The organism is Deferrisoma palaeochoriense (assembly GCF_054656955.1).
Map to the genome: position 1 here is coordinate 1 of NZ_BAAHXI010000008.1, position 54,760 is coordinate 54,760.

General features: G+C 70.1%; 54 protein-coding genes and 3 tRNA genes (1 of these 57 cut by a window edge). 30 read left to right on the forward strand and 27 right to left on the reverse strand.

Features of this window, described 5'->3' with window-relative positions:
- The first annotated feature begins 371 nt into the window (after positions 1–371).
- On the forward strand, positions 372–650 hold the full coding sequence (gene rpsT / locus ACYQ8L_RS03640; protein WP_459940413.1) for a 30S ribosomal protein S20: 279 nt from the start codon (positions 372–374) through the stop codon (positions 648–650).
- Between the two features lie 135 nt (positions 651–785).
- Positions 786–1,316, forward strand: a complete 531-nt coding sequence (locus tag ACYQ8L_RS03645; protein WP_459940414.1) for a hypothetical protein — start codon at positions 786–788, stop codon at positions 1,314–1,316.
- Here ACYQ8L_RS03645 and ACYQ8L_RS03650 read toward each other — a convergent pair.
- Positions 1,303–1,701, reverse strand: coding sequence for a threonyl-tRNA synthetase editing domain-containing protein (locus tag ACYQ8L_RS03650; protein ID WP_459940415.1), 399 nt, complete (start codon positions 1,699–1,701; stop codon positions 1,303–1,305). The two genes, ACYQ8L_RS03645 and ACYQ8L_RS03650, sit on opposite strands and share 14 nt — an antisense overlap.
- Positions 1,698–1,922 (reverse strand): TfoX/Sxy family protein, encoded by a 225-nt coding sequence (locus tag ACYQ8L_RS03655; RefSeq protein ID WP_459940416.1) that lies wholly within the window; start codon positions 1,920–1,922, stop codon positions 1,698–1,700. The genes ACYQ8L_RS03650 and ACYQ8L_RS03655 overlap by 4 nt, the downstream gene beginning before the upstream one ends.
- A gap of 446 nt (positions 1,923–2,368) precedes the next feature.
- On the opposite strand from ACYQ8L_RS03655, the gene ACYQ8L_RS03660 reads away from it, so the two are divergent.
- From ACYQ8L_RS03660 to ACYQ8L_RS03675, 4 genes are read left to right on the forward strand one after another with little or no spacing between them, the layout of a single operon-like run.
- Complete coding sequence (locus tag ACYQ8L_RS03660; RefSeq protein ID WP_459940417.1) at positions 2,369–3,463, forward strand: hydrogenase small subunit; 1,095 nt, start codon at positions 2,369–2,371, stop codon at positions 3,461–3,463.
- Between the two features lie 38 nt (positions 3,464–3,501).
- Entirely contained in the window at positions 3,502–5,223 is a 1,722-nt protein-coding gene (locus ACYQ8L_RS03665) for a nickel-dependent hydrogenase large subunit (protein WP_459940418.1), read from the forward strand.
- Between the two features lie 18 nt (positions 5,224–5,241).
- Positions 5,242–5,925 (forward strand): Ni/Fe-hydrogenase, b-type cytochrome subunit, encoded by a 684-nt coding sequence (gene cybH / locus ACYQ8L_RS03670; RefSeq protein ID WP_459940419.1) that lies wholly within the window; start codon positions 5,242–5,244, stop codon positions 5,923–5,925.
- Between the two features lie 7 nt (positions 5,926–5,932).
- Positions 5,933–6,379, forward strand: a complete 447-nt coding sequence (locus ACYQ8L_RS03675) for a HyaD/HybD family hydrogenase maturation endopeptidase (protein WP_459940420.1) — start codon at positions 5,933–5,935, stop codon at positions 6,377–6,379.
- A 98-nt stretch (positions 6,380–6,477) separates the two neighbouring features.
- On the opposite strand, the gene ACYQ8L_RS03680 is transcribed toward ACYQ8L_RS03675, so the two are convergent.
- The 5 genes from ACYQ8L_RS03680 to ACYQ8L_RS03700 form a co-directional block, all read right to left on the reverse strand.
- Positions 6,478–6,738: a hypothetical protein gene (locus tag ACYQ8L_RS03680; protein WP_459940421.1), complete on the reverse strand. Its 261-nt coding sequence runs from the start codon at positions 6,736–6,738 to the stop codon at positions 6,478–6,480.
- The gene (locus ACYQ8L_RS03685) at positions 6,735–6,995 is read right to left on the reverse strand and encodes an anti-sigma factor family protein (protein WP_459940422.1); all 261 of its coding nucleotides are present in this window, start codon (positions 6,993–6,995) and stop codon (positions 6,735–6,737) included. Before ACYQ8L_RS03685 ends, ACYQ8L_RS03680 begins: the two co-directional genes overlap by 4 nt.
- Positions 6,992–7,561: a sigma-70 family RNA polymerase sigma factor gene (locus ACYQ8L_RS03690; RefSeq protein WP_459940423.1), complete on the reverse strand. Its 570-nt coding sequence runs from the start codon at positions 7,559–7,561 to the stop codon at positions 6,992–6,994. Before ACYQ8L_RS03690 ends, ACYQ8L_RS03685 begins: the two co-directional genes overlap by 4 nt.
- Before the next feature lie 5 nt (positions 7,562–7,566).
- On the reverse strand, positions 7,567–9,012 hold the full coding sequence (locus ACYQ8L_RS03695) for an RtcB family protein (protein WP_459940424.1): 1,446 nt from the start codon (positions 9,010–9,012) through the stop codon (positions 7,567–7,569).
- Positions 9,013–9,250: 238 nt separating this feature from the next.
- The gene (locus tag ACYQ8L_RS03700) at positions 9,251–10,102 is read right to left on the reverse strand and encodes a DUF1858 domain-containing protein (RefSeq protein WP_459940425.1); all 852 of its coding nucleotides are present in this window, start codon (positions 10,100–10,102) and stop codon (positions 9,251–9,253) included.
- Positions 10,103–10,231: 129 nt separating this feature from the next.
- On the opposite strand from ACYQ8L_RS03700, the gene rtcA reads away from it, so the two are divergent.
- From rtcA to ACYQ8L_RS03715, 3 genes are all read left to right on the forward strand, one after another.
- Positions 10,232–11,293, forward strand: a complete 1,062-nt coding sequence (rtcA, locus tag ACYQ8L_RS03705) for an RNA 3'-terminal phosphate cyclase (RefSeq protein WP_459940426.1) — start codon at positions 10,232–10,234, stop codon at positions 11,291–11,293.
- Complete coding sequence (locus ACYQ8L_RS03710) at positions 11,290–11,913, forward strand: arylesterase (RefSeq protein WP_459940427.1); 624 nt, start codon at positions 11,290–11,292, stop codon at positions 11,911–11,913. Before rtcA ends, ACYQ8L_RS03710 begins: the two co-directional genes overlap by 4 nt.
- A 474-nt stretch (positions 11,914–12,387) precedes the next feature.
- Positions 12,388–12,474 (forward strand) — tRNA-Leu (locus tag ACYQ8L_RS03715).
- 77 nt (positions 12,475–12,551) lie between these two features.
- Here ACYQ8L_RS03715 and ACYQ8L_RS03720 read toward each other — a convergent pair.
- From ACYQ8L_RS03720 to ACYQ8L_RS03750, 7 genes are all read right to left on the reverse strand, one after another.
- Complete coding sequence (locus tag ACYQ8L_RS03720) at positions 12,552–13,259, reverse strand: hypothetical protein (protein WP_459940428.1); 708 nt, start codon at positions 13,257–13,259, stop codon at positions 12,552–12,554.
- Positions 13,260–13,362: 103 nt separating this feature from the next.
- The gene (locus ACYQ8L_RS03725) at positions 13,363–14,691 is read right to left on the reverse strand and encodes a sigma-54-dependent transcriptional regulator (protein WP_459940429.1); all 1,329 of its coding nucleotides are present in this window, start codon (positions 14,689–14,691) and stop codon (positions 13,363–13,365) included.
- Complete coding sequence (locus ACYQ8L_RS03730) at positions 14,679–16,190, reverse strand: ATP-binding protein (RefSeq protein WP_459940430.1); 1,512 nt, start codon at positions 16,188–16,190, stop codon at positions 14,679–14,681. The genes ACYQ8L_RS03725 and ACYQ8L_RS03730 overlap by 13 nt, the downstream gene beginning before the upstream one ends.
- Before the next feature lie 157 nt (positions 16,191–16,347).
- Entirely contained in the window at positions 16,348–16,908 is a 561-nt protein-coding gene (locus ACYQ8L_RS03735) for an endonuclease V (RefSeq protein WP_459940431.1), read from the reverse strand.
- The gene (locus tag ACYQ8L_RS03740; RefSeq protein ID WP_459940432.1) at positions 16,905–17,753 is read right to left on the reverse strand and encodes a potassium channel family protein; all 849 of its coding nucleotides are present in this window, start codon (positions 17,751–17,753) and stop codon (positions 16,905–16,907) included. The genes ACYQ8L_RS03735 and ACYQ8L_RS03740 overlap by 4 nt, the downstream gene beginning before the upstream one ends.
- On the reverse strand, positions 17,750–20,242 hold the full coding sequence (locus ACYQ8L_RS03745) for a sugar phosphate nucleotidyltransferase (RefSeq protein ID WP_459940433.1): 2,493 nt from the start codon (positions 20,240–20,242) through the stop codon (positions 17,750–17,752). The genes ACYQ8L_RS03740 and ACYQ8L_RS03745 overlap by 4 nt, the downstream gene beginning before the upstream one ends.
- Positions 20,243–20,320: 78 nt before the next feature.
- The gene (locus ACYQ8L_RS03750; RefSeq protein ID WP_459940434.1) at positions 20,321–20,698 is read right to left on the reverse strand and encodes a response regulator; all 378 of its coding nucleotides are present in this window, start codon (positions 20,696–20,698) and stop codon (positions 20,321–20,323) included.
- 146 nt (positions 20,699–20,844) lie between these two features.
- Here ACYQ8L_RS03750 and ACYQ8L_RS03755 point away from each other — a divergent pair, with 146 nt between their 5' ends.
- The 5 genes from ACYQ8L_RS03755 to ACYQ8L_RS03775 all read left to right on the forward strand — a co-directional run bounded on the left by ACYQ8L_RS03755 (position 20,845) and on the right by ACYQ8L_RS03775 (position 23,479).
- On the forward strand, positions 20,845–21,930 hold the full coding sequence (locus tag ACYQ8L_RS03755) for a GGDEF domain-containing protein (protein ID WP_459940435.1): 1,086 nt from the start codon (positions 20,845–20,847) through the stop codon (positions 21,928–21,930).
- Positions 21,931–21,972: 42 nt separating this feature from the next.
- Positions 21,973–22,046, forward strand: a tRNA-Gln gene (locus ACYQ8L_RS03760).
- A 17-nt stretch (positions 22,047–22,063) separates the two neighbouring features.
- Positions 22,064–22,141 (forward strand) — tRNA-Glu (locus tag ACYQ8L_RS03765).
- A gap of 64 nt (positions 22,142–22,205) precedes the next feature.
- A complete protein-coding gene (locus ACYQ8L_RS03770; RefSeq protein WP_459940436.1) occupies positions 22,206–22,739 on the forward strand; it encodes a hypothetical protein in 534 nt (177 codons plus the stop codon).
- 32 nt (positions 22,740–22,771) lie between these two features.
- Positions 22,772–23,479 (forward strand): transglutaminase-like domain-containing protein, encoded by a 708-nt coding sequence (locus ACYQ8L_RS03775; protein WP_459940437.1) that lies wholly within the window; start codon positions 22,772–22,774, stop codon positions 23,477–23,479.
- Here ACYQ8L_RS03775 and ACYQ8L_RS03780 read toward each other — a convergent pair.
- A complete protein-coding gene (locus ACYQ8L_RS03780; protein ID WP_459940438.1) occupies positions 23,469–24,542 on the reverse strand; it encodes a DUF763 domain-containing protein in 1,074 nt (357 codons plus the stop codon). The genes ACYQ8L_RS03775 and ACYQ8L_RS03780 overlap by 11 nt on opposite strands.
- A gap of 137 nt (positions 24,543–24,679) precedes the next feature.
- On the opposite strand from ACYQ8L_RS03780, the gene ACYQ8L_RS03785 reads away from it, so the two are divergent.
- A complete protein-coding gene (locus tag ACYQ8L_RS03785) occupies positions 24,680–25,024 on the forward strand; it encodes a cytochrome c3 family protein (RefSeq protein WP_459940439.1) in 345 nt (114 codons plus the stop codon).
- 24 nt (positions 25,025–25,048) lie between these two features.
- On the opposite strand, the gene ACYQ8L_RS03790 is transcribed toward ACYQ8L_RS03785, so the two are convergent.
- The 3 genes from ACYQ8L_RS03790 to ACYQ8L_RS03800 all read right to left on the reverse strand — a co-directional run bounded on the left by ACYQ8L_RS03790 (position 25,049) and on the right by ACYQ8L_RS03800 (position 28,664).
- Entirely contained in the window at positions 25,049–25,561 is a 513-nt protein-coding gene (locus ACYQ8L_RS03790; RefSeq protein WP_459940440.1) for a hypothetical protein, read from the reverse strand.
- The gene (locus tag ACYQ8L_RS03795) at positions 25,558–27,171 is read right to left on the reverse strand and encodes a tetratricopeptide repeat protein (RefSeq protein WP_459940441.1); all 1,614 of its coding nucleotides are present in this window, start codon (positions 27,169–27,171) and stop codon (positions 25,558–25,560) included. The genes ACYQ8L_RS03790 and ACYQ8L_RS03795 overlap by 4 nt, the downstream gene beginning before the upstream one ends.
- A gap of 119 nt (positions 27,172–27,290) precedes the next feature.
- A complete protein-coding gene (locus tag ACYQ8L_RS03800) occupies positions 27,291–28,664 on the reverse strand; it encodes a class II fumarate hydratase (RefSeq protein ID WP_459940442.1) in 1,374 nt (457 codons plus the stop codon).
- Positions 28,665–29,094: 430 nt separating this feature from the next.
- On the opposite strand from ACYQ8L_RS03800, the gene ACYQ8L_RS03805 reads away from it, so the two are divergent.
- From ACYQ8L_RS03805 to ACYQ8L_RS03820, 4 genes are read left to right on the forward strand one after another with little or no spacing between them, the layout of a single operon-like run.
- A complete protein-coding gene (locus tag ACYQ8L_RS03805) occupies positions 29,095–29,979 on the forward strand; it encodes an FAD binding domain-containing protein (protein ID WP_459940443.1) in 885 nt (294 codons plus the stop codon).
- 4 nt (positions 29,980–29,983) lie between these two features.
- The gene (locus ACYQ8L_RS03810; protein ID WP_459940444.1) at positions 29,984–30,472 is read left to right on the forward strand and encodes a (2Fe-2S)-binding protein; all 489 of its coding nucleotides are present in this window, start codon (positions 29,984–29,986) and stop codon (positions 30,470–30,472) included.
- On the forward strand, positions 30,465–32,768 hold the full coding sequence (locus ACYQ8L_RS03815; protein WP_459940445.1) for a xanthine dehydrogenase family protein molybdopterin-binding subunit: 2,304 nt from the start codon (positions 30,465–30,467) through the stop codon (positions 32,766–32,768). The genes ACYQ8L_RS03810 and ACYQ8L_RS03815 overlap by 8 nt, the downstream gene beginning before the upstream one ends.
- Before the next feature lie 3 nt (positions 32,769–32,771).
- Positions 32,772–33,197 (forward strand): pyridoxamine 5'-phosphate oxidase family protein, encoded by a 426-nt coding sequence (locus tag ACYQ8L_RS03820; protein WP_459940446.1) that lies wholly within the window; start codon positions 32,772–32,774, stop codon positions 33,195–33,197.
- A gap of 168 nt (positions 33,198–33,365) precedes the next feature.
- Here the strand turns inward: ACYQ8L_RS03820 and ACYQ8L_RS03825 are convergent, their stop codons facing one another.
- Positions 33,366–34,490, reverse strand: a complete 1,125-nt coding sequence (locus tag ACYQ8L_RS03825) for a 4Fe-4S binding protein (RefSeq protein WP_459940447.1) — start codon at positions 34,488–34,490, stop codon at positions 33,366–33,368.
- Between the two features lie 195 nt (positions 34,491–34,685).
- On the opposite strand from ACYQ8L_RS03825, the gene ACYQ8L_RS03830 reads away from it, so the two are divergent.
- A complete protein-coding gene (locus tag ACYQ8L_RS03830) occupies positions 34,686–35,120 on the forward strand; it encodes a hypothetical protein (RefSeq protein ID WP_459940448.1) in 435 nt (144 codons plus the stop codon).
- 202 nt (positions 35,121–35,322) lie between these two features.
- On the opposite strand, the gene ACYQ8L_RS03835 is transcribed toward ACYQ8L_RS03830, so the two are convergent.
- The 5 genes from ACYQ8L_RS03835 to ACYQ8L_RS03855 form a co-directional block, all read right to left on the reverse strand.
- Positions 35,323–36,261: a glycoside hydrolase family 130 protein gene (locus ACYQ8L_RS03835; protein ID WP_459940449.1), complete on the reverse strand. Its 939-nt coding sequence runs from the start codon at positions 36,259–36,261 to the stop codon at positions 35,323–35,325.
- A gap of 64 nt (positions 36,262–36,325) precedes the next feature.
- On the reverse strand, positions 36,326–37,465 hold the full coding sequence (locus ACYQ8L_RS03840; protein WP_459940450.1) for a glycosyltransferase: 1,140 nt from the start codon (positions 37,463–37,465) through the stop codon (positions 36,326–36,328).
- Positions 37,466–37,587: 122 nt separating this feature from the next.
- Positions 37,588–39,276 carry a glutamine--tRNA ligase/YqeY domain fusion protein gene (locus ACYQ8L_RS03845; protein ID WP_459940451.1) on the reverse strand — a complete coding sequence of 563 codons (1,689 nt, stop codon included), beginning with the start codon at positions 39,274–39,276 and terminating at the stop codon, positions 37,588–37,590.
- A gap of 37 nt (positions 39,277–39,313) precedes the next feature.
- Positions 39,314–40,267, reverse strand: coding sequence for a calcium/sodium antiporter (locus tag ACYQ8L_RS03850; protein WP_459940452.1), 954 nt, complete (start codon positions 40,265–40,267; stop codon positions 39,314–39,316).
- Positions 40,264–41,277, reverse strand: coding sequence for a potassium channel family protein (locus ACYQ8L_RS03855; RefSeq protein ID WP_459940453.1), 1,014 nt, complete (start codon positions 41,275–41,277; stop codon positions 40,264–40,266). The genes ACYQ8L_RS03850 and ACYQ8L_RS03855 overlap by 4 nt, the downstream gene beginning before the upstream one ends.
- A gap of 123 nt (positions 41,278–41,400) precedes the next feature.
- On the opposite strand from ACYQ8L_RS03855, the gene ACYQ8L_RS03860 reads away from it, so the two are divergent.
- The 5 genes from ACYQ8L_RS03860 (at position 41,401) to ACYQ8L_RS03880 (ending at position 46,665) form a co-directional block, all read left to right on the forward strand.
- A complete protein-coding gene (locus ACYQ8L_RS03860) occupies positions 41,401–42,642 on the forward strand; it encodes a DEAD/DEAH box helicase (protein WP_459940454.1) in 1,242 nt (413 codons plus the stop codon).
- Between the two features lie 92 nt (positions 42,643–42,734).
- A complete protein-coding gene (locus tag ACYQ8L_RS03865) occupies positions 42,735–43,388 on the forward strand; it encodes a SatD family protein (RefSeq protein ID WP_459940455.1) in 654 nt (217 codons plus the stop codon).
- Positions 43,375–43,755: a hypothetical protein gene (locus ACYQ8L_RS03870; protein ID WP_459940456.1), complete on the forward strand. Its 381-nt coding sequence runs from the start codon at positions 43,375–43,377 to the stop codon at positions 43,753–43,755. The genes ACYQ8L_RS03865 and ACYQ8L_RS03870 overlap by 14 nt, the downstream gene beginning before the upstream one ends.
- A gap of 137 nt (positions 43,756–43,892) precedes the next feature.
- Positions 43,893–45,707 (forward strand): putative bifunctional diguanylate cyclase/phosphodiesterase, encoded by a 1,815-nt coding sequence (locus ACYQ8L_RS03875; protein ID WP_459940457.1) that lies wholly within the window; start codon positions 43,893–43,895, stop codon positions 45,705–45,707.
- A 340-nt stretch (positions 45,708–46,047) separates the two neighbouring features.
- Positions 46,048–46,665: a DUF3786 domain-containing protein gene (locus ACYQ8L_RS03880; RefSeq protein WP_459940458.1), complete on the forward strand. Its 618-nt coding sequence runs from the start codon at positions 46,048–46,050 to the stop codon at positions 46,663–46,665.
- A 335-nt stretch (positions 46,666–47,000) separates the two neighbouring features.
- Here ACYQ8L_RS03880 and ACYQ8L_RS03885 read toward each other — a convergent pair whose 3' ends face one another.
- Positions 47,001–47,813, reverse strand: coding sequence for a PIN domain-containing protein (locus tag ACYQ8L_RS03885; protein ID WP_459940459.1), 813 nt, complete (start codon positions 47,811–47,813; stop codon positions 47,001–47,003).
- Between the two features lie 411 nt (positions 47,814–48,224).
- Positions 48,225–50,000 carry a M3 family oligoendopeptidase gene (locus ACYQ8L_RS03890; RefSeq protein WP_459940460.1) on the reverse strand — a complete coding sequence of 592 codons (1,776 nt, stop codon included), beginning with the start codon at positions 49,998–50,000 and terminating at the stop codon, positions 48,225–48,227.
- 406 nt (positions 50,001–50,406) lie between these two features.
- Here ACYQ8L_RS03890 and ACYQ8L_RS03895 point away from each other — a divergent pair, with 406 nt between their 5' ends.
- From ACYQ8L_RS03895 to ACYQ8L_RS03910, 4 genes are all read left to right on the forward strand, one after another.
- Positions 50,407–50,661, forward strand: coding sequence for a DUF4911 domain-containing protein (locus ACYQ8L_RS03895; RefSeq protein WP_459940461.1), 255 nt, complete (start codon positions 50,407–50,409; stop codon positions 50,659–50,661).
- Entirely contained in the window at positions 50,658–52,037 is a 1,380-nt protein-coding gene (locus ACYQ8L_RS03900) for a TldD/PmbA family protein (protein WP_459940462.1), read from the forward strand. Before ACYQ8L_RS03895 ends, ACYQ8L_RS03900 begins: the two co-directional genes overlap by 4 nt.
- A 205-nt stretch (positions 52,038–52,242) precedes the next feature.
- A complete protein-coding gene (locus tag ACYQ8L_RS03905) occupies positions 52,243–52,518 on the forward strand; it encodes an acylphosphatase (RefSeq protein WP_459940463.1) in 276 nt (91 codons plus the stop codon).
- Between the two features lie 370 nt (positions 52,519–52,888).
- On the forward strand, positions 52,889–54,247 hold the full coding sequence (locus tag ACYQ8L_RS03910) for a cobyrinic acid a,c-diamide synthase CobB (protein WP_459940464.1): 1,359 nt from the start codon (positions 52,889–52,891) through the stop codon (positions 54,245–54,247).
- Between the two features lie 28 nt (positions 54,248–54,275).
- Here the strand turns inward: ACYQ8L_RS03910 and ACYQ8L_RS03915 are convergent, their stop codons facing one another.
- Entirely contained in the window at positions 54,276–54,530 is a 255-nt protein-coding gene (locus ACYQ8L_RS03915) for a putative Se/S carrier protein (RefSeq protein ID WP_459940465.1), read from the reverse strand.
- Positions 54,531–54,565: 35 nt separating this feature from the next.
- Between ACYQ8L_RS03915 and ACYQ8L_RS03920 the strand changes: the two genes are divergently transcribed.
- Positions 54,566–54,760, forward strand: the 5' end (the start) of a protein-coding gene (locus ACYQ8L_RS03920; protein WP_459940466.1) for a DciA family protein. It continues 351 nt past the right edge of the window; 195 of the gene's 546 nt are visible here — the first part of the coding sequence; it begins with the start codon at positions 54,566–54,568; the stop codon falls past the right edge of the window.

Sequence of the window (54,760 nt, forward strand, 5' to 3'; positions counted from 1 at the left end):
ATAGGCCCGGCCGAGGGCATGGGGCCTGCTGGAGCGCCGGGCGTGGCTCCTACAGTCGCTGCGTCCGGCACTCAGCCGATGACTGGGACTCTCCCGACGAATCGGACCGACAAAAACGCCCCGACTTGCTAGGCAGTTACGTCCACCCGGCTGAGTGCCGGATGCAGCGTAAGCCGGATGCCGCACTCACGCCCGGACGGAAGCAGGCCCCATGCCCTCGCGATCTCCTTACGCGCGTCTATTGGCGCCGGGTCAATATGCTCTCTAGGCCGCTTGGCCCTTTGTCTTGACACTCCCCCGCCCGCGGTGGTAGAAGCACCGCTTTCGGAACCCACCCGAACCTTTCGAGATCCAGACGGGAGGAGGCCCCCGTGGCGAACCACAAATCAGCCCTCAAGAAGATGAAGCAGGACGAGAAGCGCCGGATGCGCAACAAGGCCGTGCGCACCCGTTACCGCAACCTCATCAAGGCCGTGCGCATGGCCGTGGAGGCCGGGGACGCCGCCCAGGCCGAGGCGGCGCTCCAGAAGGCCGCGCCGTACCTTCACCGGGCCGTGATCAAGGGCGTGATCCACCGGAACAAGGCGGCCCGGCACATCTCGCGGCTCACGCGGCAGGTCCAGGCCCTCAAGGGGCAGCAGGCCGCCTGATCCGCGCACCCCCTGATGGTTCCCCGCCGCCCCGGCCGTTTGGCCGGGGCGGTATTCGTTTGGGCCCAGGGCCCCCCTTCCCTTCTTGTGAACTTGTGATAGGGTGATGGCATCCCCGCTGTCCAGGAGGATGCCATGCCCCTCTACGACGCCGCCGGACGCCTGGTCTTTCCGGAACCCGCCCCCCACCGGGCCGCGCCGCCCGAGGAACCCGAAGACCTTTTGGTCGATGCGGCGTTCTGCCCCCGGGGCCACCCGTTGGTCCGCCCCGAGCACCCCGGGTTTCGCGGCAAACCCGGCATCGGGGTTTGGTGCCGCGCGGGCGATCGGGCCGGGCTGGTGGTCTTGAGCCCCTTCGGCGGGGACAAGCGGAAGGTGTGCGAGGTGGAGTTCCCTATCGGCACGGTGGTGGAGGTGGCGAGTCCCGCCTGCCGCGAACCCCTGCCGCTCCTCGCGCCCCACGACTGCCGGCCCGGGGCCTCCTACGTGGCCCTGTTCCTCCGGCCGGAACCCGATTGGACCCAGGTGTTGGCCCTGTGCAACGCATGGGGCTGCCCGGCGGCGTTTCTCCGGCGGGGCGACCGGGTGGTGGCCGAGTTCCAGAGTCGCGTTCTTCCCGACCCTCTCCCGGACCTCCCCCAGGCCGGCGGCGTCAAAACGCCTTGAAGATTCGCGCCAACGGGTGCCCCGGCGCCTCCACCGTAAGGTCGTGGTAGTAACCGTAGGGCGTGAGCGCGGCGGGATACTGCGCCGCCTCGAGCCGCGCCGCCGCCCGCCGCAGCAGTTCCAGCGCCTCGTCCGGATCCGCCTTCTCCTCGGCCAGGTGGGTGAACGAGTGGAGCACCGTCCGGCGCACGTTCCACTTGCGGGCGAGCCATTTCACGTTCTTGACGAGCTTGGTTTCCTGGTCGGGCCCGTCGCCCGGTTCCACGTGGACGAAGGCCACCACGGCCTCCCGCACCTCGCCCGGTTCGGCCGGCGGGGCCGTCTCCAGGGTCCGGAAGGCCGGGCGCCACGCGAACCGGCCGCAGTACCAAAGAAGAACCCTCACGGCCGGCCGGTGATGTCGAAGGGCCGCACGTGGGGTTCGGCGAGGGCCCGCTCCGCCCCCTCCGGCCCGAGGCGCACGATGAGGTGGTCGCCGTGCACCCCGGCCACCATGTGCCCCCTCCACAGGTGGCACACCCCTCCGAACATCTTTTTGGCGGCGCGGCCCGGCCATCGACCCACGATGTCCCGGATCCGCAGGTCCAGATCCTCGTTGTAGCCCATCTTCTCCCTCCGGTCCGCCCCCCCTTGGGGCCTCATTGCGGGAGGGTTCAACCTACCCCAACCCACCGCCCCGTTTCCAACCGGAACCCCAAACGGCGCTGCCAAACGCCCGCCGGGACGGATTCTCAAACCTCTTTTCTTCCCATCAAACCCTTTCCTCTTTCCTTCGGCACAACGGCTTCGAGACATCTTTTACCCCTCACTCTCCACACCGATCAGCGTCCCTCCACTTCATTCAGGCCAATATGAACCATTTTTCATAGCCCCTGAAACAGAGTGTCCAATTTCCGTCACGCCCTGGCCAATTTTAGCCACCCGTTCATCCAGGGAAAACCATACGCGTTTTGAAACTAGGGGCTTGATTTTCCGCATGGAGGTTCCTACACTGCGCCGGCCCATTTTTCGGGAGGGTTCGCTGTTAGGGTCCCCGATTGGAGAGGAGAGTCATGGCCGAACGAAGAGACCCCATCGCAAACACGAAATTGGAGGAGTACTTGGAGAGCCGGGGGGTGAACCGGCGGGACTTCATGAAGTTCTGCACGGGGCTGGCGGCCACCTTGGCGCTCCCGATGGGAGCGGCCGAGAAGGTGGCGGCGGCGCTCGCCGACGACAAGCGCCCCCCCGTGATCTGGCTCCATTTCCAGGAGTGCACGGGCGACAGCGAGTCGCTGCTGCGGGCCTCGCGACCCACGGTGGCCGAGCTGGTGCTCGACTATCTGTCGGTGGACTACCACGAGACCATCATGGCCGCGGCCGGGCATCAGGCCGAGGGGGCCCGCCAGAAGACACTCGAGGAGTACAAGGGGAAGTACATCGCCGTGGTGGAGGGCGGCATCCCCACCAAGGACGGGGGATCCTACTGCTGCATCGGCGGCCGCTCGGCCGTGGACATCGCCACCGAGGTGTGCACAAACGCCATGGCCACGATCGCCGCGGGCACGTGCTCGGCCTACGGCGGCATCCAGGCCGCCTACCCCAACCCCACCGGCGCGGTGAGCGTTTCGGAGTTGCTGCCGTCGATCCCCGTGGTGAACCTGCCCGGTTGCCCCCTGAACGTTGCGAACCTCACCGGCACGGTGGCCCACCTGCTGACCTTCGGCACCCTGCCCCAGCTCGACCGGTACAAGCGGCCGCTCTTCGCCTACGGCAAGCGCATCCACGACAACTGCGAACGCCGGGGCCATTTCGACGCCGGCCAGTTCGTGGAGGCCTGGGGCGACCACGGCCACCGGCAGGGGTGGTGCCTCTACAAGATGGGCTGCAAGGGGCCGGCCACGTTCCACAACTGCCCCCAGGTGCGCTGGAACGACGGGGTGAGCTGGCCCGTCGGCGCGGGCCACCCCTGCGTGGGCTGCTCGGAGCCGGGGTTCTGGGACTCCATGAGCCCGTTCTACGGCCGGCTGCCCAACGTGCCGGGCTTCGGCGCCGAGGCCACGGCCACGAAGATCGGGGTGGGGCTCACCGCGGCCACCGCCGCGGCCTTCGCCGCCCACGGGGTGGCCAAGACCGTGCAACTTCGGATGAAGGGCAAAAAGGACTAACCGCCCGCGCCGGGCGTTTGCCGTAAGGGAGACGATCGATGGCCAAGAAGATCGTGGTCGATCCGGTTACTCGTATCGAGGGACATCTGCGCATCGAGGCCAAGGTGGAGGACGGGGTCATCACCGACGCCTGGAGCATCGGCACCATGTGGCGGGGGATCGAGAAGATCCTCCAGGGCCGTGACCCCCGGGAGGCCTGGTACTGGACCCAGCGGTTCTGCGGGGTGTGCACCACCGTGCACTCCGTGGCCTCGGTGCGGGCCGTCGAGGACGCGGTCGGGATGCAGGTGCCCCTGAACGCGGAGCTCATCCGCAACCTGATCATGGGCATTCAACACGTACAGGACCACGTGATCCACTTTTACCACCTGCACGCCCTGGACTGGGTGGACATCGTTTCGGCGTTGAAGGCCGACCCGGGCGAGACCGCCAAGCTCGCCCAGTCCATCTCCGACTGGCCGAAGAGCTCCAAGGACTACTTCGCCACGGTGCAAAAGCGGCTGGCCGCGTTCGCCGGCACGAAGCGCCTGGGGCCCTTCGCCAACGCGTACTGGGGCCACCCGGCCTACAAACTCCCGCCCGAGGCGAACCTGATGGCCGTGGCCCACTACCTGGAGGCGCTCGACTGGCAGCGGGAGGTGATCAAGATTCAGGCGGTGCTGGGTGCCAAGAACCCCCACCCCCAGACCTTCCTCGCCGGCGGCATGGCCATTCCGGTGGACCCCAACGCCCAGAACGCGCTCAACGCCGACAAGCTCATGATGATCCGGCAGTGGCTCGTCCAGGCCAAGGAGTTCGTGGAGAAGGTGTACATCCCGGACCTCCTGGCCGTGGCCCCGTTCTACCTGGAGTGGGCGAAATACGGCGCCGGGGTCCAGAACTACCTCACCTTCGGCGACTTCCCCACGGCCGAGGGCCAGCGCCGGGAGGACTACTGGCTCAAGCCCGGCTACGTGCGCAAGGGCGAGTTCCCCAACGCGGCCCAGCCCAAGGCGGAGGGCATCGCCGAGTACGTGACCCACAGCTGGTACCGGTACTCGGCCGGCGACGACAAGGGGCTCCTGCCCTGGAAGGGGGAGACCGAGCCCCACTACACGGGGCCCAAGCCCCCGTACCCCGACCAGTATGTCTCCGACACCGACAGCAAGTACTCCTGGGTCAAGGCGCCCCGGTACGAGGACACCCCCTTCGAGGTGGGGCCGCTCGCCAGGATGGTGGTGGGCTACGCCCAGGGCCACAAGGAGATCAAGGAGACGGTGGACTTCGTGTTCCAGACCCTGAAGGTTCCAGCCTCCGCGCTGTTCTCGACCCTGGGCCGAACGGCGGCCCGGGGGGTGGAGACGCTCATCATGGCCCGAAAGAACCTGGAATGGCTCGACATGCTCGCGGCCAACATGGGCAAGGGCGACCTGCGGATCGCCGACACCGAGCGTTGGGACCCGTCGGCCTGGCCGGCCGAGGCCGAGGGGGTGGGCTTCCACGAGGCGCCCCGCGGCATGCTCAGCCACTGGATCCGGATCAAAAACGGCCAGATCGCCAACTACCAGGCCGTGGTGCCGAGCACCTGGAACGCCTCGCCCCGGGACCACAAGGGGCAGCGGGGCCCCTACGAGGAGGCCCTGATCGGCACGCCCATCGCCGATCCGGAAAAACCCTTGGAGATCCTGCGGACGATCCACTCCTTCGACCCCTGCCTGGCCTGCGCGGTTCACGTGCTCGACGGCAAGGGCCGGGAGATCACCCGGGTCCAGGTCCTCTAAGCCGGGAAGGAGGGAGCCATGCGACGGCTCGCAATCAAGGTGTGGGAGTTCCCGGTCCGGCTGTTCCACTGGACCAACTTCCTGGCCATCGTGGTGCTGAGCCTCACCGGAGCCTACATCCACTGGCCGTTTTTGAGCACCCCCCAGACCGCGTTCCCGTACCTGATGGGGTGGGCCCGCACGATCCATTTCGTGGCGGGCTGGGTGCTCTTGGTCGGCCTGGCCGGGCGGCTGTACTGGGCGTTCGTGGGGAACCGGTACGCCCGGTTCTCCACATTCTTCCCGTATCTGACCCGCAAGGGCTGGCGGGACATCTGGGGCGTGCTGAAGTATTATCTGTTCCTTGAAAAGCGCATGCCCCCCCACCTGGGGCACAACGCCATCGCGTCGACGGTGTACGGGTTCCTGTTCCTGCTCTTGTGGTTTCAGGTGGTGAGCGGGTTTGCCCTGTTCGGGCAGTACGACCCGGCCGGCACGGCCTACCGGCTTACCGGCTGGGTGTTCGACATCGCCACGAACCAGTGGATCCGGCTCGCCCACTACTTCGCGATGTGGGTGATCTTCGCGTTCTTCATCAACCACATCTACGCCATGTGGGTCTCGGACCTGGCCGAGCGGGACGGTACCGCCGGGAGCATGTTCAGTGGATACAAGTACGGAGAGCTCGAGAAGTTCGCGGACGCTGATCCTCGGGGTCGGTAACCGTATCATGACCGACGACGCGGCCGGGGTGGAAGCCCTGGCCGCGTTTTCTTCGGCCTACCAGGTTCCCGAGGGGGTGGACCTGGTGGACGGGGGAACCCTGGGGCTCGATCTGCTCCACATCGTGGAGGGGTACCCCCGGGTGCTGATCCTCGACTGCGTGGTCACGGGCCGGGAGCCCGGCACCGTGATGCGGATCGAGGGCGAGGACATCCCCCGGGTGCTCGGCCAGTGCCTATCCCCGCACCAGATGGGCATCCAGGACCTCGCGGCGGCGCTGGAGCTCCTGGGGCGCATGCCCGAGCGGCTGGTGGTGCTCGGGATCGAACCCGAAAGCGTCGCGCCCGGGGTGGAACTCTCGGAGCCCGTTCGACGCAGCCTGCCCCGGCTCGCCGACGCGGCGGCCGAGGTGCTACGGGAGTGGGGGGTGGAGGTGAGAAGGCTGGAAAGCTAGAAAGCTGGGAGGCTAGGAAGCTGGAGGGCTGGGAGGCTGGGACGCGAGGCGGGCCGGCAGGTCGGCGGACGGGGCGCCCCCCGAGCTCCGGATTCCGGCTACCGGATTCCCCTCACCCGGGCGAGGTAGCGGGCGATCTCCTCGGCTTCTTGGTCGTCGATCCGGGCCCCTTTCTGGCGCATGCCCCAGATCGTGCGGCGCCACCCCTCCAGGTCCCTTCGCACCCCCAGGGCGGTTTCGGCCGGATGGCACCGGGAACAGGCCCGCACGAACAGTTTTGACGCCGGATCACCGTTGGGCACGCCGCCGCAGCCCGCGGCGAGCAACAGTCCCACCCCGGCGGCCCAGACCGCCCTCATTCCCCCGCCTCCGCCAGGGCCCGGGCGATCCGGTCCCGGTCCGCGGGCGCCAACCCCACCTCCAGGGCCTCCTCCCACTCCCCCACCCGGCCCGCGTGCTCCCGCAGCCAGCCGGCCAAGGCCCGCAGGTCCCTGCGGTAGGCCCGGCAGGCCCCGCAAAGCCCCACGTGGATCCGCAGGGCGATCCGCCGGCCCATCGGAAGGGAGGCATCGAGTTCCTGGGAGATCCATCGGCTGGCCTCCCGGCAGGTCATCATGGTGTCTCGCTCTCCTCTCCCCCGAAGCCCTCCTCGGCTAGGCACCGGCGCAGGGCGAGCCGCGCCCGGTGGAGAAGGACCCATGCGTTCGTCGGGGTGATCCCCATCTCCTGACACAGGGCCTCGGTGTCGAGCCCTTCGAGCTCCCGCAGCACGAAGGCCGCAGCCTGGCGCGGCGGCACCCCCCGCAGGCAGCGCACGAGGGCTTGCCAAAAGCCCCGGCCCTCGGCGAGCCGGGCCGGGTCGGCCATCCACCCCAGGGGCGTTCGCCAGCGGCCATCGGCCCCGAAGGCCTCGGCCTCGGGGTCTGCCCCGTCGTCCAGGGCCTCGCGGCTGGTGCGGCGGAAATGGTCCAGGATCTTGTGCCTTAGGATCCCGACGAGCCACGTCCGGGGATCGGAGCGGCCGCCGAACGATTCGCGGTTCCTGAGGCCGGCCACCAGGGTTTCCTGCACGAGATCCCGGGCCACCTCCGGATCGGCCACCCGGGCGAGCGCGTATCGGTACAGGAGATCGCCGTACCGGTCCACCCACTCGGCCGGGTCCGGGAGCGGCTCCCAGCCCACGGTGCTCAGCCCTTGACCACGCCGAGGGGCCGGAGCCGCGCGACCTTCTTGGAGATGCCGGCCCCGTCCACCACCTCCACCACGTCGTCCACATCCTTGTACGCCTCGGGCATCTCCTCGGCCAGCGTCTTCATGCCCGCCGAGAACACGAAGATGCCCTGGGCCTCGAGGTCCCGCCGGACCTGGGCGCCGTGTTTCCGCTTCAGCGCGGCGCTCCGGCTGAGAACCCTCCCGGCCCCGTGGCAGGTGGATCCGAAGGTCTCCTCCATGGCCTTCGCCGTGCCCCGGAGCACGTAGGAGGCCCGGCCCATGTCGCCCGGGATCAGCACGGGCTGGCCCACGGCCCGGTACCGGGCCGGCACCCGGGGATCGCCCGGTCCGAACGCCCGGGTGGCCCCCTTTCGGTGGACGATCACCCAGCGTTCCTCGCCGTCTACCCGGTGAAGCTCCCGCTTGGCGATGTTGTGGGCCACGTCGTAGAGGAGCCGCAAGCCCAGGTCCCGGGGTGAGGCCCCGAAGAACTCGAGAAACACCTCCCGGGTCCAGTGCATGAGCGCCTGGCGGTTCGCCCAGGCGTAGTTCGCGGCCGCGGCCATGGCCCCCAGGTACCGCCGGGCGGCCTCGCTCTTCACAAACGCGCAGGCCAGTTGGCGGTCCGGCAACTGGAGACCTTCCCGGGCCACCTCCCGGGCCATGACCTTGAGGTAGTCGTCGCAGACCTGGTACCCGAACCCCCGGCTGCCCGAATGGATCATCACGGTGATCCGGCCCTCCTCCAGGCCGTAGGCGGCCGCGGCCTCGGGGTCGAACACCCGCTCCACGTACTGGACCTCGAGGAAGTGGTTCCCCGACCCCAGGGTGCCCACCTGGTTGAACCCCCGCTCGTAGGCCCGAGGGGACACCGCCTCGGGGTCGGCTCCCTCGAGGCACCCCTCCTCCTCGGTGGCCTCCAGGTCCTCGGGCCACCCGTACCCCTGCTCCACGGCCCACCGGGCGCCCTGCACCAGCAGTTTTCGCTCGTCCTTCCTGGACAGCCGGATGGCCCCGGTGGAGCCGACCCCCGAGGGGATCCGGGAGAACAGGGCCCCCACCAGTTCCCGAAGGCGGGGCCGCACCTCGTCGAGCCCGAGGTGGGTGGTCATGAGCCGGCATCCGCAGTTGATGTCGTACCCGACCCCCCCCGGGCTCACCACGCCGTCTTCGGCGTCCATGGCCGCCACGCCCCCGATCGGGAACCCGTAGCCCCAGTGGACGTCGGGCATGGCCATGCTCGCCTTCAGGATGCCCGGCAGCGTGGCTACGTTCCGCACCTGTTCGGGCGCCCGCTCGGCCCGGATGTGGTCGATCATCCGGTCGCTCGCGTACACGATCCCCGGCACCCGCATCGGATCCTGCTGGGGAATCTCCCAACGGTACTCGTCGAGCCGGCGAAGCGGGATCTCTTCGGCCATGGCTGGACTCCTTGGGTCTTCGGCGTAAGTCCGCATGCCGGGGCGCCGGTCCGCCAGGAAGCCCGGGGGCTGCAATCGCTTCCGGTTCCAGCGCCGCCGGTCCCACCTGCGATCCGAGCCCCCCGATCCTGGGAGAGCCCACCTCCGCAGGCGCCATCGGCACAATAAAGCCCCCGGGCATCGGCGCCCCGGAGGCTTGGAAGTATACCGCAATCCCCGCCCCCGAACACGGGGGGCGTCAAGCCGCCTTGTTCAGATCCTCCAGCAGTCGCTCCACGTCCACGTTGTGGATCATGGCGCTCTGACGAATCGTCTCCGTCTTCTGGCCGGGGCACGAAAAGCACCCCGTGCCGTAGTACTTGCGGAACACCGCCTCCGTGCCGGGGTACCGGGCGAGCACGTCGCCGATCACGTCGTTGGGGCCCACCTTCGGGGCCGGGCCCGACCCCGCCACCACCCGGCGCAGGGCCCCGAGCAGTTCCTCCGCGTCCACCCCGTGGCGCTGGCACGCCATGGCCACCGTGATCGGCAGCGACTTCACCTGCTCCCGGTGGGCGGGGTCGGCAAGGCCCTGGAACCCGTGCTCCACGAACACCTCGGCGGCCTCGGGCCAGCGCTCCAGGATCTCCCCCACCCGGGTGTCCGGACCGATCCCGACGTCCGAACTGGGAGTCGCAGGGGTCGCGGTCGTCTCCACCTCCTCCCCCGCTTCCTCGGGCGCCAGCAGGGTGGCCGCGATGTTCACGGCGAAAAGGAGAACGCCCAGGAGGCTCAGGCCCGAAAAGAGCCCGAAGGCGGTCGACGGGCTCCCGGGGTACGCCGCCACCATGCCCACGAGCCCCACGTTGGAGACCCAGAAATGGAGCCCCACCCACTGGGGCCAGCGCAACTCCCTGGCGTTGAACCGCGGGAGCACGAAGTACCCCACGCCGTACACCATCATGGCCATGAAGCCGAGCAGGTTGAAATGCACGTGCCCAAACCGGGCCCAGGCCGGGGCGTCCCCCATGCCCATCCAAAGCCCCAAGCCGGCCGCCAGGGCCAGGTAGATCACCGACGCGACAACGAATCCCTTGGTGTACCGATCCATGACGGACCTCCTTTCCCCCCAATGGGGAGTTGCGTTTTCCGAAGCTGCCGCTACCGTATCTCAGGGTGCCGGTGCAGGCCTTGACAACGGTCAAACCGAGGCGGTTTCCAACGGTTGGGAGGAGGCAGCATGAACACGAGGACACCCGTTACCGTGGACGGCTCGTACGGCGAGGGCGGGGGCCAGGTGCTCCGCACGGCGCTCGCGCTCTCCCTCGTGACCCGCCGCCCCGTGGAGCTCCGCAACGTGCGCGCCGGTCGGCCGCGGCCCGGGCTCGCGCCCCAGCACCTCACCGCCGTGTGGGCGGCGGCCGAGGTGGGCCGGGCGCGGGTGGAGGGCGACGTGAAAGGGTCACGGGAACTCCGGTTCGAGCCCACCGGGATCTTCCCCGAGGCCTACCGGTGGGAGATCGGGACGGCCGGCGCCACGGGCCTCGTCCTCCACACCGTGGCCATTCCCCTGGCCATCGCCACCCTCGAATCGGAGGTCCACGTGGCCGGTGGCACCCACGTGCCCTGGAGCCCCCCCTTCGAGCACCTGGCGAGGGTCTGGGCCCCGGCGGTCACGGCCCTGGGGTTTCCCGTGCGGGCCGAACTGCGCCGGGCCGGGTTCTACCCGAAGGGCGGCGGCGAGATCGTGGCCTGGCTCGGGCCCGCCGGGGCTCGTGGGCCCCTTCGGGCCGAGGAGAGGGCGCCGGTGCGGGAGATCCGCGGGGTGGCTGCGGCGGCCGGGCTTCCCGATCACGTGGCCCGCCGGATGGCCCAGCGCGTGCGAGAGAGACTCCGGCGGGAAGGCCTCGAAGCCCGGGTGGACGAACGGCGCCTCGAGGCCCCGAGCCCCGGAGCCTACGTCTTTTTGGAGGTTGCCCCCGAAGCGGGCCCCCGGCTCGGGGCCTCGGCCCTGGGGGAACGGGGCAAGCCGGCCGAGGCCGTGGCCGACGAGGCGGTGGACGAGCTTCTCGAGATCCTCGCGTCCGATGCCGCCGTGGACGCCCACCTGGCCGACCAGCTCCTCCTGCCCCTGGCCCTCGTGCCGGAGGAGTCGGTGTTCACCGCGGCCCGCATCACCCGGCACCTCACCACCAACGCCTGGGTGATCCGCCAGTTCCTGCCGGAGGTGGAGATCGAGATCGAGGGGGCGGAAGGCGCGCCCGGCCGGGTGCGGGTCCGCGGCACCCGCGAGGTGACATGAGGACGGGCGGGTTCCTTGCCGCCCTTTTCGGAACGGCGCTCCTGGCCGCCGGGATCGCCTGTTCCCGGGGCGAGCCCCGGCTTTCGCCCCTGGCGCCGGGGGAGATGATTCTCGCCTTCGGCGACAGCCTCACCGCCGGCACCGGCGCCGCGCCCGGGGAGGGCTACCCGTCGGTCCTCGAAGCCCTCGTGGGCCGGCCCGTGGTGAACGCGGGACGGCCAGGGGAGACCACCGGGGAGGGGCTCGGCCGGCTGGCGGGAGAACTCGAGGCCCATCGGCCCCGGCTCGTTATCCTGTGCGAGGGGGGAAACGATTTCCTCCGGGGCGCCCCGCCCGAACGGGTGGAGGAGAACCTGCGGCGGATGATCCGGACCGCCCGGGAGTTCGGGGCGGAGGTGGTGCTCGTGGCCGTGCCGCGGCCGAACCTGCTCGTGAGGGTGCCCGGCCTCTACGAGGAACTGGGGGAGGAGTTCGGGGTGCCGGTGGAAACCGAGGTCCTCCGGGAGGTGCTGACCTCGCCGGACCTCAAGAGCGACCCCATCCATCCCAACGCCCGGGGGTACCGCCGGCTCGCAAAAGCCGTGGCCGCGCTCCTTCGCCGGGCCGGGGCGGTGGAGTGATACCAGGTTGCGTCCAGACAGACACCCAACCCGGGGACCCGGCAAGGGGCCTGGTGGAGCGCCGGGCGTGGCTCCTACAGTCGCTGCAGCCGGCACTCAGCCGATGTCTCCCTCGCCATGAGCCCACCAATGACTCGCCAACGTTCGTGTTTCCGCCGTTCATGGCGGCGCCGGGCTGAGTGCCGGCTGCAGCGTAAGCCGGATGCCGCACTCACGCACGGCCGGAACCAGGCCCCTTGCCGGGCCGAATCAGAAAACGGTAGCTGTGAAGGTAACTTGGTGTGAATCCGGCCGGGGGTGCTGCGTAGTACCGAAGCCTGCGACGGTGTTGCCGGTGGTGGGTGGGGAACGGGCTCCGGATCTCCATGCCCTCCGTGTCCTCCGTGGTTCGACTCCTCCCCGCCGGCGCTCCCGGTACGTTCCGCCGACCATCTTGAGGCCGGGCGCGCCGGGGTGCTATCTTGCCGGGCCCGTGCCCGGGTGGTGGAACAGGTAGACACAAGGGACTTAAAATCCCTAGGGCTTCGGCCCGTGCGGGTTCGACTCCCGCCCCGGGCACCACATCTCGGCCGGCGGCTGGGCGGCAAGAGCCAAACCGAGCGCCGACGGCGCGTTTCCCCTAGGGCCTGGGGGAGGTCTCACGCCACCAGGTCGAGGGCGTCGGCGGGGTCGGGCTCCGCGGTTTCCCCCTTCGCCCACTCCTCCAGGAGCCTTCGGGCCAGATCCACCGTCTGACGCGCGACGTCCGGGAGCTCCCCGCCGAACGCGATCCGGGCCTCCTCGTAGCCCCGCTCCATCGCCTGGATCATCTTCGCCGCGTGTTCGCCCCGGTCCCCGCCCCGGTAGAGCCCCACGCCGAAGTCCCGGAGCCGCCCCGCCGTGGCCTCGACACTCCAGTCGCCGGCCAGCGCGCCCTCGGGGCCCTCCAGGGTGATCCGGACGGACTGTTCCACCTCCACGTACGAGGCCGCGCCCCGGCCCCCCTTCGGGAGGACGCCAGGCGCGACGTCCCCGAGGTGGGAGGCCTCGCCCTTGCGCAGGGCCTTCACGAACCGGTGGAGGATCTTGCGGAATCCCTCCACGGCCCGGTCGGACTCGGCCAGCAGGCGCTCCCAGTCCGCGGGCCGCCGCAGCCGGCCCCGGCCCGCGAGCGCGCCTCGCCGGTCGTAGGTGAGGGCGTGGAGCGAGATGTCCCGCTCCAGGGTCAGGCGGTATTCCTGCCCCTGTTCGTCGGTGAACGAGAGGTCGAGCCGCTGGGTGCGCTCGATCGAGAGTTCGCGCAGGAGCGCGGGGCCCCCGGAAAATCCGGAAGGGCCCGGGCAGCAGGGGGTCGTGGCGGTCAACATGGCGGCACCTCCCTCCGTGGAGTGTCTGGTCCCCTCATCGGCCAACGAAGAACCGTTCTTGAGAGGCGGGGGGACCGGAGGCCGACGGTGGGGCTGGGCAGCGTCACTCCAGCCCGTACTGCTTGACCTTCCGGTAGAGGGTTTTTCGGTCGATGCCGAGGATCTCGGCGGCTCGGGTCTTCTGGCCGTCGCAGGCCCGAAGCACCAGGGCGATGTGGTCGCGCTCCAACTCCTCCAGGGTGGGGAAGCGCTTCCGGTGGTTGGGCTGGTTCTTAAGGAGGTAGGCGGGCAGGCTCGAGGGCCGCAGCACGTCCGATTCCTCGAGGAGCACGGCCCGCTGCACGATGTTCTCGAGCTCCCGGATGTTCCCGGGAAAGTTGTACGACGAAAGCACCGAAAGAAACCCGGGGGAGATCTCGCGGAACCGCTTGTGGACCTTGGGGGCGTGCTTCGCCACGAAATGGCGCACCAGCTCCGGCAGGTCCTCCATGCGCTCCCGAAGCGGGGGCAGGTGGATGGGGAACACGGCGAGGCGGTAGTAGAGGTCCTGGCGGAACCGGCCGGCGGCCACCTCGGCCTCGAGGTCGGCGTTGGTGGCCGCGATGATCCGCACGTCCACCTTGCGGGCCGTGACCCCGCCCACCGGTTTCACCTCCCGTTCCTGGAGCACCCTGAGCAGCTTGGCCTGGGTCTCCGGGCCCAGGTTCCCCACCTCGTCCAGGAAGAAGGTGCCCCCGTTGGCGAGCTCCAGGAGCCCCCGCTTGGGGGCGTGGGCGCCGGTGAACGCGCCCTTCACATGTCCGAAGAGCTCGCTTTCCAGGAGCGGGCCGGCCAGGGCCGAGCAGTCCACCGCCACGAACTCCCGGTCCTTGCGGGCCGAGAGCTCGTAGATCATCCGGGCCACCACCTCCTTGCCGGTGCCGCTCTCCCCCGTGATGAGCACGCTCGTGTCGGTGGCCGCCACCTTCTCGATGAGCGCGTTCACCTCGCGCATCCGGGGGCTCGCCCCGATGACGTAGCGGTCGGTGCGGGCCTGGAGCTGGCGGCGCAGTTGCTCGTTTTCGAACCGCAGCCGCCGGCGCTCCTCGGCCCGGGCCGTGGTGATCCGCACCTCCTGGGGGCTGAAGGGCTTGGGCAGGTAGTCGTAGGCCCCGAGGCGGAAGGCCTTGAGCACGTTGTCGATGGAGGGGTACCCGGTGATGATCACCACGATGACCTCGGGGTCGAGGTCGCGCATCCGGGCCAGCACCTCCATTCCGTCGAGCCCCGGCATCTTGAGGTCGAGGAACACGAGATCGAAGTCGCCCTGGCGGAAGCAGTCGAGCGCGCTCGCCCCGTCGTTGCACACCTCGGCCTCGTGGCCCATGCGCCGGAGCGTTTTGGCCAGGCCCTCCCGGATCGAGCGCTCGTCGTCCACGATCAGGGCTCGCACCGTTCCTCCTCCGGCACCGGGAACACCACCGTGAACGTGGTCCCCTTCCCGGGCTCCGAGTCCACCCGGATGTCCCCGCCGTGCATCCGCATGATGTTGTACGAGAGGCTAAGCCCGAGCCCCGTGCCCTTGCCGGGCTCCTTGGTGGTGAAGAACGGCTCGAAGATCCGCTGCCGCACCCCCGGATGCATGCCGGGGCCGGTGTCGGTGAAGGCGACCCACACGGTGCCCCGATCCGGGTCGCACCCCGACCGGAGCGCGAGCTCCCCCTCCCCGTCCATGGCGTCCACGGCGTTCGTGATGATGTTCGTGAACACCTGCTTGATCTGGCTCGGGTTTCCCACCACCAGCGGCAGGTCCCCGGCCAACTCCCGGCGCACCCGGATGTTGTGGAACAGCGCCTTCCCCCCGAGGAGCTCCAGGCACTGCTCGAGGGCCGCGTTCAGGTCCACCGGCTCCTGGTAGCGCCGCCTTTGGTGGGCGAAGTCGAGGAGCGAGTTGACGATCTCCTTGCACCGGCGGGCTTCCTGGACGATGCGGTCCACGTCGCTGCGGCGGGGGTCCGAAAAATCCAGGTCCTCCAGGAGAAGCCCCCCAAAGAGGAGGATGCCCCCGAGGGGATTGTTGATCTCGTGGGCCACCCCCGCGGCCAGCTTCCCCAGGGAGGCCATTTTGTCGGCGTGGATGAGCTGCATCTGCACCTCCTCCAGCCGCCGCTCCAGCTCCATCACGTGGCGCAGATCGTGGATGAAGCTCACCGTGCCGGTCTCCCGCCCCCTTTCGTCCCGCAGGAGATGCACGGTGAGCCACACGGGCACCCGCTCGCGGCTCTTGGTGATCAGGATCGCCTCGTAGCGCTCCAGGACCCCGGGCCCGCCGTGCTCGGGGCTTCGGGCCCGCTCCATGACCTCCCGGGCGGCGTTGCCCTCGTAGAACTCCTGGATGTACCGCCGGCCCACCACCTCGGCGGCCGAAAACCCCAACAGCGCCTCGGCGCCCCGGTTGAACCGGGTGATCACCCCCCGTTCGTCGGTGACCACCACCGGGTGGGGCGACCCCTCCACCACCTGCCTCAGGCGCGACAGGGCCACGGCCAGCTCCCGCTCGTTCTCCCGGTGGGCCGTCACGTCCCACAGGTACAGCACCCCTAACCGCCGCTTTTCCGACACGGGCACGAGCGCCACCTGCCCCTCCAGATGGCGGCGGGGGCGAAGGGGCACCTCGGCCTCCAGGCTCACCGGCACGGCTGCGCCCGTCTCTGCGGCCCGGGCCACGGCGGCCGATAGGATCGGCCGGCCGCCCCGGCCCAGCGCGGCCGTCACGCGGGCGTCCAGGAGTTGCTCCGGCGTCGTCCCGGCGAACTCGCAAAACGCAGGGTTCGCGTACCGGATCCTGCGGCCGGCCGGGGTGAACGCGGCCACCCCCGCCGGAGCCCGATCCCACAGCTCGGCGAGATACCGGTTCCAGGCGGCCTGTCGTTGCCGGGGGGAATCCGTCATGGGCGAGGCAACCGGGAGAAAAGGCTAAAGGGTTGAATTCGGGGTCCGTCCGCTGCGGGCGGCCCACCGGCCGCCCACCGGCGGATCTGGGCCGAAGAAAGCACATAGAACCTTGTTTGTCAATCACAAGGAATCTTGCCAAGAAAGCCGGGGAGGGTCATTCCAGGGCCTCGCGGGCCAAAGCGTGGGCCGCGCGGAGAGGCTCAGGAATGCGGCAACGGGGCGAAACGCGAAGGACGAGCGCCACGGCCGGGGCGAGGGCGATGCCCCAGCCCACCGACACAAAAACCGGTTTGACTCCTGTACGGGTACGGACCACGGCGCCCACCACCTCCCCCCGGTCCACGAGGGGAGCCCGGCTTCCCCTCGCCTCGGGAAGCGGCGCGTGGTGGCCCACCAGGAGGTCCTTCGCCACCCCCACGGTCGGGAGGCCGGCGGCCTCCCCGACCACGCAGGCGAGCCCGCGGCGTTCCGGGTGGGCCCTTCCATGACCGTCCACCAGGAGGAGATCGGGCGGGTCCGAAAGGCCCGCGAGCGCGCGAAGGATCGGCCCCGCCTCCCGGAGGGCCAACCGGCCGGGGACATAGGGGGCCTCCACCGGGCCGACCCAGGCCGAAACCCCGGCCACGGTGAGCGCCGGAACCTCCAGCACCGCCACCGCGGCGGCACATCTCCCGCCCACGGGGTCGTAGGCGCAGTCGGCGCCCGCGATCCTCACGACCCTTCCGTCACCTCGGGCCGCGCCTGCCGGTCGAAGGGATTCGTGCGCACGGCGAACGAGAACAGGTACGGGTACGCCGTCTCCAGGTGTTCCACGTACCGAATCCAGCGCCTTGCCAGAAGCGGGTACACCCTGCGGGCGTCGAAGGTCAGATGCTGCCGGTCCGGCGGCGTCAGAGACGAGAGATCCCGGCGGGTGAGAAGCTCCTCACGCAGGTGCAGCACCGTCCGCAGGAGCTCGGCGAACTCGCCCCGTTCGGAGAGATTGGGGTTCTCGTACAGCCGCAGGAGCAACTCGCCCCGCTCCCGGAGGAAAGCGGCCAGGTCCGCCAGGTCGAGCCGTTCCGGGTCCAACGGGAACTCGTGGCTCCCCAGGCGCCGCTCCAGAGCGTCGAAGTCCTCCCGGGCCCGGTCCGGCCGCACCCGCGGCGGCGCCGCCACAAGCACCGGGTCGGCCGCCGCAAGGCGGCGGAGCAACTCCGCCCCCACCTCGCTGAAGAACACGCCGACCACCATCTGCACCCGTTGTCGCCGCTCCCGCTCGGCCCGGCGGGCTACGAGCATCTCGGTGGCCGTCGCAACGACACCGAGGAAGGTGCTAACCCCCCCGAGAATCAGCACCACGGCGAGGAACTTGCCCGCCGGGGTGGTGGGGTGCAGATCCCCGTATCCCACGGTGGCCACGGTGATCACCGTGAGATACAGGGCATCCAGGGGGTGCATCCCCTCCAGGCCCATGAACCCCAGCGTCCCCAGGGCGAGCACCCCGGCGAGCACGAGGCACAGGAGCCGGAACCGCTGCCCCTCCCCACCCCGGTTCGCCCCAACCCCGACGTGGCTCACCCCGCCATCCAGTCGCGCACCTTGGCCTCGTAGGCCGCAAGTTCCCGGGCCACGGCCGCCGTGTCGGGGCCCTCCACCACCAAATGGACCACCGGCCGGTAGGGATCGGGCAGGAGGAGCACGCTGGTCTCCCCCAGGAGCACCTGCACCCCGTCCACGAAGCTCGCCTCCTTGTCCACGCTGTCCTCGCTCATCCGGCGCATGACCCGCCCTTTGAGCTCGTGGGGGCACGGGATCTGCCGGCGTTCGTAGGCGTAGGGGGGCAGCCCGTCCAGGACCTCCGAGGCGTCGGCCCCGGCCCGGGCCAGGAGCTCCAGCACCTTGGCCGCCGCGAACATGGCATCGGGGGCGTGGAGGAACTTGGGGAACGCGTATTTCCCATCGGCCTCGGAGACGAAATCGTAGTCCATGAGCTCCGAGGTCCGGAGGCTCGTGGTCTTGCCCCGGGTGATCCGTAGCGTCGGCTCCAGCTCGTCGAGCACCCGGGGGGCCGTGACCGGCAGAAACACCCGCGCCCCTTCGGGCCGGCATCGGGCCAGGAGGCGCAAGATGAGGAGCAACAGTTCGTGGTCCTGACGCACCCGTCCCCGGTCGTCCACGAGCTTGAGGTTCTGGCCTCCGGGGGATACGTAAAAGCCCACGTCGGCGTGCAGGGCCCCCACGATGTCCTCGGTCTGCTTGAGGATCCGGTCCAGGTCGTACATGCGCCGGGTCAGCCGCCGCTCGTCGGGGTAGGCGTTCAACACCACGGTGCGGCACCCCAGGGCGTTCAGGAGCGGGGGCAGGTACTCGCCGGTGGTGCCGTTGTCGAGGTCGACCACCACCCGGAACCGCCGGGCCCGGATGGCGTCGGCATCCAACTCCCGCAGAAACCCCTCCCGGTAGAACGCGTCGATTCCGGCGAGCTCCCGGATCGCCCCCACCTCGGCGTGGTCCACCCGCCGGAAGTTCTCCTTAAAAAAGATGCGCTCGATGGACTTCTCGAGGCTGGTGTCGATGCGGTTGCCGGCCTCGTCGTAGAACACGATCTGGGCGCTTCGGCTGTCGCTCGGGCTCTGCTGGAAGTAGGCGCCGGCCACCTCCCCGAAACTCGCCAGCTTGTAGCGGGTCACGGGCACCGGCACCATCTTGACGTCGTGGACGTCCACCCCGGTGGAGAGGATGCCCCCGAGGAAGGCGCGCTTGAGCATCCGGCTCGCCCGCAGGTAGTCCCGGCCCACCAGGATGGCGGTGTTGGGCCGCAGAATCGTGCCCAGGGCGGCGCCCAGCTTGGCCGCGAACTCGGGGGAGAGTTCGATGTTCGTCCGGCCCTCCACCGCGCCCGCCTCGAACACCGATTTCTTCCACTTGTCCCCCCACACGAGATTGGCCGAGAGCACGGCCCCGGCCTCCACCTTTTTCTCGGGCCACACCATGAGGTCGCGCTCGAACGACGCCCGGTCCCCGATCTCGGTGCCCTCGGCCACCACGGCGCCCTTCTCGATCCGCACGGCCTCGCCCACCCGCACCCGGTCGCACAGGACGGCCCGGTGGATCCGGGCGCCGGGGCCCACGCGGACCTCCCGCCACAGCACCGAGGACGAGACGACCGCGCCGTCCCCGATGCCGCACCGGGGCCCCACCACCGCGTTCTCCAACTCCACCCGGGAGCCGATCTCCACCCCGGGGCCCAGGACCACCCGGCCCCGCACCCGCAACCCCTCGGGCGGCGAGAACGCCTCGTCCTCGACCCAGAGCTCCCCCTCGTCCACCTCGACCCGCCGGCCCGGAAACGTCAGCGCCACCTTGCCGGCCAGCACGTCTGCCGTAGCTTCCCGGTAGGCGTCGGGGTCGCCCACGTCGCGCCAGTACCCCTTGGCGGCGTATCCGTAAATGGCGATGTTGTCCCGGAGGAACGACGGGAACAGATCCTTCGAGAAATCAAACGGTCGGCCCCGGGGGATGCGGCCCAGCACCTCAGGTTCGAGCACGTAGATCCCGGTGTTCACCGTGTCGCTGAACACCTCGCCCCAACCGGGCTTTTCCAGGAACCGGAGAATCCGGCCGTCGGCGTCGGTGATGACCACCCCGAACTGCAGCGGGTTGGGAACGCTCGTGAGCGTGATCGTGACCGGGGTGCGTTTCTCCCGGTGGAACCGGACGATCGCCTCCAGGTCGAAATCGGTGATCACGTCCCCCGAGAGCACGAGAAACGTCTCGTCCAGGTGCTCCTCGGCCCATTTGACCGCGCCGGCGGTGCCGTAGTCGTCGTCGGGAAGCACGTAGGTGAGGTTCAATCCGAACCGCGACCCGTCCCCGAAGTAGTCCCGGATCACCTCGGGCATGTAGTAGAGGAGAACCACGACCTCGCGCACTCCCACCGAGCGCACCCGTTCCAGGATGTGCTCCATCATCGGGCGGTTCACCAGCGGCACCATGGGCTTGGGCAGGCTGTGGGTCAGGGGTTGGATGCGGGTTCCGAACCCGCCGGCCATCAACACCGCTTTCATGAATGCCTCCTTCGCCGGTCACACGGCAAAGAAAAGCCCGGACGAACCGGGCCGCTTCTCCTTTCCGTTCCGTCTCCCCTATTGGTCGTGCGCGCCCCCGTACCGGCGGTCCAACACCCGGGCGAGTTCGGCCTTGAGCTCGTCGAGGCTCCCCGACTTCACCACGTACCCGTCGGCGAGCCAGGCCGAGTAGTCCGTCTTGAACGAACTGTAGGCCGTGGAGAGCACCACCGGCAGGTCCCGGCGGGTGCGGGTGAGTTCCTGGAGGAACTGGAGCCCGCTCTCCCCCCGGAGCTTGATGTCGAGGATCACCGCGTGCACCTCGTTCTTTTCGAGGATCTCCCGAGCCTGCTCCGTGGTGGCCGCGCACAGCACCCGGTACCCCGCCTCCTCGAGTTCCTCCCGGTAGAGGATCCGGATGCTCTCCTCGTCGTCCAGCACCAGCACGGTGTACATGGGCACTCCTCCCCAGTTTGAAAGTCCCGCCATCTTAGCATCCCGCCACCCGGCGTCAACCGCGGGGCGGCCGACCGGAAAGGGTAAAGTCTTCCGCACGGCGGTACGAAAAGAGGAACATCCCAACCTCGGCCCGGAGGAGTGAGGTGTCCGAACCCATCCTTTCCGCAGACGCGATTCCCCCGGCCCTGGCGCCGGCGGCCCTGGCGCTCCTGGCGGAGATCGCCCGAAGGATCCCGCCGTTTCTTGGCCCGCCTCCGAGGATCGCCCCCCACGAACGGCGGGATCCCGAGGCCGTGGCCGAAGCCGTCCGGGCGTTCCTGGCCTGGCTCGAGTCGGCGCCCACCCAGTGGGGGAGCCGCATCGAGGAACTGGAGTCCCTGTTCCAGGAGATGGCGGCCGCGGTCCACGAGCTCGACGGCCGGGTGCGCCGACTGACCCAGCACGCCCGGGCCTACGCCGCCGAGCAGGAGACGCTTTCCATCAGCCTTTCCGAAGCCCTGGACCAACTCGGCCCCTTACGCGCGGCGGACCCCGTGGTGCCGACCTGCCGCCGGATCCTCGAGGCCCTCCGGGCCGAGGCCCGTAGGGAAAGGGACGGGGCCCGCCAACTGGGCGAGGAGGCCTCGGAGGTCCGGACCGTGCTCACCAAACTGGCCGACCGCCTGGACAAGGTGGAGCGGAAGGCCCGGGCCCTTCGGTCCCAGAGCCTCCGTGACCCCCTGACCGGGCTGTGGAACCGCGGGGCCTGGGACGACCGGTTGGCCGAGGAGGCGGCCCGGGCCCGGAGGTACGGCCAGCCCTTCTCCGTGATCCTCTGGGACGTGGACCGCTTCAAGGAGGTCAACGACCGGCACGGCCACCTGGCCGGAGACATGGTCCTCCAGGCCCTGGCCGGGCGCACCCTCCAGGCGCTTCGCCGCAGCGACTTTGTGGCGCGGTACGGCGGCGAGGAGTTCGCCGTGCTCCTCCCCCACACCGAGGAGGCGGCGGCCCGGATCGTGGCCGAGAAGATCCGGCGGCTTGGTGCGGAAAAGGACGTGGCCACACGGGCGGGCCCGGTCCGGGTGACCCTGAGCGCGGGGGTGGCCACCTGGGCCCCGGGGGAGGAGGCCTTGGAACTCCTGGACCGCGCGGACCAGGCCCTGTACCGGGCCAAGGAGGGGGGGCGAAACCGGGTGGAGGTGGCCCCTCCGCCCGGCCGGAAGAAAAAGGCGGCCGTCTCGGCTTGACAGCCGCGCCCGGGTCGGGTATAAAGCGCGTCTCATTCGCGCTGGGGGATCGTCTAATGGTAGGACAGCGGACTCTGGATCCGCGAGTGAGGGTTCGAATCCTTCTCCCCCAGCCAATCGGCTCGAACGAAACGGTCCCGTCGTCTAGCCAGGCCTAGGACACCGGCCTCTCACGTCGGCGACACGGGTTCAAATCCCGTCGGGACCGCCATTTCGCTAAACCCCGGCGTCGCCATCGGCGCCGGGGTTTTCTCTTTCCGCACCGGAGAGGCGGGATGTCTCGTTCCTCGATCGTTCGGTTCCTCGACGGTTCCGGCGGCGTGCTGGCCGCCGGGGGGGCACTCCTCGCCACGGGCGCCGCCTACGGGGCGGCGCTGGCCTGGACCCAGCGCGCCCTGGCGGTTCCCGTGGGGGGACTCGACCCGGCCGAGGTGCCGTTCCGGCTCCTCCTGGTGGGGCACCTCCTGGGCGGCCTCGGGGCCGTGGCCGTGGCCCACCTAGGCGCCACGTTCGTGCTCTGGCTGATGGCCCGGGCGGCCGGCGGACCCGGCGGGTTCGGCCGCCTGTACCGGGCCGGGGCGGTGCTCCTCCTCGCGGGGCTCCCGGCCCTGCCGGCCGTGGCCCACCGTGCCCTGGCCCCGGGGCACCCCCTCGGGCCCGGGCTCGCCCTTCCCGCCGCCGCGGCGGCGCTCGCGCTCGTGGCCGGCGCGTTTGCCGCGTTCCGGCTCACCCAGGGCTTCGGCCCCGGCCGGGCCGCTGCGGCCACGGCGCTGGCCACCCTGTTCGCCGGGGCCCTGGCGCTCCTCTGACCCCCTGCCACCCGTCCGACGAGGGAAACGCCATGTCCGCACCCAACGACGTCCTGCCGGAACACCTCCGCCCCACCGCGATCCTCGACGCCGACCACCCCCGGGTCGTCGCGTTCGCGCGTGCGGCCGTGGGAGAACACGAAGACCCCGTGGACCGGGCGGTGGCCCTCTACTACGCGGTGCGCGACCGGATCTGGTACGACCCCTACGCCCCGTTTTACAACCCCGAGCACTACCGGGCGAGTCGGGTCATCGAGGCGGGCCGGGGCTACTGCGTGCAGAAGGCCGCGGTGATGATCGCCTGCGCCCGGGCCCTGGGCATCCCCGCGCGGGTGTCGTTCGCCACGGTGCGAAACCACCTGGCCACCCGTCAACTCCTGGACTACCTGGGCTCGGACCTCTTCGTGTACCACGGGGTGGTGGAGCTCTTCCTGGAGGGCCGATGGGTGAAGGCGACCCCGGCGTTCAACCGGGAGCTGTGCGAGCGCCACGGCGTGGACCCGCTGGAGTTCGACGGCCGGCACGACTCGATCTTCCAGCCTTACAACCGCGAGAACCGGCGGTTCATGGAGTATGTGGCCTTCCACGGCACCCACGCCGACATCCCCGTGGACGAGATCTTCGCGGCCTGGCGGCGCACCTACGGAACCGAGCGGGTGGACGCCTGGATCCGGATGCACGAGACCAAGGGCTCGGCCCGGCCCCGGGACTTCCTGAGCGAAGACGTGGTCAGCGACTGACCCCGAACCGGGCCAGGCGCCTCAGGGCCCGCACCTTGTCCGACCGGTCCACCCGGGAGCGGTCCACGGCCCGGCGCAGCACCTCGATCGTGCGGTCGTAGGTCTCCCGGTCCACCGGGAAGGGCGTCCGGTCCTTGCCGCCGTGGGCGAAGCTGAACCGGGCCGGGTCCCGGGTGCTCGCCGGGGTGCCGTACACGAGCTCGGCCGTGAGCGCGAGCGCCCGCAGCGTCTTGGCCCCCACCCCCGGAAGCCCCAGGAGTTCCTCGAAATCCGCCGGGGCCCGCTCGTAGGTTTCCAGAAGGATCTTTCGCAGGTACCGGGGGTTCACGTCGGCCAGGCTCACGGGGTGGCGCCGGGGGAGGGTGAGGTCCCCGGCCCGGGCCACCGCGTCGAACACGGCGCCCGGTTCCCGGGCCAGGGCCACCGACGCCTCCTGCACGGGTTCGCTCTCCCGTGCCACCAGGTTCAGGGTGGGGCTCGCCGCCTCGGCGCACACGGCGGCGTGGGGCTCCACCGTGAACGACCCCATCCCCTCCCCGAGCCAGTGGTACCGCCGCGCCGTTCGGGTCTCCGGCCGCATGCCCTGCTGCACCACGCACCACTCCCCGGCCCGGGTGAAGAAGAACGCGTGGTGGTAGATCTGGTGCCCGTCCTGCACCGCGGCCGAGTCCACCTTGGCCGAAAGGCGGCTCGCCCGCACGAGCCCCGCCGGGTCGAGCCCGATCCGCTCGCAGGCCGCCTCGATCTCGGCCGGGGTGCGCCGCGACACCCTTCCCTTGCCGCCGGCCGCGAACAACCCCAGGTCGGGGCCCGCGTCGAGTAACGCCTCCTTGACCGCCCCGCACACCGTGGTGGTGACCCCGCTCGAGTGCCAGTCGAACCCGAGCACACAGCCGAACGCCTGAAACCAGAAGGGGTCCGACAGCCGCCGCAGCACCTCGGCCGGACCGTGCTCCTCCACCAGAAGCCGCACGATCTCCCGGGCGAGTCGCACCATGCGCTCGAAGAGCCACCGGGGCGCGCGGCCTCCGTGGAGGGGAAGTTGGGCCGTTCCGGTGCGCACGGGTTTAGCGTCTTCGGTCCTTGCCGGGCAGGGTCATCGCGATCGTTCCCCAACGGTTCCCTTGCGCGGGATGCCGGCTCCCCGTACCTTTTGGGGCGCTCCGCGGTATCGCGGGATCATCCCCACGGGAGGTGGTTATGCTGCGCCGACGAGTGGCCCCGTTCGTGATCCTGGTCGTCGCGCTGGTGGGACCGGCGGCTGCCCAGCGCATCCAGGTCACCAACTACGGAGAGATGGAACCCGTGTTGTTCCCCCACTCGGAGCACGCCGAGCGGTTCCACTGCGACACCTGCCACCACCCCGAGCGCTCCGAAGGTTCCCACCGGTGCGGCGCCTGCCACCGGGCGACCCCCGAGGGGGGAACCCCATCGATGGAACAGGCGGCCCACGGCGAGGGAGACGTCACCGGCAAGTGCAGGCCGTGCCACTTCGGCCCGAAGGCGAAGAAGGCGCTCGAGTGCGAGGACTGCCACAGCGGGTGAGGCCGTACGCGACCGGCCGCCGGCCTAGTTCCGCAGGTGCGCGCCCGAGGCGAGATCCACGGGCTTTTCGGGCGGTTGGGGTAAGACCCACGGCAGGGCCACCAGAAACTCGATCCGCAGCGCGGGGCGGCCCGCCCAGGGCGGGGCCGGCGCGAGCCAGGCACGGATCGCGGCGTGGAGGTGCGGGGCCACCCGTTCGAACACGTCGGTGGCCGCGGTGGCGAACGGAAACCCCCGGTAGGGCCGCCCCCCCACCACCTCCCCCGCACAGGCGTAGAACCCGGCGTACAGGTGGAGCCCCGTCTCCAGCGGGGTGACCCAGCGGACCTCCGTTTCCTTTCTCCCGTCGATCCCCAAGGACGCGAGGATGGCCCGGAACTCCGGGCCGTACCCGGCCGGACGCGCGGCGTCGAAGTTCCGGCACGCCGGACACCCGCACCGGGCGGCGAACCCGGCCGGGATCATCCGGTACAGGGCCCGGGTGGCGCTCGGGTCGGCCGCCACCTCCCAGGCCAGGATCCTGCGCCGGACGCTCATGGCGACGGGCTCACCCGGAACCGCCCCTGGGGACGGTGCGGAAGTCGCACCCGCGCCCCCAGGTGGATGCGATCCCCCGATCCGCCCGACGCCTTGAGGCCCCAGCGTACGGCCCCCTCCTCCGCCGCCGGTCCGGCCTGGGCCGGGAGGACCACGAGGGCCCGGCTCGTGGGCGCCACCACCCGGACCTCGCGGCCCCGAACGCCCCGGCCCTCCACCTGCTCGAGGGCGCCCAGGAGGAGCTCGGGCCACCGGGCAAGCCCGGCGGCGCCCTCCCCCTCGAGGAGAATCCGGTTCCCGTCGCGGCGGAACGTCAGGCGCCACTCCGCCTCGGCCGCGTCACTGCGGACCCGTTCGGCCACGTCCCGGAGGCCCACCCCCCACTCCTCGAGGAGGCGCTGGGTCACGTACTGCACATGGTCCGGACACAGGGCCAGGAGCACGATCGGATGGCCCCCCGAGCGCTCCCAGACGAGGGCGTCCCCGGGGTCGGCCACCGGGGCCTCCCGCAGCACCACGGGCTTTCCGCAAAAGCACCGGTAGGGCCGGGGCGGGCGGCCGAGCTCGGCCCGGAGGTCGCCCCAGAACGCCTCCCACCCCTCCGGGTCGTCCCGGAACCAATCCGCCCAGGCGCCGAGATCGAGCAGGAACGTGCGGCCCGTGTCCGGATGGCGGATCCGGACCTGGCCCTCGCCGACCTCCGCCTCGAGGCCGCCCCGGTGGCCCTCGACCCACCGGGCCAACCCAGCCTGGGCCTCCAGCGCCTCCCACGCCCGGGCCGCGGCCAGCGCCGCGGCGCCCTCGGGCCCCAGGGCCTCCACGGCCGCCCGGAACCGCCACTCCCCGGTATCCACCCACACCTCGGCCGCGCCCGATCCGACCCGGAATCCCCCCTCGTCCGGGCGAACCGCGCTTCCCGGGATCCGCGGGAGGGCCGCGGCGAGGGCCCGGTCGATCGCGGCCGGTTCCATTCGGACCCAGGCCACCCGCCCCTCCCTCGCCGGGGTCAGGGGTTCGGCCGGGACCCAGTCGTCCCACGTGACCTCGGGGGCCCAGGGGGAGGCCGGGTCCCACGGGTGTGCCCGCACCCAGCCCGGCCCCGGGGCCTCGCCGGGGACCGCCCACCGCACCTCTACGGGCGCCGACCGGCCCGCGAGGGCGTCGGCGAGCCTCACCCGGAACCGGGCCACCGCCGCCAGCGCGGAGGCGTAGGGATCTCCGGGGGCCGCCTCCAGGAACCGGCCGGCCACCTCCGCCGCTCCGTCTGGCCGGCCGGCGGCCCACTCATCCCAGGCCCAGTCCCAGTACACGTCCCGCAGGAACGCGGCGCGGTCCTCCAACCCCGAGGCCACCGGCGACCGGAGCACCTCGGCGGCCTCGGCGTACCGCCCCATGTCGTAGAGGCACTCGGCCTTGAGCCACGCGGCGTCGGCCCCGAGCTCCGAGTCGGCGGGGATCTCCCGCAGATACGACAGGGCCTCGTCGAACAGCCCCGCGTCGTGGGCGTCCCAGGCGAGGTTCAGCCACCCCCGGTCGGCCGAGGCGCCGGCCAGGGCGGGGCGGGGGACGACGGCCGTCACAAGGAACAGGAAAAGGGCAAACCTACGCAAGGCGGTCTGGTTCCTCACTCCGGGAATCCGGGAGGGGGACGCCTTCGCGCACTCCCCCTCCCGCGGGCGGTCCACGCGGGCATTGTAGGGCAAGCAACCCCGGCAGCCCAACCCCGGAGTCACGCCCGGGGGCGGACGAGGCGCTTGGGGTCGAGGAGCCGCTCGAGCTCAGCCTCGTCCCCGAGCCCCATCTCGGCCGCGGCCCGGGCGATCGGGATCCCCCGGCGCAGGGCCTCGTGGGCCACCCGGGCCGCCGCCTCGTACCCCACCCGCTCGGCCAGGGGGGTCACGAGCGACGGGCTCGCGGCCGCGAGCTCCCGGCACCGGGCCCGGTTCGCCTCGATGCCGGCCACGCACCGCCGGGCCAGCAACCGGCAGGCCCCGGCCAGGAGCGCGACGGACTCCAGGAGGTTTCGGGCGATCAAGGGCATCATGAGGTTGAGCTCGAGCACCCCGCCCATGCCCCCCTGGGCCACTACGAGGTCGTTTCCCACTACCTGGGCCGCGGCCTGGATGACGGCCTCGGGCACCACCGGGTTCACCTTTCCCGGCATAATGGACGAGCCCGGCTGCAGCTCGGGCAGCCGAATCTCCCCCAGGCCGCCCCGGGGCCCCGAGGCCATCCAGCGAAGGTCGTTGGCGATCTTCGAAAGCGCCACGGCGAGCCCCCGCAGGGCGGCGCTCGCGGCCACGCAGGCGCCCCGGGCCCCCTGGGCCTCGAACGGGTTCCGGGCCCGGCGAAGCCTGTGGCCGGTTTCCGCGGCGAGCCGTTCGAGGACCTTGGGGGCGAACCCGGGGTGGGCGTTCACCCCGGTGCCCACGGCCGTGCCCCCCAGGGGGACCTCGAGGAGCCCCCGGGCCGCCGTCCGGATCTCCCCCTCGCCCCGCTCCACCATGCGGGCGTAGCCGGAAAACTCCTGCCCCAGGGTCACGGGAAGGGCGTCCATGAGGTGGGTCCGACCGAGCTTCACCACGTCGCGGAACGACCGGGCCTTGGCCGCCAGGGCCCGCCGGAGCTCCGCCGCCGCGGGCAGGAGCCCCCGGTGGATCTCCTCGAGGGCCGCCAGGTGGACCGCCGTGGGGAACACGTCGTTGGACGACTGGCAGCGGTTCACGTGGTCGTTGGGGTGAACCGGCCGGCCGCCCAAGAGCTCGGTTGCCCGGCGGGCCAGCACCTCGTTCGCGTTCATGTTGCTGGAGGTGCCCGAGCCGGTCTGGAACGGGCTCAACGGGAACGCGTCCTCCCGGCGGTCCCGGAGCATCTCGTCGGCCGCCCGGGCGACGGCCTCGGCGACCTCCGGGGCCAGGAGCCCCAGCTCGGCGTTCACCCGGGCCGCGGCCCCCTTGATCCGAAGGAGGGCGGCGATCAGGGACCACGGCAGCCGGCCCACCGGGATCCCGTTTTCGAGGGCCCGCTGGGTCTGGGCGGCCCACGGGGCGTCCCGGGGCACCTCCACCTCTCCCAACGTGTCGTGCTCGATCCGTGTCGGCATGGGAACCTCCTTGGCGGGCCTACATCGGGAAATCGGGGACCGGGAATCGCCGGCCCGACGGTCGTTCGCCGTGGGTCGTGGGGGGCCGCGCGTCCTGGCGCCGGCACGATCCGGGCCGAAGGCCCGCAGGGCGTTCGGGCCTCCCGGCATCCCGGCCTCCCCGCCTCGTGCCGTCTCCGTGCCCTCCGTGTCCTCCGTGGTAAACATGCCAGGATACCGGCCCGCCGCCTGCCGGCAACTCGGCCGAAAATTCACCGGGGCCCCCGGGTTGGCGGGTGACGTTTTACCGCCCGCCCGCGGGCTTTCGACGCCACGTCGGCGGTTGCTGGAGGCCCGTTTTTTGCTACACTCCCGCCGGTTCCCCCAGACGGGCCGAACCGGCGGACCGTTTGATACCTCTTCAGCTCTCCCAGCCACAAAGGAGCGCTCCATGCACATCGAGCCGTTCGTGTACGAACGCCCGACCAGCCTGCGGGAGTTCGAGCAGGCTCTGGTCCGGCACGGCGACGATGCCCGGATCCTGGCGGGCGGCACCGATCTTCTCGTGCTCGTCAAGGAGAAGGTGCTCTCGCCCCGGGTCCTGGTGGACGTGAACGCCGTGCCCGAACTGCGGTGGATCACCTGGGACCCGCAGATGGGCCTCTCCATCGGCGCCGGCACCCGGGTGGCCGAGATCGAAACCCACCCCCTGGTGCGCGAGCACGCCCCGGCGCTCGCCTACGCCGCGGCCCAACTGGGCTCGAGCCAGGTGCGGCACATGGCCACCATGGCCGGCAACGTGTGCCACGCGAGCCCCTCGGCCGAGACTCCGCCGGTCCTTCTGGCCCACGGCGCCGAGCTCACCCTGGCCCGGGACGGCGCGGAGCGCACGCTCCCCGTCTCCGAGTTCTTCCTGGCCTACCGGAAGACCGCCCTCCAGACCGGCGAATATCTCAAAGGGTTTCGGCTGCCGCCGTTGCCGCCGCGTTCCGCCGTGTCGTACCAGTTCCGGGGGCTGCGCCGGGCCATGGAGATCGACATGGTGAACGTGGCCTGCTACCTGGAGCTCGCCGAGGACGGTACGGCCCGGGCGGTCCGGATCGCCCTGGGAGCGGTGGGCCCGATCCCCTTCCGGGCCGTGGAGGCCGAGCAGGCCCTGGCCGGCCGGCCGGTGGACGACGCCTTCTTCGAGGAGGCCGGCCGGCTCGCCGCCGCCGAGGCGAAGCCCATCGACGACATCCGGGCCTCGGCCGCCTACCGCCGGCGCATGGTAGACGTGCTGGTCCGCCGGGCGCTCAAGGCCGCCCGGGACGAGATCGCGGGAAAGGAGGGATGAGGCCGTGAAACTCCCCATCACCCTCACCGTTAACGGCGAACCCTTCGACCTCCTGGTCAAACCCACCGAGTTCCTGGTGGACGTGCTCCGGGACCACATCGGGCTCACCGGCACCAAGAAGGGCTGCGGCATCGGCGACTGCGGGGCCTGCACCGTGCTCGTGGACGGAAAGCCCGTGCTCTCGTGCCTCACCCTGGCCGTGTCCGTGCAGGGCCGGGAGATCACCACCATCGAGGGCTTGTCCAAGGGCGCGGACCTCCACCCGATCCAGCGGGCCTTCGTGGAGAAGGGCGCGATTCAGTGCGGGTTTTGCACCCCCGGCATGATCCTCTCGGCCAAGGCGCTCCTGGACCGGGTTCCGAACCCCACCGAGGAGGACATCAAGCGGGGCATCGCCGGGAACCTGTGCCGGTGCACCGGGTACGTGAAGATCGTCGAGGCCATCGGCCACGCCGCCGAACTGCTGGCCCAGGAGGAGGAGACCCATGGCTGAGAAGAACTTCCGCGTGGTCGGCACCTCGGTGGCCCGCAAGGACGCGCCCCTGAAGGCCCGGGGCGAGGCCCAGTACGCCGACGACATCCGGCTGCCGCTCATGCTCCACGCCCGGGTGAAGCGGGCCGACGTGGGCCACGCCCGGATTCTCCGGATCGACACCTCCAAGGCCGAGGCCCTGCCCGGGGTGAAAGCCGTGGTGGTGGGCGAGGAGGCCCCGATCCCCTACGGCATCGTGCCCCAGATGCCCACCGAGTACGCCTTGGCCTACAAGAAGGTGCGCTACTACGGGGAACCCGTGGCCGCGGTGGCCGCCGTGGACCCGGAGACGGCCGAGAAGGCCCTGGATCTGATCGAGGTGGAGTACGAGCCCCTGCCGGTGTACACCAGCCCCGAGGAGGCCCTGGCGCCCGACGCCGTCAAGATCCACGAGGACAACAAGTTCCCCGGGAACATCGCCTACCAGGCCGAGCAGGAGTTCGGCGACGTGGACCGGGCCTTCGCCGAGAGCCACTACGTGCTCGAGAGGACCTTCCGCACGAGTTACGTGAACCACGTGTTCCTCGAGCCCCACTCGGCCGTCGCCAAGTTCGACACCAACGGCGAGCTCACCCTCTGGTCCGGGACCCAGGTGCCCCACTACCTGCACCGCACGCTCTCCAAGGTCCTCCAGATGCCCATGCAGAAGATCCACGTGAAGGTGCCGAGGGTGGGCGGCGGCTTCGGGGGCAAGGGCGAGGTGTCGAACAACGAGCTGATCGCGGCGCTTCTCGCGCGCAAGGCGGGCCGGCCGGTCAAGCTCACCTATTCCCGCAAGGAGGTGTTCCTCCAGCACCGGGGCCGGCACCCCATCGAGATCCGGATGAAGATCGGGGTGGACAAGGAGGGCTACATCCAGGCCCTGGAGTACGACGGCACCATGGACGGCGGGGCTTACGGGGGCTGGGGCGTGGTGATCCTGTTCTACACCGCGGCCATGCTCCACCTACCCTACAAGGTGAAAAACGTCCGGTTCCGGGGCCGGCGGGTGTACACCAACAAGCCCACCTGCGGGGCCATGCGGGGGCTCGGGGGCGTGCAGCCCCGGTTCGCCATGGAGAGCCTTCTCGACCAGATCGCCATCGATCTCGGGATGAGCCCCTACGAACTCAAGAAGAAAAACGCCATCGACAAGACCCACGAGACCGTGAGCGGCGTGTACGTGCGCCACAGCGAGTACAAGAAGTGCCTCGACACCGTGGTGGAGAACTCCGGCTACCTGGAGAAGCACCGCAAGCTCCCCTTCGGCCGGGGCGTGGGACTCGCCGGCGGGTACTACATCTCGGGCACGGCCTACACCCTGTACCTTTCGTACAAACCCCACTCCACGGCCACGGTGCGGGTGGACACCGAGGCCGGGGTGACCGTGTACTGCGGGGCCACCGACATCGGCCAGGGCTCCGACATGGTGCTCGGCATGATGGCGGCCGAGAAGCTGGGCCTGCCGTTCGACCAGATCCACGTGGTGAGCGGGGACACGACGCTCGCGCCCTTCGACCTGGGGAGCTTCGCGAGCCGGGTCACCGTGGCCGCCGGTTCGGCCGTGAGCCAGGCCTGCGACCGGATCCTGGAGAAGCTGTTCTCCGTGGCCGCCGTGCAGCTGGGCTGCCGGGCCGAGCAACTCACCGTGGGCGAGGGGGAGATCTACTCGGTGTTCGAGCCCGACAAGAAGCGCATCGGGTTCTGGGAGACGGTGGAGCGCTACATCGACGCCAACGGCCCCCTGGTGGCCTCGGGCGAGTTCACCCCGCCCCGGCGCACCGGCAAGTTCAAGGGCGCCAACATCGGCCACAGCCCCACCTACGGGTTCACGGCCCAGGTGGCCGAGGTGGAGGTGGACACCGAGACCGGCGAGATCCGGGTGGTGAACTACTGGGAGGCCGGGGACTGCGGCCAGGCCATCAACCCCCAGAGCGTGGAGGGCCAGGTGGAGGGGTCCATCGTGATGGGCATGGGCCAGGCCCTGTTCGAGGAGCTTAAGGTGGCCGAGGACGGGCGGCTCCTGAACCCCAACCTCCACGACTACAAGATCCCAACGGCGGCCGACCTACCACGGCTCAGCACCCACATCGTGGACAGCTACGACCCGGACAGCCCCTTCGGGGCCAAGGAGTCGGGGGAGGGGCCGATCCAGCCCGTGATCCCGGCCATCTTGAACGCCATCTACGACGCCATCGGGGTGCGGTTCACCGAGATGCCGGTGACCCCCGAGAAGGTGCTCGAGGCCCTCGAGCGCCAGAAGGCCGAAAGGAGCTAGGTCATGGACGCCGCGAAGGTGCGCGAACTCGTGAACGACCCCCGACGGGTGGGGGTGATGGCCACCACGAACCGGGCGGGGGAACCGAACGCCGCGGTGTTCGGCTCGCCCTACATGCCCGACGACTACACCCTGGTGATGGGCCTGGGGGAGACCCGCACGGCCCAGAACCTGCTGGAGACGGGCCGGGCCGCGTTCCTCACCGTGCTCCCGGCCGAGAACCCCATGGAGACAAAAGGGGTCCGGATCTACCTCAAGGTGCGCGCCATGGAGAAGGAAGGGCCGAACCTCGAGGCCGTGAAGGACCGGATCCGCAAGGCGGCCGGAGACCGGGCCGCGGCCCGGGTGAAGTACGCCGTGTTCTTTGACGTCGAGTCGGCCCGGCCGCTGATCGATTGGAGCCCGGCGAGCAAGGATCCGCTCACCTAGGCGCCGACCGATCGTCTGCGAGGTCCTGAGGCACGAACGGCCGGCGGGCCAAGGGCCCGCCGGCCGTTTCCCTTCAAAGGCATTGCCGGAGGCGGGTGGGGGACGGACCCCCCGTTCTCCATTCCCCATTCCCCGTTCCCCATTCACGATTCCCCCTCCCCCCCCGCCCTACCCCCTCGTGGCCAGCAGCCGGTCAAGTTTGGAGCGAAGGGCCGTGAGGGCGAGCCGGGTCGGGGTCAGCGCCCCCCGGGCCCGGCCCAGCTTGAGCAGGGTTTCCTGGTAGGTACGGGGCACCTCGGGGCTTTCGGGCTTGCGCTCCAGGGTGAGCGCCCCGGTGGGGCAACGGGTCACGCACAGCCCGCACCCGATGCACCGCTCGGCGGCCAGACGGCCCTTCTTGTCCTTGAGGGTGAAGGCCCCCGTCTGGCAACGCTTCACGCATTTTCCGCACCCCACGCAGGCCTCGACATCCAGGCGGGCCACGAAGGCGCTCGACACGATCTCGGCCGGCCGGGGATGGCGGGCGATGTTCTTGAGCACCTGGCAGCAGCACCCGCAGCAGCAACAGATGTTCACGGCCTTCTGGGAGTTGGAGGGCTGGAGCACGAGCCCCTCCTCCTCGGCCCGGGCCAGGATCTCCAGGGCCTCGTCGGCGCCGATCACCCGGCCCACCCCCCGCCGTTCGTAGTAATCGGCGGCCGCCCCGAAAATAAGGCAGGCCTCCTCGAGCTTCCCGCACCCCTTGCCGGCGATCTCGTGCTCCCGGCGGCAGATGCAGGGGGCCACCAGGATCTTCTTCTGCCGGCACACCAGTTCCTCGGCCCGCTCGTGGGCCAGGACCGCGTGCTCCACCTCCACGGCCTTGCCCACAGGCACCGTGCGCAGTTGGGGGCTCTTCTTCCAAAGTTCCGGGTCGAACACGTGGGGCAGGTACTCGTTCACGTCCCGCACGAGCTCGGGGTCGAGATCGTTCACGTGGTACTCCCAGATCCCGATCACGAACTGCGCCGCCATGTAGAGGGTGGGCTTCCCCGGCCGGGCCATCGAGAACACGAGGCCCCGCTGGACCATGCTCTCCAGCCGGCGCTCGGTCTCCTCGAGCGGAAGCTTGGCCCGCCGGGCGATCACCCGCGCCTCCTCCGGGATCACGGTGAGGCACAGGGCGAGCTCGGCCTCCTCGGGGGTAAAGAGCCGCTTCAGGATCCGGATCTCGACCCCGGACTCGGTTCGGGGGTACCCGCCGGGAAGCCGGTCGAGATGCCGGGCCAATCGCTCGTACACGTCTTTGGGCATGGGAGTTCCTCGGTTCCGACGGGAAGGGCGGCCACGGGCGGGGCGCCGGCTGCAAAGATGAATCACCATTCACCCCGCAGACCCTACACGAAACCTCCCCCGGGCCGCAACGGGTTTTTGGCCCCAGGGGGTTTCCTTTTCCGGCGCTCCTGGTAGGCTGACCGGCACACGGCCCCGGGCGGAAAGGAGTGGGCCATGGGATTCTTCAACCGACTGTTCGGCGGCCGGGAGGAGCTTCCGGAACTCGACGCCGCAAACCCGGTCGCGCGGCGTCTCGAAGAGGTCAAACCCGCCCTCGAGGACCTGGCCAAGCGGGTCCGGGATCCCCTGGAGGTGGTTCCCTGCCCCCACGGGACCTTCGTGTTCATCGGGAAACCCCAGAAGCGCTTCGGCGCGGCGTGGGTGGAGGGGGGCGAGGTCAAGAACCTCCGCCAGTTCGCGGAGGAGCACCACATCCCGCCCGACCGGCTCGGGTCACTGGTGGAAACCCTCCAGCAACTCTATGAGCACGAGGCCCTGAGCGCCCCCCGGTACGTGACCCGGGTGGCCGACCGCACCGTGGTGGTGGACGCCTCGGAGGAACTCGGCCGGAAGGTCGAGCAGGTGCTCGAGCAAAGCGCAACCCATTAGGGGAGCCCCGTGCTCCCCCTTTGCGATCCGGAACTGGCGCACCCCCGACACGATCGCCCGGGGCCCGGGGCGCCGCCGGTTCCTTAGCGGCCCGGCCGTTCCGGAGGAACGCCGGGCCGTTTCGTGGAGAGCGGACCGGCAGCGGCACGGCCGGTTCTCCCGTTCCCCCTCGCGCCCCCCTATACCGCCCGCGCCCGGGACCTCAGCCGGATCCGCCGCAGCCCTGGTCGATGGCCCGGAGGATGTCATCGAGACGCGCCTCTGCGAGCCCGATGCAGGTGTCCGCCGCGCCGTAGTACATCTTCAGGGTACCGTCCGGCTCGGGGACGATGCCGCAGGGGAACACCACGTTGGGCACGTCGCCGGTGCGCTCGTAGGGCTCCTCGGGCCCGAAGATGAAGTGGGGCGCGTACCCCAGGATCCGCTCCGGCCGGTCGGCGTCGAGGAGCATCGCGCCGACCCGGTAGAGGGTACCGGCCCCCGTGCCCCGTACCCCGTGGTAGAGCACGAGCCACCCCCGGTCGGTCCGGATCGGGGGCGTGCTCGCCCCGAGCTTCGAGCCCGACCACCCGGGCTCGGGCGCCAGCACCACCCGGGCGTCGCCCCAATGGCGCAGGTCCGGGGAGTACTTGATCCAGATGGAACCGGGCACCCCGTGGTACCCGCCGGGCCGGTCGAGCATCGCATACCGGCCGGAGAAGGTCGCGGGAAACAGGACGGCGTCCTTGTTGGGCACCTCGGTCACCAGGGCGATCCGCTCGAACTCCACGAAATCCCGGGTCCGGGCCAGACCCACCCGTGGGCCGTGGCGGCTGAACGCCGTGTAGGTGATGTAGTAGGCGTCGCCGATCGGGGTGATCCGAGGGTCCTCCAGGCCGTACTCCTCGTAGGGCCCGAACTCCGGGTCGTCCGAAGGCTCCACCCAGGGGCGCGGGTCCACCCGGAACCGGTACCCGTCCTCCGACCGGGCCAGGGTCAGGTGGCTGTGGCCCCTGAGGTCCTCGACCCGGAGCACCAGGATGTACTCGCCGCCGTGCTTGCAGGCCGCCGCGTTGAACACCGTGTTGCAGGCGTACGGGATGTCGTCCCGGTGGATGATGGGGTTTTTCCTGTACCGCTCGAAGGGACAAACATGCCGCATGCTCGACCTCCGTATCGGAACGGCCGGCGGTCGGAAGACGCCGACAGCACTCGGCCGGCCCCTGTCAGTCCACCACCAGCACGTTGGGCTCGATGGCCTCGTACCCGGTGAGACGCCGGTACAGGGCCAGATGTTCCTGCGCCACCTTCGGCCAACCGATCCGCTCCCGCACGTACCGGCGCGCTGCCTCGCCGCATTCCCGCCGGCGTGCCGGGTCGCGCAGGAACCCGGCGATCGCCTCCACGAACTCGTCGTCGGTGGAGCAGGTCACCCCGGCCCCGGAGTCGCCCAGCGCCCGGCGCATCGACTCGGTGGCGCTCGCCACCACCGGCCGGCCGAAGGCGAGGCAGTGGGCCAGGATGCCGCTCTGGGCGTTGATCTCGTAGGGCAGGGCCACCACGTCGGCAGCGGAGAGGATGCGGTCGAAGGTGTCCTGGGCCAACTGGCCCCGGATCAGCACGATCCGGTCGCGGACCGGCGAGGTGCGGATCCGCTCGAAGAGCATCTCCCGGTACTCGATGAACTCCTTGCCACGGATCTTTCCCGCCACGACCAAAAGCGCCTCGGGCACCCGCTCCACCACCCGGGGGAAGAGGTCCACGATGCGCTCGAACCGCTTGCTCGGCCGGAAATACCCGATCATGAGGAGAATGGGCCGCCCCTCCGGCAACCCGAGCCGCCGGCGGGCCTGTGGGTCGGGGTCCACGATCCGGGCCCCGTGGGGGATTACGTGGAGTTTCGCGTCGAACCGGCCGCCGAAGGCCTGGTGCAGGGCCTCCCGTTGGTAGGGCTCGTGCACGATCGCCGCATCGGCGTTGGTGAGAAGGTTCTCCAGGAGGATCCGGTGGGCCGGCTCGATCCGGGCGTACACGGTGTGGAGGGTCACCACCACCGGCACCCCGATCAGCCGGAACTTGATCAAGAGCGGCACGGCGTTCACCCCGTAATGCCGGCCGAACAGCCCGAACTCGTGCTGCACGTGCACCACATCGGGGGTGAGCCGCATCATGGCCGAAAACGCCCGCTCGGCCAGGTTCTCGTCCTCGTAGTCGAACACCGGGAACACCCGGGGCCCGGCGCCCCCCAGGTGGCCCACGATGTAGGTGTCCACCTGGGCCTCCCGGAGCGCCTCCGTGAGGTACTGGGTGTAGGTGGCGATCCCGCACTCGATCGGTGGGTAGGTGGAGACGAACCCGACGCGCATGGCCGCACCCTCCTGCTGCCGGTTCGGGGCCCGGCCGGCCGACCGGGCCGGGGCCCCAGGGCGGATCGGACGGCCGGAAATGTGGGTCGGGCCGGGGCCGGCGGCAAGGGTGCGGGCGCGGGTCAGCCCCCCTTCGCCCGCACCTTGGCCCAGGTGTCCCTGAGGGTCACGGCCCGGTTGAACACGGGCCGGCCCGGCCGGGTGTCGGGGTCCACGGCGAAATAGCCCAACCGCTCGAACTGGTAGCGCTCGCCGGGCTCCACCCCGGCGAGGCTCGGCTCGAGCTTGCACCCGGTGAGCACCTCGAGGGAGTGGGGGTTCAGGTAGGTGCGGAAATCCTCCTTGAGCCCGTCGGGGTTGGGCTCGGTAAAGAGCCGGTCGTAGAGCCGGACCTCGGCCTCCGCCGCGTGGGCGGCCGACACCCAGTGGAGCGTGGCCCTCACCTTGCGCCCGTCGGGGGCGTCGCCGCCCCGGGTGGCCGGGTCGTAGGTGCACCGCAGTTCCACCACGTTGCCCTCGGCGTCCTTCACCACGTCGGTGCACCGGATGAAGTAGGCGTACCGGAGCCGCACCTCCCGGCCCGGGGCCAGCCGGAAGAACTTCTTGGGCGGGTCCTCCATGAAATCGTCCCGTTCGATGTAGAGCACCCGGGAAAACGGCACCTTCCGGGTGCCGGCCGAGGGGTCCTCCGGGTTGTTCACGGCCTCGAGCTCCTCCACCTGCCCCTCGGGGTAGTTCTCGATCACCACCCGGAGCGGCCGGAGCACGGCCATGCGCCGCTCGGCCCGCCGGTTCAGGTCCTCGCGCAGGCAGTGCTCCAGGAGCGCCACGTCCACCACGCTGTCCTTCTTGGCCACGCCGATGCGGCCGCAGAAATCCCGGATGCTCTCGGGCGTGTACCCCCGGCGGCGGAGCCCTGCGATGGTGGGCATGCGGGGGTCGTCCCAGCCGGCCACGTGGCCGCCTTCCACGAGTTGGGTGAGCTTTCGCTTGCTCATCACCGTGTAGGTAAGCCGCAGCCGGGCGAACTCGATCTGGCGCGGGTGGTGCACGCCCAGGGCCTCGAGGAACCAGTCGTAGAGCGGCCGGTGGTCCTCGAACTCCAGGGTGCAGATGGAGTGGGTGATGCCCTCGATGGAGTCGGACTGGCCGTGGGCCCAGTCGTAGGTGGGGTAGATGCACCAGGCGTCGCCCGTGCGGTAGTGGGTGGCCCGCTTGATCCTGTACATCACGGGATCCCGCAGGTTCAGGTTGCCCGAGGCCATGTCGATCTTGGCCCGGAGCACCCGGGACCCGTCGGGGAACTCCCCGGCCCGCATCCGCTCGAATAGATCCAGGTTCTCCTCCACCGACCGGTTGCGGTAGGGGCTCTCCCGGCCCGGCTCGGTGAGGGTGCCCCGGTACTCGCGGATCTCCTCGGCCGAGAGGTCGTCCACATAGGCGAGCCCCTTGCGGATCAGATCCTTGGCCCACTCGTAGAGCTTCTCGAAGTAGTCCGAGGCGAAGTAGAGGTGCTCGCCCCAGTCGAACCCGAGCCACCGCACGTCCTCCTGGATGGCCCGGACGTACTCCATGCTCTCTTTCTCGGGGTTCGTGTCGTCGAGGCGCAGGTGGCACCGGCCGCCGAACTCCTCGGCCAGCCCGAAGTTGAGGCAGATGCTCTTGGCGTGGCCGATGTGGAGGTAGCCGTTGGGCTCCGGCGGAAACCGGGTGACCACCTCCCGGAACCGGCCCTCGGCCAGGTCGGCCCGGATGATGTCCTTGATGAAATGGGACGGCGCCGTCTCGTCCCGGCGGTCGTCGTGGGGCATGGGGAGTCCTCCCGATGGGGTTCGACGGGCGGCGGCGCTACACCCCGCCGCCCAGGTAGAGCCAGGTCACGTAGAGGCCGTAGCCGGCTAGGAGCAGGGCGCCCTCGGCCCGCGATACCACGGAACCGGTCCGGCAGATGGGCAGGAGCGCCAGGGTGAACCCGGCGAGCACCGGGTACTGTAGCACGAAAAACGACCGGTCCACCGCGATGGGGTCCAGAACGGCAGCCACCCCCAGGACCCCGAGCAGGTTGAACAGGTTCGACCCGAGCACGTTTCCGACGCTCAGGTCGTCTTCGCCCTTGGCCACGGCCACGAGCGACGTGGCCATCTCCGGCAGGCTCGTGCCCACGGCCACCATGGTAAGCCCCACGATCACCGGGGGAACCCCCAGGAGCCGAGCCGCGGTCACCCCGCCCCCCACCAGCAGATTCCCGCCGACGACGACGCCCGCGAGCCCCCCCACGACGCACAGGGCGTGGATCCCCCTCTTGCAGAGCGAAGGCGAGGACGCCTCGTAGCGCTCCTGGACCTCGCCGGGGGCCCGGCGCTCCACGGCCACGCTCCAGTAGAGGAACCCGGCGAACCCGGCGAGCAGCACCAGGCCGTCACCCCGGCCCAGGGTCCCGTCGAGGCTCAGGAGCACCACCAGCACCACGGCCCCGAGCCCGAGGGGCACCTCCCGCCGGATCATGGTGAACTCCACGGTCATCGCCCGGATCACCGTGCAAAGCCCCAGGATGAGCCCGATGTTCGCGATGTTCGAGCCCACCACGTTCCCGAGGGCGATGTCGGCGTTACCCTTGAAGGCCGCGGTCACGGTGACCACGAACTCGGGCAGGCTCGTGCCGAACGCCACCACGGTGAGGCCCACCACGGCCGGGGCGACCCCCAGGCCCCGGGCCAGGCTCGAGGCCCCCCGGATGAGGAGGGTGGCCCCCAGGTACAGCAGGAACGACCCCGCGATCACCTGGAGCACGGCCTGGGTCATGGGCCGGCCTCCGGGCCGCCCCGGGCCAGGGCGTCGAGCCTTTGCAGTTGTTCGCGCTCCCCGATCACGATCAGCCGGTCGCCCGCCTCCGGGCGGGTGCGGGCCGAGGGGTTGAACTCCATGTGGCCGCTCCGTCGCTTGATCGCCACCACCATGATGTCGAGCTCCGAACGGATGGGGCTCTCGGCCAGGGGCACCCCGGCCAGCGGCGATCCCTCGGCCAGGAGCACCTCCTCCATCTGGAGCCCCAGGCTCTCGGAAGCGGTGGCGAGCTCGATGAAATCGATCACGTTCGGCCGCAGCACGGCCATGGCCATCCGCGTGCCGCCGATCAAGTAGGGCGACACCACCCGGTCGGCCCCGGCCTGGAGGAGTTTCGATTTGCTGCGCTCCTCCTCGTACCGGGCCAGGATGAAGAGATTGGGGTTCAAGCCCCGGGCGGTCAGGGTCACGAACAGGTTGTCGGCGTCGGAATGGAGCGCCGTCACGAGCCCCCTGGCCCGCTCGATCCCGGCCTGGAGGAGCACGTCCTCCTCGGTGGCGTCGCCCACGACCACGGGATAGTGCTCGGGGATCTTTACCACCTGGGACTCGTCGCGCTCCACCACCACGAAGGGGATCGGTTTTCGCTCGAACTCCTGGGCCACGAGCCGGCCGATGCGACCGAACCCGCAGATCACGTAGTGGTCCCGGAGCCTTCGGATCTTGGACATCCTGCGTCTCCTCCCGAGCAGGGCCTGGACCTCCCCCTCCACCACCATGCGGCCCAGGGTTCCCACCGAGTAGGTCATGAGCCCCACCCCGGCCACGATGAGGAACATCGTAAAGAGCCGCCCCTCGGGGCTCAGGGGCCGCACCTCGCCGTACCCGATGGTGGACAGCGTGATCAGCACCATGTAGAGGCTGTCCTCCCACCCCCACCCCTCGAGCCAGCGGTACCCCACCGTGCCGCAGGCCACGATGCCCACGAGGAGCGACAGGATCCTCCGCAACTGGGGCCGGGTGGTCACCGGACCCCTCGGCCCATCCGGGAGCGGGGCCCCGGTTTGACCGGCGTCGGCGCGCCGCCTATAGTGGCGTGTTTCTCACCCACCCCCCGGGAAACCGCCCGGGGGCGTTTCGAAAGGAGTTCCATGCACCTCACCGACAAACGGTTCACCGAGTTCGACCTGCCTCCCGAACTCCAGCAGGGCATCGCCGACTGCGGGTTTACCCACCTCACCCCGGTCCAGGCCCGAAGCCTTCCCCTCTGCCTCGAGGGCCGCGACGTGGCCGTGCAGGCCCAGACCGGTTCCGGGAAAACCGCTGTGTTCTTGATCACGATTTTCAACCACATGCTCCGCACCCCCCGCCGGGAGACCCGGGGCGTCTGTCCAAGGGCCCTGGTGCTCACCCCCACCCGGGAACTGGCGGTGCAGGTGGCCCAGGACGCGGCGGCCATCGGGCGGCACCTTCCCTTCCGGGTGGTCGCCGCCTACGGCGGAGTAGATTACCAGAAACAGCGCGAGGCCATCGCGGGGGGCGTGGACGTGCTGATCGGCACCCCGGGCCGGCTGATCGACTACCTGAAACAGAAGGTCTACCACCTGCGGGACGTGGAGCTCGCCGTGATCGACGAGGCCGACCGGATGTTCGACATGGGGTTCATCGGCGACATCCGGTTCCTCCTGCGCCGCATGTCCCGCTACGACCGGCGCCAGAGCCTCCTGTTCTCGGCCACCATCTCCGACCGGGTCATGGAACTCTCGTACGAGTACATGAACGTGCCGGAACTGGTGGAGATCACCCCCGACAAGGTGGTGGCCGAACGGGTGGAGCAGGTGCTCTATCACGTGTCGTCCGCGGAGAAACTCTCGCTCCTCCTCGGGCTCTTGAAGCGCGAAGACTGGACCAAAGCGCTGGTGTTCGTCAACACCAAGCGGGCCGCCGGGCGGCTAAAGCCGGTGCTCGACGCCGCCGGGTACCCGGCGGCCGTCCTGAGCGGCGACGTGAGCCAGCCCCAGCGGCTCAAGATCCTGAAGCGGTTCATGGCCGGGGAGGTCCGGGTGCTCGTGGCCACCGACGTGGCGAGCCGGGGGCTCCACGTGGAGGGCATCAGCCACGTCTTCAACTACGACCTTCCCCTGGAGGCCGAGGACTACGTCCACCGGATCGGCCGCACGGCCCGGGCCGGGGCCTCGGGCAAGGCCGTGAGCCTCGCGTGCGAGGACTACGTGTTCGGGCTGGACGCCATCGAGGACTACATCGGCCACAAGGTCCCCGTGGCCTGGCCCGAGGACGACTGGTTCGAGCCCGTGCCCAAGGTGCCCCGCGCCCCCCGAACCGACCGGCCCCGGGGGCCGGCCGGCCGCCGGGGGGGCCGGCGCCGCCGGTGACCGGGTGGCGTTTGCCGGCCGCCCGGGCGCCTGATAGGCTCATGGGCCAATAACTATAAAAAATAGGCCTCAGACACCATACCCGGTGCCCCATGCCCCCATCGCCCGTGTTCCTATGCCTCACGGCCGACGTGGTGTCCTCGCGCACCCATCCGGGCAGCGCCCAACGGCTCCGGCAGGCCGCGGAGCGCGTGAACGCCCGCCGGGCCCGGGGGCTCGCCGTACCCTTCTCGGTGACCGTGGGCGACGAGATCCAGGCCCTTTTCACCGATGCCGAGGCGGCCCTCGAGGCCGACCTCGACCTCCGGCTGTTCCTGTTCCCGCTGCGCCTGCGCTGCGGCCTCGGGGTGGGCCCCGTCGAAGGCCCCCTCGAAGCTCGCACGGCGGGCATGGAGGGGGAATGCTTCCTGCGGTCCCGGGAGGCCCTGGCCGAGGCCAAACGCCATGACAGCCCGCTCACCTGGATCTCCTCGGGGGCTCCCCCCCTCGACGACGCGGCCAACGCCTGCTTCCTGGCCCTCGCCGCGGTCGAAGCCCGGTGGACCGAGAAGCAGGCCCAGGCCCTGGAGGCCGTGCGCGAGGTCGGCACCCAGGCCCAGGCGGCCCGTCGGCTCGGCATCACCCAGCCGAGCCTTCACCTTCGCCTCAAGGCGGCCCACGCGGGCCCGTATCTGGAGGCCCGGCGGCGGCTCGCCCGGTTCCTGATCGCCCTCCACTTTTCGGACACGGGCCGTGGCGGCGGCTGACCTTCTCGTCCTCGCCGCGGGCTACGCGGTCGCCCTCTGGGGCGGCGACCGGTTCGTGGCCGGCGTCCTCGGCCGTGTCGCCCCACCCGGGTCGGCGCCGGAAATCGAGCAGTTCCGGGCCCGGGGCCTCCCCCAGGGGGGCCGCGTCATCGGCTACCTGGAGCGTTTTCTCACGGTGAGCTTCGTGCTGCTCGGCACCCCGGCCGCCATCGGGCTCGTGCTCGCGGCCAAGGGCATTCTGCGGTTCGGGGAGATCCGGGAGGCCAAGGATCAACGGGTGGCCGAGTACGTGCTGATCGGCACCATGCTGAGCCTCAGTTGGGCCCTGGCGGTGGGCGCTGCGCTCCGGTGGTGGCTTCTGCCGTAGCGTCCTCCCCCTTCGGCGTTCTTCTTCTCGCCCCCTGTCCCCTTTCAAGTTCGGCCGCCTTCCTCCCGAAAAGGCTTGAGGGAACACACCAGAGTCCCCGGTGCCCCTGGAATCCTGCTCGACGAAAGGCCTCCCGCATGCAACCCGCGACCATCCTCGTTGTGGACGACGACGAACGCGTGACCCGCGCCCTGGTGCGGCTCCTGCGCCGCGACGGCCACCAGGTGCGCACGGCCACGTCGGCCCGGGCGGCGGAGGAGGCGCTGCGCGAGGGCGAGGTGGCGGTGCTTCTCTCCGACTACCGGATGCCGGGCGAGGACGGGGTGGCGCTCCTTCGGCGCGCCCGGCAACTCCGGCCCGACACCGTGCGGATCATGCTCACCGGGTCGGCCGACCTCAAGGCGGCCGTGGCCGCGGTGAACGAGGGGGCGGTCTTCAAGTTCGTGCTCAAACCTTGGGACGACGACTGGCTCCGGGCCACGGTGGCCGAGGCGGTGCAGCAGTACCGGGCCGTGCGGAAACGGGCGCGGCTCGTGGCCGAGATCGAGGAGGCCAACGCCCGGCTCCAGGAACTCAACGTCGAGCTCGAGCAGGCCCTCCGGCGCAGGGCCCGCGACCTCGAGTTCGCCCGGCGGCACGACCCCCTGACCCGGCTCCCCAACCGGGAGCAGTTCGGGCTCCAACTCGCCGACGCCCTGCGGGCCGCCCGCATGGCCGACAAGCCCGTGGCCCTGCTGGTGCTCGACCTCGACCGGTTCAAGACCGTGAACGAGGCGTTGAGCCACTCAGCCGGCGACGTCGTGCTGCGGGAGACGGCCGCCCGCATCACCTCCTGCCTGCGGCGCTCGGACCTCGTGGGCCGGCTCGGAAGCGACGAGTTCGCCGTTGCCCTCGTGGGGTACACCGAACCCGATCTTCCGGCCCGGGTGGCCCGCCGGATCCTGGCCCGGATCGCCCATCCGCTTGCGGCCGAGGGCCGGGAACTCTACCTCACCGCGAGCCTCGGCGTCGGGCTCTTCCCCCACGACGCCGAAACGGCCGACGAACTCCTCAAGCGGGCCGACCTGGCCATGCACCACGCCAAGGAAGGCGGGGGAAACCGCTACGAGTACTATTCCGAGGAGATGAACGCCCGGGTGTTCGAGCGGGTGATGCTCGAAAACGCCCTGCGCGGCGCCCTGGACCGACGTGAGTACCGGCTCTTTTTCCAGCCCCAGGTGGACCTGCGCACCGGCCGGTTCGTGGGGGCCGAGGCGCTGCTGCGGTGGAACCACCCGGACCTGGGGCTCGTCTCCCCGGCCAAGTTCGTGCCGCTCCTGGAGGAAACCGGACTGATCGTGCCCGTGGGGGAGTGGGTGCTCGAGGAGGCCTGCTGCACGGCCCAGGAGTGGGCCAAACGCCTGGGGCCGGAGGCAAAGGTTTCCGTGAACCTCTCGCCCCGGCAGCTCCTCCACGACGATCTCCCGGACCGGGCGGCCGAGGTCCTGGCGCGGGTCGGCATCCGGGCCGAGGCCAACCCCATCGAACTCGAGATCACCGAAAGCGGGGTGATGGGAAACCCCGACCGGGCGGCCCGCCTCCTTGGCCGGCTGCGGGACCTGGGGTTTCGGATCTCGGTGGACGATTTCGGAACCGGGTACTCCTCGCTGGCCTACCTCCGGCGGTTTCACCTGAACGCCCTCAAGATCGACCGGTCGTTCGTGCACGACCTGCCCGGCCAGACCGAGGACTCCGCCATCGTGCGGGCGATCCTGGCCCTCGGGCACGAACTGGGGCTCGAGGTGGTGGCCGAGGGCATCGAGACCGAGGAGCAGGCCCGCTTTCTGCGGGACCTGGGCTGCGACTACGCCCAGGGGTACTGGTTCGGCCGACCGGCCCCGGCCGACGAAACCGCCGACCTCATCGCGCGGGCAAACGCCGAGGCGCCCCCGCGCGCGGCGGGAACCGGCTGAACCACCCCGGCCCCGTCCGATCGCGGGCGCTGTCCCCGCGCGAAGCCGGCCCCCATCCGGAACGCAGGCGCGGCCTTTGTCCCGGCGTGACCGTGTCCCCTGTCCGCCGCCCTCCTGGCGCCTCGCCCCCTCGGGCGGTCCCGCACCATCCCCAATGCCCCTCAGACTTGTCCCTTTCCTCACAGTCAAGAACGTCCCGGCTCCTACTCGGTGGCTTTGAGCTTCGCGGCACTCTTTGGTAAGTGCCGTTGCGCATTGGGCGTGGGCGCACGCCGTGAACGGCGCGGTGGGATGCAGGCAGGGCCTTAGGTCCCCTTCGCCCGTTGAAGGGAGGAATGCGATGGAAGCCCTAGGCCACGAGAGGATCTTTCTCGACCTGCAGGAGCGGCTCAAGCACGCCGACCTCGAGCGGTTGGCGGCACGGAAGGGGCTCAAGCCGGGGCCGGACGGGAAGGTGGTCGTCGAGTCGCTGGGCACGTCCTACCTCGTCGATCGAGGCGGCGTCCAACGCCTGGACCGCGGCCCGGTTGGCCCCAAGGAAGGACTGGCCGTGCTGGGCTACCTGTTCTCCCCTGGGACGGGGGAACCCGCCGGGGAGTTCGTTCCCTTCCGCCTCCTAGGCGGCTTCAACCTCGGCCGGGCAACCCACGAACTGCGGCGTTTGAAGGTGGCGCTGCTTGCGCGGTTCGGGAATGATTACGCCTCGTTCGCCGCTGTCGTCCGGAAAGTGGGAGGCATCGAGGAAAAGGCTCCCGGTGCGGACCAGCACGCGTGGCGGTTCCCCGTGTTCCCGAAACTCCTGGTGAAACTCGTCTTCAACGAGGCGGACGAGGACTTCCCGCCCGATATCCATCTGCTTTTCGACGCCAGGGCCCTGGAGTTCTTCGGGTTCGAGTGCCTCGGGTTTCTCCCGGATTACTTCGTTTCGCGACTCCTCGAGGCGGCTCGAGAGGGATAGGCGGCGGCAGGAAGGGCCGGGAACACGCGGGGGCGGTCGCGCCCTTTGTCGCCCCGAAGTGGTCCAGCACGCTCATGCCACCGCATGGTGGAGCACCCACAGCACGCCCAGTCGCGCCGCCCTCGGCATCGCCACCCCTCCCGTCGCCCACCTTCCCCGGCGGGGGCCAAGGCTCCCGAAACTTATTAACTTTGCTGCGTCCCCTCCTCCGTTCTCCGGCGGGGGCCAAGGCTACCGAAACTTAGTGTGTCCCCTTGCCTCCCCCGTCCCCTCCCCTAGGATGACCGCCCCAACCGCGGCAGACGGCCCTCTCCGAGCGCTCCCCAGGACCTCTGCTATTCGTTTTTGGACAGCAATGGAGTAGCACATGCTGATGAAACAGCATTTATCTCCCCAACAAGTTCTACAACCCGTTCCTCTTCTTTTTCTTCTTCTATTGTTACAGGTATTTCAAATTCTTTAAGTGCCTGTGATAACATTGGACATAAGATTATGTTCCTCCTCTTATTTACCCGTTCTTTAAATTCTTGCCGCAGCCAGTCGTTTATAAAACCTCTAGATTTGAAAGTAACGCCATAATCACTATCTCTGGACACGATCCAAATATCAACATTTTTTTCTTTTGCTATGTGAATCATCCATTCCCAATTTACAGCGTCTCCTATGCTTGTATCATTTTTCTTCCTTGGAGGATACCCAAGTATAAAGCGCTTCTTGGCAAGCTCTCTTATTTCATATCTTTTTTTTGATTTTCTATACAAATCAATATCTTTTTTCTTAGCAAATAATCTCTGCAATACTTTATACACTTGGTCATATACAGTGGGTCTCTCTAACACGTTCTCTAATCTAGTTTTTAATTTATCAATTCTACCCTTTATTCTCTCAACATCTCTATTTAATGCTTGAGATGATTTGTCTTGCTTAATGACGCCAGGAACACTGATCCTATTTGGATATTTTAATTCTGCCATGCCTTCTAGAATGGCATTTTGTCTATTCTTTTTAAACTCCATTTCAACCTGATCAGTCATTATTAGTCTATCTTTTATCGCCTCAAGATGGCTGAGAAATGGAACTTTGACTTCGTTTCTTATTCTGTAAAAATCAAGATATATATTGGTGTCGACAAACAGCAATTTAGACATGGCTCTTTAACCATTCAGATCATAAGAGGGTCTTATGCGCACGTCCGCATAGCAATCTTATCTTGACGTCGGCATAATGCGCTGTGGAGTGACGAACCGTGCCCGCGCGAACGCCAGCACTGTAGGCTTGTTATGGCGTCCCGACTCCCGACCCAGTGGAGGGCTTCGACCAAGGCAAGAGCGTTTTGGAAGTGCTACCGGGACGTTATCGGGGACGGGGGGAGACAACGAGAACGGTTCCAACCCACCCTAACGCACAACGGCCGCAAGCGCCTCGATGGGCGTTGCGGCCGCGGGTGGTCATCGGAGTGTGGTGTCGGGACATCGCCTCCCCCGGTCGATTTCCCTGTTCAGAGGGCTTCTTTTATAGCCGCCCGTGCGAGTCCCCGTCAAACGCGATTTTCCCTCCCCCTACCCTTCCCCTTCGAGGCGGGCGATCATTTCCTCCAGGAGGTCGTAGCCACCCGCCCAGAAGGCCGGGTCCTCCAGGTCGTAGCCGAGGCCCGCCACGAGGTCACCGGGGGAGCGGCTGCCGCCGGCCGCCAGGAGCGCCTCGAGCTTGGGGGCGAAGACGTCGCCCTCCTCCTGGTACCGCCGGTACAGGGCGAGCACCAGGAGTTCCCCGAACACGTAGGCGTAGCAGTAAAAGCGGGTGTGCACAAAGTGGGGGATGGCGGCCCAGGCCCAGCGGCTCGCGGGCACCTGCTCCACGGCGTCGCCGTAGGCCGCCTCCAGGGCCTCCATCCAGAGTTCGCACAAGCGCTCGGCCGGGAGGTACCCGGCCCCGCCCTCCTTGTGGGCCCGGTACTCGAACTCCACGTAGAGGTTCTGGCGGAAGGTGGTGGCGATCACGTCCTCGACCCGCTCGGCCAGGAGGTTTCGGCGGAGCACCGGGTCGAGGTCCTCGGCCTCGAGGCGGCGGGCCAGCAGGAGTTCCCCGAACACGCTCGCGGTCTCGGCCATGGGGAGCACGGGCGAGTACTCCAGGAGCGGCTGGCGCCGGGCCAGGGTGAAATGGATGCCGTGGCCGAGTTCGTGGGCCAGGGTGGCCGCGTCCCGGAGTTTGCCCGTGTAGTTCATGAGCACGTACACGGGCAGGTCCGGGGCGACGCCCATGCAGAAGGCGCCGCCGGCCTTGCCCGGCCGGGGCGGGGCATCGATGCGGCCCTCGTCGAAGAACGACCGGGCGATGGCGGCGAACCCCGGGTCGAAGGCCTCGTAGGCCTCGAGAACCCACGCCCGGGCCCGGTCGAAGGGCACGGCCTCGGGCTCGGGGCCGGGAAGCGGCGCCACGAGGTCGGTGCTCCAGAGCTTCTCCACCCCCAGCACCTTCGCCTTCCACCGGTAGTAGCGCCGGGCCAGGCCGTAGCGCGACCGGGTCACCTCCATGAGGGTTTCCACCGCCCTGCGGCTCAGCTCGTTTCTGAGGTGCACCGGCTCCATGGGGTCGGCGTACCGACGGAGTTCCAGGTTCTGGCGGTGGTCGGTGACCAGCGCGTTCCACACGGTGGAAAGGGTCACGGCCTGGGCCTCGTAGGCCCCGATGTAGGTCTCGTAGGCCCGGCGGCGCACCCCCCGGTCGGGGTGTTTGAGGAGCGCCAGGAGTTCCGGCCCGGTCATTTCGCGCTCTTCCCCGTCGAGTTCGAACCGGTAACGGAACGAGGAGGTGAGCTGGTCGTAGAGCTGGACGAAGGCCGAGCGGCCCACCAGGTCCTTGAGCGTCAGGATCGCCTCCTCGGGCTCCGAGAGCCGGTGGGGCCGGAACGCCCGGGAGTGTTCCAGGTGGTGGCGGTAGGGAGCCAGGTCCGGGTGGGCCACGGCCTCGGCGAACCGGGCGTCGTCGATGCGGTCGAGTTCGAGGTCGAAGAAGACGGTTTCCTTGTGGGCCCGGGTGGCGGCCTCCTTGACCCTCTGGAGGAGCCCCACGTGGGCCGGCTGGGTGGAGTCGGAGGCGAAGAGGAGGTGCCCGAAGGCGTAGGGGCGAAGGGGGCGGCCCACCACGGCCTCGTACCCGCGCACGGCCCGGCCGAGGTCCAGCGGGGAGGCCTCGGCCACCCGGCCCCGCCAGGCCTCCCGAAAGGCGCGGGCCGCGGGCTCGATGGCCCCGATGTCGGCCTCGAGCCGCGGGTCGTCGAGCCCCCGGTAGAGGGGGGTCAGGTCCCACTGGGGAAGTTGGGTGTCGGTCATGGGGGTCCTCCGGGTCTTGGGGCTGGGCGACTTGCCCCTAGGCGGCGAGGCGGCCCACCCCTTCGTGGTTCCGTCCGAACGTGGCGGTCGTGGCGATCGTTGCGTGAGAACCCATCACGCCGTCGCAGGGGCACGGCGTCGGAACTTCGGGTCTCACGCCACGCTCGCCACGCACGCGACGCAAATCCGAAAGAACGTGGCGCTCGTTGCGATCGTTGCGTGAGAATCCCTCACGCGGTCGCCGGTGCACGGCGTCGGAACTTCGGGCTTCACGCCACGCTCGCCAAGCCCGCCACGGAACCCAAATGAGAACGTGGCGGTCGCCGCGGGCGTGGCGTGAGACCGCCCCGGCGGTTTCGCGTGGGGGCGGGATCGGCTATGCTACCGGCTTTGCCGAGGAGGTGCCATGGTTCCGGTTCCCCGCGAGATCTGGGTGGAGTGTCGGGTGCCCCACGCCCACATCTACCACGTGCGCTACACCCTCGACGCCTACGAGGGGCTCTGCCTCGCCTCCACCGTGGAGGACCCCGCCGGCCGGGTGCGGCTCCTCTCCACCGAGGACCGGTGGGAGGAACTCCGGGAGGTTCTGGACGCCCTGGCCCAGGAGGTTCCCCTGACGATCCTGGACCAGGGAATCGTGGAGCCGGAGGGCGGGGCGTGAGGCCCCCGTTCGATCCCGACCGCGTGCTCCGGGCGGCCCTGGCCCGGGGCGGGGACCTCGCGGACGTGTTCTGGGAGACGACCCGCTCGGCCACCGTGGTGCTGGAGGCAGGCCGGGTGGAGGAGGCCCGGACGGCCGTGCGCCACGGCGCCGGGATCCGGGTGGTGGAGGGGGAGGCCGAGGCGTACGGGTACCGCACGGCCCCGGATCCGGACGCGCTCGTGGAACTCGCCTCGGAGGTGGCCCGGCTTCGGCCCGACGGCGTGCCGGTGGAGCCCGCGGCGTCGGCCCCCGCCGAGGGCCCCGGGCCCGAAGGCGACCCGTTCGCCCACCTCGACCTCGGGGCCCGGGCCGATCTGGCCCGGAGGCTCGACCGGGTGGCCCGGGGCGTGGACCCGCGGGTGGTGCAGGTGCGGGTGGTGTACCGGGACCACGCCCAGGAGGTGTGGGTGGCGCCGTCCGACGGCCCCCCGGTGCGGGATCTGCGCACCGGGTTCTACCTCGGCGTCCTGGTGGTGGCCCGGGACGAGCGCGGCGCCCAGACCGGGTATGAGGCCGTGGCCGCAAGCCGGGGGTGGGAGCAGTTCGACGAGGAATCGCCCGAGGAGGCGGCCCTGGCGGCGGCCCGGCGGGCCGTGCGGCTCCTGGAGGCCCCCCGGGCGCCGGGGGGCCGCATGCCGGTGGTGATCGCCGGGGAGGCCGGGGGCACCATGATCCACGAGGCCGTGGGCCACGGGCTCGAGGCCGATCTGGTGCTCCAGGGGCACTCGGTGTACGCGGGCCGCCTGGGCGAACGGGTGGCCTCCGACCGAATCACGGTGGTGGACGACCCCACCCTGCCCGGCCGCCGGGGCTCGTACCGGTTCGACGATGAGGGCACCCCCGCCCGCCGCGCGGTGCTGATCGAACAGGGGGTGCTTCGGGGGTTCCTCCACAGCCGGTCCACGGCCCGGAGGATGGGCGCGGCGCCCACGGGCCACGGCCGGCGGGAGTCGTTCGCCCACCGCCCGATCCCCCGCATGGCCAACACCTTCATCGCGCCGGGCCCGGACGACCCGGGGGAGATCCTTCGCGACACCCCGAGCGGCCTCTACGTGACCCGGATGGGCGGGGGGCAGGTGGACACGGTGAGCGGGGATTTCGTGTTCGAGGTGGCCGAGGGGTTCCGGATCGAGAACGGCCGGGTCGGCGAGCCCGTGCGGGGGGCCACCCTGGTGGGGAACGGCCCACGGGTGCTCCTGGCGATCGACCGGGTGGGGTCGGACCTGGGGTTTTCGGTGGGCACCTGCGGCAAGGACGGCCAGGGCGTTCCCGTGGCCGACGCCCAACCCACGTTGCGGATCCCGGAGATGGTGGTGGGGGGCGAGGCGGAGTAGGAACTCACGCAAAGCTCGCAGGGGTCGCCACGGTTTTTGGGTTTCGTGGCGGGGTTGGCGGGCGTGGCGTGAGACCAGAAGTTCCGACGCCGGGACCCGGCGACGGCGTGAGGGTTTCTCACGCAACGACCGCTACGCTCTTCTGGTGTTTCGTCGCGTTCTTGGCGAGAGCCCCGGACCAGCGGAACCGGCCGGAGGTGAGGCGATGGACGAGGTGCGGGCGCACGTGATCGTGGGCGGACGGGTCCAAGGGGTGTGGTTCCGGGCGAGCACCCGGGACGTGGCCCGGAATCTGGGCCTCAAGGGCTGGGTCCGGAATCTTCCCACGGGCGAGGTGGAGGCCGTGTTCGAGGGGCCCCGGCCCCGGGTCGAGGAGGCGGTGGCGTGGTGCCGCAAGGGCCCCCCGGCCGCCCGGGTGGAGCACTGCGACGTGATCTGGGAGGAGGCCCGGGGCGAGGGGCCCTTCGAGATCCGGTATTGAAGGGGAGGCCTGCTGGGAGGCTGGGAGGCTTGGCGGCTTGGCAGCTAGGCGGCTGGGCGGCTAGGCGGACAAAAACTTTGGCGATTCCGGTGTTGCCGCCCGTCCCAACCTTTGGGCACGGCTTTCGAGCTGCGACGGCGTTTCTTTCGGGGCTTCGGTCCGAATCGCGGCGGGGACGCCGCTCCTACATCGGGTCCTGACCCCGACGTTACCTCGGACATTGGAGGGCCCCCCAGAGGGGCCACCAAGTAGCGGCGGTCTACGGTGGCCGGTCGTGTTAGCGCCGTCTCGGTGCTCCACCCTAGGATCAATGGACAAAAGTTCTCGTTCCTGCGAATAAGGCCCCATCGCGGCCTACCGGAGCATCCACGTGCAAAGCGCCTTCGTGATCGCCGCCCCGTGGTCGGGGTCGGGGAAAACCACGGTGACCCTGGGGCTTCTTTCGGCCCTGCGGGCCCGGGGCCTCGCGGTCCAGGCCTTCAAGGCCGGGCCGGACTACATCGACCCGGCCCACCACGCGCGGGTCACCGGTCGGCCCTCGGTGAACCTGGACACCTGGATGATCCCCCGGGCCACCAACCGGCGGCTCTTCTGGCGGGCGGCGGAGGGGGCCGACGTGGCCGTGGTCGAGGGCGTGATGGGCCTCTTCGACGGGGTGGACGGCCGACGGCCCGAGGGGGCCACGGCCCACCTGGCCCGGGTGCTGGGCCTCCCGGTGGTCCTGGTGGTGGACGCCCGGTCCATGGCCCGGAGCGCCGCCGCCCTGGTGCGGGGATTCGCCTCGTTTCCCCCGCGGGTCCCCATCGTGGGGGTGATCTGGAACCGGGTGGGGAGCCCCTCCCACCGCCGGATCCTGGACGAGGCCCTGGCCGACGCGGGTCTACCGACCTCCTTGGGGGCCCTGCCCCGGAGCCCCGAGGTCGCGCTGCCCGAGCGGCACCTCGGCCTCGTGACCCCGGAGGATGCTCCCGCGCCGGAGGGATGGGCGGAGGCCCTGGGCCGATGGGTGGAGGCCCAAGTGGACGTGGACCGGCTCCTGGATCGCACCCCCCCTCCCCCTCCCCGCCAAGGGGCGGCACCCCGGCCGAAGCGCCCCACCCGCACCATCGCCGTGGCCCGGGACGCGGCGTTTTGCTTTTACTATGACGAGAACCTGAGGATCCTGGAGCGGTCCGGGGCCCGGATCGCCTTTTTCCGGCCCCTCGACGGCGACGGGGTTCCCGAAGAGGCCGACGCGCTCTACCTCGGCGGCGGCTACCCCGAGGTTCACGCGGAGCGCCTGGCGGCCAACGAGGCGTTCCGCTCGGGGGTGCGGGCGTTCCACGCGGCCGGCAAGCCCATCTACGCCGAGTGCGGGGGGTTCATGGCCCTTTGCGACCGGCTCCGCACGCCGGAGGGCCGCACGTTCCGGATGGCCGGGGTGTTCGCGGCCGAGGCCCGGATGCGCCAGAGCCGGTTCCACCTGGGTTACCGGGAGGTGGTGGTGGAGGGGGTGCCGGGGCTCGACGGGCTCACGGCCCGGGGCCACGAGTTCCATTACTCGGAGCTCGCGGCCCCGCCCGCGGGCGCCGAGGCCGTTTACCGGGTGCGGAACGCCCGGGGAGAGGACCTGGGCCGGGAGGGCTACCGGGTGGGTTCGGCCCTGGCGGGCTATATCCACCTCCACTTCGCCTCGTGCCCGGAGCTGCCGCTTCGCTGGTTCGGGCTCAAGGGGCGGCGGGGGGCGTAGGCGTGAGGGCTGGCTTTGGGGGTCCCCGTTACGGCCGGTCGAGCCGGTCGTAGGAGGTGCCGTTCCAGCGGTGGAGTTCCTCGTAGGGGCAGCCGCCCGCCTCGAGCGCCTCCTCCACCGCGGCCAGGTCGGCCGTGCGAAACGCGATCGAGAGCCCGCAGTCCGACGAGAGCTGCCGGGGCACCGGCATGAGCCGCACGTCGAGCCCGGCGGCCTTGAGCGCCTTTTCGGCCGCCATGACCCGGTGGATGCTATGGAAAATCAGGATGCCGTCGCGATCCATGACCGTTCCCCTTGGTTTCCGGGGGCGACCGGCCGATGAGCCGTGAGCCGTCCCGCCCCCGGCCCCTCGGCGACACCGTGCGGGCCCTCCTTCGGACGGCCCGGTCCGCCGCGCCGGGCCCCGCCCACCGGGTCTGGGAGGTGTGGGACGAGGTGGCCGGCCCCGAGCTCGCCCGCCGGGTGCGGCCCCTGTCGCTCCGAGGCGGCGTGCTCGTCCTGGGGGTGCCCTCG

Excerpts from the sequence above, each read along its gene's own strand:
- ACYQ8L_RS03655 (WP_459940416.1), bottom strand. The coding sequence starts at position 1,922 with ATGGGCTACAACGAGGATCTGGACCTGCGGATCCGGGACATCGTGGGT.
- ACYQ8L_RS03820 (WP_459940446.1), top strand. The coding sequence starts at position 32,772 with ATGGACGCCGCGAAGGTGCGCGAACTCGTGAACGACCCCCGACGGGTG.
- ACYQ8L_RS03745 (WP_459940433.1), bottom strand. The coding sequence starts at position 20,242 with ATGAAAGCGGTGTTGATGGCCGGCGGGTTCGGAACCCGCATCCAACCC.
- ACYQ8L_RS03885 (WP_459940459.1), bottom strand. The coding sequence starts at position 47,813 with ATGTCTAAATTGCTGTTTGTCGACACCAATATATATCTTGATTTTTAC.
- ACYQ8L_RS03895 (WP_459940461.1), top strand. The coding sequence starts at position 50,407 with ATGGTTCCGGTTCCCCGCGAGATCTGGGTGGAGTGTCGGGTGCCCCAC.
- ACYQ8L_RS03825 (WP_459940447.1), bottom strand. The coding sequence starts at position 34,490 with ATGCCCAAAGACGTGTACGAGCGATTGGCCCGGCATCTCGACCGGCTT.
- ACYQ8L_RS03880 (WP_459940458.1), top strand. The coding sequence starts at position 46,048 with ATGGAAGCCCTAGGCCACGAGAGGATCTTTCTCGACCTGCAGGAGCGG.
- ACYQ8L_RS03730 (WP_459940430.1), bottom strand. The coding sequence starts at position 16,190 with ATGACGGATTCCCCCCGGCAACGACAGGCCGCCTGGAACCGGTATCTC.
- ACYQ8L_RS03890 (WP_459940460.1), bottom strand. The coding sequence starts at position 50,000 with ATGACCGACACCCAACTTCCCCAGTGGGACCTGACCCCCCTCTACCGG.
- ACYQ8L_RS03915 (WP_459940465.1), bottom strand. The coding sequence starts at position 54,530 with ATGGATCGCGACGGCATCCTGATTTTCCATAGCATCCACCGGGTCATG.
- ACYQ8L_RS03860 (WP_459940454.1), top strand. The coding sequence starts at position 41,401 with ATGCACCTCACCGACAAACGGTTCACCGAGTTCGACCTGCCTCCCGAA.
- ACYQ8L_RS03770 (WP_459940436.1), top strand. The coding sequence starts at position 22,206 with ATGTCTCGTTCCTCGATCGTTCGGTTCCTCGACGGTTCCGGCGGCGTG.
- ACYQ8L_RS03865 (WP_459940455.1), top strand. The coding sequence starts at position 42,735 with ATGCCCCCATCGCCCGTGTTCCTATGCCTCACGGCCGACGTGGTGTCC.
- ACYQ8L_RS03710 (WP_459940427.1), top strand. The coding sequence starts at position 11,290 with ATGAGGACGGGCGGGTTCCTTGCCGCCCTTTTCGGAACGGCGCTCCTG.
- ACYQ8L_RS03875 (WP_459940457.1), top strand. The coding sequence starts at position 43,893 with ATGCAACCCGCGACCATCCTCGTTGTGGACGACGACGAACGCGTGACC.
- ACYQ8L_RS03700 (WP_459940425.1), bottom strand. The coding sequence starts at position 10,102 with ATGGATCGGTACACCAAGGGATTCGTTGTCGCGTCGGTGATCTACCTG.
- ACYQ8L_RS03845 (WP_459940451.1), bottom strand. The coding sequence starts at position 39,276 with ATGCCCCACGACGACCGCCGGGACGAGACGGCGCCGTCCCATTTCATC.
- ACYQ8L_RS03850 (WP_459940452.1), bottom strand. The coding sequence starts at position 40,267 with ATGACCCAGGCCGTGCTCCAGGTGATCGCGGGGTCGTTCCTGCTGTAC.
- ACYQ8L_RS03835 (WP_459940449.1), bottom strand. The coding sequence starts at position 36,261 with ATGCGGCATGTTTGTCCCTTCGAGCGGTACAGGAAAAACCCCATCATC.
- ACYQ8L_RS03805 (WP_459940443.1), top strand. The coding sequence starts at position 29,095 with ATGCACATCGAGCCGTTCGTGTACGAACGCCCGACCAGCCTGCGGGAG.
- ACYQ8L_RS03905 (WP_459940463.1), top strand. The coding sequence starts at position 52,243 with ATGGACGAGGTGCGGGCGCACGTGATCGTGGGCGGACGGGTCCAAGGG.
- ACYQ8L_RS03660 (WP_459940417.1), top strand. The coding sequence starts at position 2,369 with ATGGCCGAACGAAGAGACCCCATCGCAAACACGAAATTGGAGGAGTAC.
- ACYQ8L_RS03840 (WP_459940450.1), bottom strand. The coding sequence starts at position 37,465 with ATGCGCGTCGGGTTCGTCTCCACCTACCCACCGATCGAGTGCGGGATC.
- ACYQ8L_RS03775 (WP_459940437.1), top strand. The coding sequence starts at position 22,772 with ATGTCCGCACCCAACGACGTCCTGCCGGAACACCTCCGCCCCACCGCG.
- ACYQ8L_RS03720 (WP_459940428.1), bottom strand. The coding sequence starts at position 13,259 with ATGTTGACCGCCACGACCCCCTGCTGCCCGGGCCCTTCCGGATTTTCC.
- ACYQ8L_RS03790 (WP_459940440.1), bottom strand. The coding sequence starts at position 25,561 with ATGAGCGTCCGGCGCAGGATCCTGGCCTGGGAGGTGGCGGCCGACCCG.
- cybH (WP_459940419.1), top strand. The coding sequence starts at position 5,242 with ATGCGACGGCTCGCAATCAAGGTGTGGGAGTTCCCGGTCCGGCTGTTC.
- ACYQ8L_RS03800 (WP_459940442.1), bottom strand. The coding sequence starts at position 28,664 with ATGCCGACACGGATCGAGCACGACACGTTGGGAGAGGTGGAGGTGCCC.
- ACYQ8L_RS03685 (WP_459940422.1), bottom strand. The coding sequence starts at position 6,995 with ATGATGACCTGCCGGGAGGCCAGCCGATGGATCTCCCAGGAACTCGAT.
- ACYQ8L_RS03750 (WP_459940434.1), bottom strand. The coding sequence starts at position 20,698 with ATGTACACCGTGCTGGTGCTGGACGACGAGGAGAGCATCCGGATCCTC.
- ACYQ8L_RS03675 (WP_459940420.1), top strand. The coding sequence starts at position 5,933 with ATGACCGACGACGCGGCCGGGGTGGAAGCCCTGGCCGCGTTTTCTTCG.
- ACYQ8L_RS03830 (WP_459940448.1), top strand. The coding sequence starts at position 34,686 with ATGGGATTCTTCAACCGACTGTTCGGCGGCCGGGAGGAGCTTCCGGAA.
- ACYQ8L_RS03695 (WP_459940424.1), bottom strand. The coding sequence starts at position 9,012 with ATGGCCGAAGAGATCCCGCTTCGCCGGCTCGACGAGTACCGTTGGGAG.
- rtcA (WP_459940426.1), top strand. The coding sequence starts at position 10,232 with ATGAACACGAGGACACCCGTTACCGTGGACGGCTCGTACGGCGAGGGC.
- ACYQ8L_RS03785 (WP_459940439.1), top strand. The coding sequence starts at position 24,680 with ATGCTGCGCCGACGAGTGGCCCCGTTCGTGATCCTGGTCGTCGCGCTG.
- ACYQ8L_RS03665 (WP_459940418.1), top strand. The coding sequence starts at position 3,502 with ATGGCCAAGAAGATCGTGGTCGATCCGGTTACTCGTATCGAGGGACAT.
- ACYQ8L_RS03680 (WP_459940421.1), bottom strand. The coding sequence starts at position 6,738 with ATGAGGGCGGTCTGGGCCGCCGGGGTGGGACTGTTGCTCGCCGCGGGC.
- ACYQ8L_RS03815 (WP_459940445.1), top strand. The coding sequence starts at position 30,465 with ATGGCTGAGAAGAACTTCCGCGTGGTCGGCACCTCGGTGGCCCGCAAG.
- ACYQ8L_RS03645 (WP_459940414.1), top strand. The coding sequence starts at position 786 with ATGCCCCTCTACGACGCCGCCGGACGCCTGGTCTTTCCGGAACCCGCC.